Origin of the sequence: Sphingobium subterraneum (genome assembly GCF_014199435.1) — a bacterium.
GTDB lineage: Bacteria > Pseudomonadota > Alphaproteobacteria > Sphingomonadales > Sphingomonadaceae > Sphingobium > Sphingobium subterraneum.
In genome coordinates this window covers 115,343-173,013 of the sequence record NZ_JACIJP010000006.1, presented here as the reverse complement: position 1 = coordinate 173,013, position 57,671 = coordinate 115,343, and the positions used below count along the sequence as shown (strand labels likewise).

The following is a 57,671-nucleotide window of genomic DNA, read 5'->3' as shown; positions in this document are numbered from 1 at the left end:
TGTCGGTTGACCCCTTCCGCCTGTTTTTCGGCAAGGGCGGTATCGCGTCGGAAGCGGTAGAGCGGTACGAGGCGGCTGGGTGGAGTTCGCCGCCGCCGCTGCGGGTTCTTGCCCGACAAGGTGGTAGCGCCAAGCAGGTGGAACTGGGGTGGGTCCACGGGCGGCCCTTCCTGGAACTGCGCTGGCCGGGGCGAACGCGGGTGCTCGACGCCCGCACGCTCCAGCCGTTTCGTCCCGTGATCGCGCCCGCGGCATTGATGCCAAACGCGCACGTGGTGGCGGTCAACCGGCTGACCGAACCCGACGCCTACTGGTATCAGGCCGGCGGACTGCCGAAATTGCCGGTGCTGCGCGTCCGCTATGACGACGATGCCCGAACCTGGGTCCATCTCGACCCTGCCACTGGGAGGATGCTGGGCGATCTCGACGCGCGCGGGCGCACCTATCGCTGGCTCTTTGACCTGCTCCACAAATGGGATCTCAACGTGTTGACCCAAAGCCGACCGAGCTGGGACGTGCTGCTCTGGCTGCTGTCGGGTCTGGGACTGGTCACGTCGGTCAGCGGGATCTGGCTGGGGTGGAAGCGGTTGCGACGGCCGCATCAGCGGCCGTCGTTGGTCAATCCTCGCCGAGGAACGCGATCAGCGCACGATTGACCTCATCGGGTTGCTCGAGTTGGGAGCAGTGTCCGGCTTCGGCCACCAGCAGGACGCGCGCCTTGGCCATCTGGCTCGTCAGCTCTTCCCACCACCCATAGGGTTTGATCTTGTCCTGTTCACCGGCGATGATCAGCGTATCGGTGGCAATCCGGCTATAGTCGATGGCCGAGGGTGCTCGCGCCTGCTGCAATTCCACCGGTCGGCGGAACCGCGCAGCCGAAACGGCTTCCCATGCGCCCGGCAAGAGGCTGGAGGCTCGCCTCCTTTCCAGATAAGCGTCATCATCATACCATTTCTTGTCATGAAACAGCGCGGTGACGATTTTGCGCATACCCTCGACGCTGCCATCATAATCGAACAGGGCAATGGTATGGGGCGACTCCATTTCCAGCGCGCCCCCGCCCGAAATCGTGACGATTTTTTGGGGATGGAGCAGCGGATGTTCCGAAGCGGCGTCGAAAAGTAGGAGCATGCCCCCCATGGAATTGCCCACGCAGGGCGCCCCGGAAATCCGCATGATCTCCAGGAAACGGGCCAGGTGACGAACCCGGCGCAGGCGTCCGTCGACAAAGTCGATGACCTTCGCCGTATGCCCAAAACCCAGAAGATCCGGAGCAATAACCCGGAAATGTTCGGCCAGGGCGGGTATGGTCGCTTCCCAGCAGGCCTCGGCTTCGCCGCCGAATTCGCCGCCGTGGAGCAGGACGACGGGTTTGCCGGACCCGGCTTCCAGATAGCTTGTCTCTATGCCGTCAACGAGTATCTCTTTGCGTTGATACGGCTTCGGGCCTGGGTCGCCTGTCATAATCGTTCAGTTCTCCTGTGCTCGTGAGGCATGCTGCACGGCGAGATACGCAAAGACGAGCGCCGGGCCGATCGTGATGCCACCACTGGGATAGGAGCCCGCCATGATGGAGTTGCGATCATTGCCGCATGCGTAAAGACCGGGGATGGCGACGCCATTTTCGTCCAGCACGCGCGAGTGTTCGTCCGCCGCCAGGCCCATTGCCGTCCCGATATCGCCGGCGTAAACCCGGATAGCGTAGAAGGGCGCCTTTTCGATCGGCCCCAGGCATGGGTTGGGCCCATGCGTCGCGTCGCCCAGATATCTGTTGTACGCGCTCGATCCTTTGCCGAATTCCGCATCGACGCCCTTGCGCGCGTCCTGATTGAACGCAGTGATCGTCTGCTTCAGCCGAGACGGGTCGACGCCGATTTTGTGTGCCAGTTCCTCAACCGTCCGCCCTTCGATGAGATACCCCGAGCGGAGCGCCCGCCGCCGCTCTGACGCAAGCGGGGGAATGGCCCCGAACGCGTATTTTTTCAGATAGGGTGCGTCGCAGAGCAGATGGACCGGCTGTTGATCACCGTTCCCCAATTCCCTGTGCATGGCGCGGACGAAATCATGATAGTTTTCGGCTTCATTGAAGAACCGCTGGCCCAGCCTGTTGACGGCGATCAAGCGCGGTTTGGCACGGTCGGCCATCAAATGGGGGAAGCGCGCCGTCGATCCATCGGCTCGCGTGCCAACCGAAACCGGCGTCCAGAACGCCCCTTCGCTGTTTTTCCGGTCGAACTGACCGCCATTTTGCATGGCGATGGCGATGCCGTCCCCCGTGCTGTCCGGACTGGTCGCAGAATAGCCGAACTCCGTGTCCCCCATGAACTGCTCGCGCAGATCTTTCGACCAAGGGAAGCCGCCTGTCGCCAGGACGACGCCGCGTTTGGCGAGGATCTCGCGCTTCACGCCGTTTTGGGTGACCTCAACCCCGCAGACGACACCGTCTTTCTTGATCAGGCCAACCAAGGCCGTGTTGCGCACAACAGGGATGTCACGATCCAGCGCCGCCTTGTACAGTCTGGCGACAAGCGCGTTGCCCCCCGTCAGGCGCGTGCCGCGACCATATTGACGGTAGAACAAGCGATCCTTGACGTCTCGCAACAGCAGCTTGCCGGTATGCCATGCCGACCGTAGCGAACGGCGGGCGTTGAGCAGATGATAGACATCCATCAGCTCCAGCATTTGCCGACCAAACAGGCACAGCTCCGGCAGGGGACTGCGGAGGTCGCGAAACCTCTCTTTCAAATTACGGCCATCATATGTGATGGGCGTCATCGCGCGACCCTGGATCTCCGCGCCATCGGCTTCCGGGTAATAATCGGGGGAGTTTATCGCGCGGACATAGAAGAGCGGGCCGGTCTTTTCTTCCAGATAGGCAACCGCTTCGCCGCCCCGTTCGAGATAGACCCTTCGCGCTTCGCGCTCATGCGAATTGCTGATCGTGCTGTCGAGATACCGCTCTGCCCGATCAACGCTGTCCTGTACCCCACTCGCGACATTCTGGCGGCTGTTTGGAACCCAGATGACTCCCCCGGAATAGCAGCTCGTGCCGCCGACCAGGTCCGTTTTCTCCACAACGATCGCCCGCATCCCCAGCGAGTGGGCGATGATCGCTGCGGCCAACCCCGCCGAGCCGGAGCCCGCTATTACGAGATCATAACTCTCATCCGACACTGTGTTCACCCGAAGCTAAGAGGAAATGCGCAGGATACCCTGCTGCAGGCGCCGGTCGTCGTCGCCATCACTTGATCGCCAGCACGTTGACCGGAGCTCCGGTCGCCTCATGCACCTTGAGCGGCGCAGCGGTGTACAGGAAATCCCACTGCCCATCTTCATGGCAGTCTTTGGCCAGTTCCTCGAAATTGCACACTTCGTTGAAGGTGACGCCCAGATTGCGCATCAGGGCACAATGCAGTGGAATTTGCACGCCGATATCCGGATCAAGCTCGGTCTCGTTGGAAATCGTGTCCGTTGACAGGCACGGAATTTCCATCCGGTAGAACCAGTCCACCAGTTCAGGGGAGTAGGTCAGACCGGGTTCGACAAAATCCTTGTAGAACACATCCGGCCCCTGAACGTGGAGCAGCTGCAGAAAGCCAAGCCGAAGACACAATATGTCGTGTTTTTCGATCGTGACACCCTGGCTCTTCGCGCAACCGAGCAGGTCATCAAGATTAAGCAGATCGCCCTTGTCGAGGTAGGGTTTGCCCTTGTACGCCGCCATATCGAGCAGCACGCCCCGTCCCACCACGCCGCGTTGTGCGATGGGCAGGATCGACGCCTTCTTCATGCCGCCGTTGGAGGAGGCGGCCGGATAGCCGTTCCACATCTTGTCGTCGTACCAGACATGCCCAAGGGCATCGAACTGCGTCGATCCCTGCAGGTACATCTCGATCTTGTCGTCGGCAAACTCCGCGCCGCCCGGAAGGCTCTGCATATCGCCGCGCACGTAGGTATCCTTGTCAACCGCCATTTCGCGCTGGACGGGAACCCGTCCAGGCCACAGCGGATCGCCCTTGGGATGACCGATCACTTCGCCACAGGTGAAAACCTTGCCCTTCCGAATGGTGCGAACGCCGCGCAGAACTTCGGAACTGGTCAGGAAATTGAGCGCGCCGACTTCATCCTGTTCACCCCACCGGCCCCAATTGCTGGGCGCATTGCGCAGCAGTTGGCTGACATTGGCGTCGGAGCCTGCTTCACCATCGTGATTGTCACACATTTTTTCAGGCTCCCGTTTGTGAAGTTCGGTCTGAGCGAAGAGCATGTCCTCACGCTGCCAACAGGGTTGGCGACCTTGCCCATGAAAGGATGATCGATCACGGAAAGTTTGTTTCCCATAATCACTAAGGGGTGCAATGGCGTCCAACAACAGCAAAGGGAATGGCGTTCGCCCAGCGAACGGCCCCGTCGAGCTACGGCGGGTATGACGTAAGACTGCCCCTCGCCCTGCAACACCGGCTCGGCACGCAGATGCCCGAAGACCGGATGACCCGTCGGTGTGCCGTATTCAGGGACAGTGTTGGGACCCCCATCCTGATTTCCCGGTCCTGCTTTTTCGATCCGAGCAAATGCAAGCAATTCTGTGCACGCACCTTCTCATCCGGCTGTAGCGCGCCGATATCAGCATCGAAGCGATATTAGCGCATGCGCGAAGAGGAGATGATTTTGGAACATCAGCCGATCAAGATGCCGGCCTTTCTGAACGGCCAGGCAAAGAAGCTGCTCATTGACGGCAAATGGGTGGACGCCAAATCGGGCCGGACATTTGAGAGCATCAATCCTTCCACCGGCAAGCAACTGGATTCGCTGGCTTGGGGCGGACCGGAGGATATCGATCTTGCGGTGGCCGCTGCACGTCGGGCGTTCGAAGGGCCGTGGTCCAAATTCACGCCCAATGAGCGCCACAAGGTTTTGCTCAGGCTTGCTGAGCTCGTCGAGCAACGGTCGGCAGAACTTGCGCTGCTCGATACCGTCGACATGGGCGGACCGCTGGCCATCACCAACTGGGTGATGGGCATGACCGTCGACACATTCCGCTACAACGCCTCGCGTGCGCTCAACATTCATGGTGAGACACTGTCGAACTCCTTGCCGATTTCGGCGCTTTCCTACACTCTTCGGGAGCCGGTTGGCGTGGTCGGCGGGATCATTCCGTGGAACGGGCCGGTGTTCAACGCCTGCTGGAAGATCGCACCGGTGCTCGCCAGCGGATGTACGCTGGTGCTTAAATGCGCGGAGCAGGCGGCTCTTTCGCCGTTGCTGCTGGGTGAACTCTGTCTGGAAGCGGGCGTCCCGCCCGGCGTGATTAATGTCGTGACCGGCTTTGGAGATGCGGGTGCCGCGCTCGCCGAGCATATGGACGTCGACAAGGTTGCGTTCACCGGTTCCACCGAAACGGGCCAAAAGATTGTCCGCGCTTCTGCGGGCAACCTCAAGCGCCTGACGATGGAACTGGGTGGCAAGTCTCCAGACATCGTCTTTGCCGACGCTAACCTCGACGCCGCTGTCCCCGGCGCCGCCATGGGTATCTTTGGAAATTCCGGACAGGCCTGTCTGGCGGGTTCGCGTCTGTTCGTGGAGAGGCCGGTGTATGAGGAATTCACCGAGAAGGTCGCAGCCTTCGCCAACTCGCTCAAGATTGGCGACCCGACCAAGCTGGACACGATGATCGGCCCGGTGGTTTCCAAGGAGCAGATGGAGCGGATCAGCGGCTATCTGCAGGCTGGTGTGGCAGAGGGCGCGAAAGCGATATCGGGCGGTGAACGGGTCACGGAAGGCGAACTTGCCGACGGCTATTTCATTCCGCCCACGACCTTTGTCGGTGTCGAAGATTCGATGAGCATCGCAAAAGAAGAAATCTTCGGGCCCGTCGTATCGGCAATCCCCTTCGACGATGTCGACGAAGTGATTACGCGCGCCAATGCCACACCTTATGGTCTGGCCAGCGGCGTGTGGACCAGCAATGTCGACAAGGCGATGAAGGTGTCCCGCTCGCTGCGTGCGGGCACCGTGTGGGTCAACAGCTATTCCCTGATGGATCCTGGCGTTCCCTTCGGCGGCTACAAAATGTCGGGATATGGAATGGAATCTGGCCCGCATCACGTCGAGGAGTATCTGCACACGAAGGCGGTGTGGATCGCGCATTCCTAATGGGGTCTGCCAAGGGCTGAAGGCGGTGACGATGCGACGTTGGGTGCTCGATAAAGCGGCCACCGATGTGTCGGGCCTCCGTATCCAGGAGGTGGCCGTGCCGCAACCGGGGCCGCACGAAGTGCGTGTCCGGGTTCAGGCCGCCTCCTTCAACCGCCGGGACCAGATGGTGCTCAGCGGTATCTACGGGCGCGCCGGGTTGAGGGACCTGGTGCCGCTGTCGGATGGCGCGGGCGTGGTGGACGCGCTGGGCGAGGGCGTCCAGCGCTGGCGCCTGGGCGACCGGGTGGCGGCGACCTATTTCGCGAACTGGCAGGACGGTCCTCCGCGAACCGACATGGGTCTCGGCCTTGGTGCTGGAGACGAGGACGGCATGTTGTCCGAATATGTGGTCCTCGCCGAAGACCGGCTGGTCGCTATCCCCAACGCGATCGATATGACGACCGCTGCGACGTTGCCCTGCGCCGCGCTGACGGCTTGGAACGCGGTGATGGGTGGTTTGCAGCCGCTCGCCGCCGGACATAGCCTTCTTGCGCTGGGGACGGGCGGCGTTTCGTTGTTCGCGCTGCAATTTGCCGGTGCGGCAGGAGCGGTCTTGCATGCGACGTCCAGCAGCGAGGCGAAATGCGCGAAGCTGCGCGATCTGGGGGTGAAGACCTGCCACGATTACTCGCGCGACGACCAATGGGGCGCGGCCATATTTGCGGCGACGGGCGGCGTCGACAAAGTCGTGGACGTCGGCGGAGCGGGCACGATGAATAATTCCCTTGCCGCGCTTCGTCCCGAAGGGGAGGTGGCCATGGTGGGATTTCTCGCCGGAAATGGCGAGCCGCCCGATCCCTATCTGCTGCAGGGTAAACAGGCCATAATCCGTGGCGTCGCCGTTGGCAGCGCGCACCAGTTCGAAGAGATGACGCGGTTTATCGTCCGGCATCGTATCGAGCCGGTCATAGCAGCTGTTTTGCCGTTCGAAGACGCCCCGCGCGCATATGGGCTTCAGGATGCACCTGAAATATTCGGGAAGGTGGTCATCTCGGTTTGCTGAGTAGCTGAGCCAAGGAATGATCAATTTGGGAAAGCCAAGCCTACCCGGAAGGCCAGCGGAATGATGTAGGCTCGTTTCACGGCTCACTGCCAGACGGGGTGAGACCCGATCGCGATGGGAGGACAATGTGAACGGCAACCCTAATTTCGAGACCGAGCTGGCGGACTATCGCGCCAAGCATGTCCCGCTCTTCAACAACCAGCCGCTGAAGTTCGGGGTCTTCTCCGTTAACGCCAGCGGCAATATCTTCATGACCAAGGCGCCGACTAGCTATGAAATAAGCTGGGAACACAGCCGGGATGTGGCTCGACTGGCCGACGATCTCGGTTTCGAAGCCTTTATTCCGGTCGGACGCTTCAAGGGCTTCGGCGGCGAAACCAACTGGAATGGCGAGGTCTACGAGACACTGACCTATGCCGCCGGCATCGCGGCTGAGACCAAGAATATCATGACCTTCTCCACCCTGATCGCTCCTCTGGTTCATCCGGTGCTGGCGGCGAAAGCCCTCACCACGATCGACCATATTGGTGGCGGACGTGCGGGACTTAATCTGGTGATGGGCTGGAACATGCCGGAAATGCGCATGATGGGCACCGAATTGCGCGAGCATGACGACCGTTATGGCTATGGCGCCGACTGGGTGAAGGTCGCGACCAAGCTTTGGACGGAAGAGGGGATATCGGACTATCACGGCAAATATCTGGATCTGGAGGGGCTGGAAGCGATGCCCAAACCGATCCAGCCGCGCCCGGTGATCCTCAACGCCGGTGCATCGCCCGCAGGACAGGATTTCGCCGCGCAATATGCCGATCTCAACTTCGCCAGCTTTACAACGCCCGATCAGGCCAAGCGCTATGTGGCTTCCATCCGTGGGAAGGCTGCGGAATATGGTCGCACGATCGGGGTCGTGACACTCGTTGTCGTGGTCTGCCGCGATACCGAGGAAGAAGCGAAAGCGGCCTATCAGGCGATTATCGACCATGGCGACTGGGAAGCGGCCGACAACTTCATGAGCGGCGTCAGCCAGCAATCTTTCGCCGAACATCTGAAAAAGGAATATCTGGCAAAGTCCGTCGCCGGATCGGGCGGCCATGCGCTGATCGGCACCCCGGAACAGATTGTCGACGGGCTCAAGGAAATCAAGGAATGCGGCATTGACTGCGTTCTGCTGGGCATGTTGGACTACAAGAAGGAACTGAAATATTTCGGCGAACGGGTCATGCCCTTGCTGAAGCAGGCCGGTCTGCGGATTTAGGTCGAGAGGAGAGCGCCATGAGGCACGAAGACATCACCATCACAATGGAAGAGCTTCTCGATCGGGAGAAGATCCGGCACAATCTGGCCCGTTACAGCCGCGGGATGGATCGTCAGGATGCCGATCTCATCGCGTCTACCTACTGGCCGGACGGTTGGGACGACCATGGGATGATCGAGGCGTCCGGTCGTGGGTTTGCCGATTCCATGAAGCCGATGTGGCCGACGCTGAAAATGGGCCACATGCTGGGGCAGAGCTGCATGGAAATCGATGGCAATCTCGCCAATGTGGAAACCTATTTCCTCGCCTGGCACAGGATGGGCGAGGAGCCCGATCTCAAGGATGTGTTCCTCGGCGGCCGCTATGAAGACCGGCTGGAGAAACGCGGAGAGGTGTGGAAGTTCATCCACCGGGTCGCGGTCTATGACTGGGCGACCAACCCGGCCGACAGCCCGCCGTGGGACGATTCGGTCTTTCCGTTCGCGGCCATGCCCTCGCGCGCTTATGGCGAAACGCAAGACGATTACAGCTGGGAGCTTTTCAGCAAGGCGCCTTCACGAAAAGGCGCAGACTATCCCAAGGGAAAGCGCGGCCATCTCGGCGTTTGAGCTTTCCCGTTACGACAGCGGACCCACAGGAACGAACAGCATGCGAAGAGTTGTCACCGGACTGAACGAACAGGGCAAAGCAGCCGTGCTCTATGACGGCAAACCCCAGTCGGTGCTTTTCACCAGTGACGCGCGGGTCGGTAAGCTGAAAATCGAGGCGGTCCCCGATTTTGTAAGCCCCGTTCCGGCCGGGAACGCCTGTTTCGCCGAATTGTGGGAAACCGACGGCCTGCCGCCCTACAACATGCCCGACCCGCTCGACCGGTCACGCGGCTTTACGCTGGAACCGCCGGGTACAGGTTTCCGGTTTCGCTATTTCGAATGGGGCCCGGACCTGGATTCCTCCACGATGCACGCCACGGATACCTTTGATATCAATTATGTGATCGAAGGCGAGGTGGAACTGCTTCTGGAAGAGGAGCAGTCAGTGACCCTGCGCGCCGGGGACAGTGTGATCATCCCGGGAATCCTGCATGGATGGCGCGCTGGCCCGGCGGGCGTGCGGATGATCAACTTTATGCAGAAGCAGGCGCCGGGTACGGCTCCGACGGCCGATCATTAGCGGCGAGCCGCCTCTCCCCCTGACGGATCTGGGTTCTAAGGGTTCCAGGGATAGGACTGGTCGGTGCGGTCGCGTGTTCCGCGCAGCTTGAGGAAGCTGTACACGCCTTCCTCCTCGACGCCGGAATAGGGCTTTGCCGAACTCCAGTCATTGACGATCCGTATGGTCGCGATCTTCCACACGCCGCCCCGTTTTTCGAGCCGCATCGCATAGCGCATGCCCATGATGAACTCATAGCGCCGGCTGGCGTCGTTATTCATTTCTGCGAATTTCTTGGGACCGAGCACCGCCATGATGGCGTGTTCGTCTGCGGGAACGATATGATACGCAAGGGCGTAGGTTTCGGTGAAGGCTTCATCTCCGCGCACATCGATCAGGAAATTCGCCATGTAATGATTGGTGACATCGAAATATTTTGGCAGCATTTCGCCGTAAATGATGGGTACCGCTTCGCTCATCAGCTGGTCGACAGGACCGCCTTCGAACACCGCGTCATCCCAACATGCTTCCATCTCAAGGGCCTGATCCAGCCGGTCGGCGGCCCGGAAATGCTTGTAGATAACCTGACGGATTTCTTCGCGGTCCGACAGTTCTGAGAGTGAAAGCGCCATTTCTGCCTGCTCCTGTCCAAATTTATTATGCGTGACTGATATAATGCATCATCAGCTCCATCCCCCGCGTCTCGGCTTCCTGACCGAAGGTCAGCCCAGAGCCGGCAAGCGTCTCTTCGGCCATGATGTGGGTGAAATGATCGCGGATGGCTTCCGGCGTGGGCGTGCTGCTCCAATAGCCCTGTGTTTCAGCGATCTTTATGCGCGTCGTCGTCCCCGACATCACGCCCAGCACTTCGCCATTCACGCCACACTCTGGATGGCAGAGCCACAGAACGGTGGGAGAGACCAAATCCGGTTCGAACGCTCCGGGTGGCACCAGTTGCGCGACTTCCTCCATCTGGTTCACCGGCCGGGTCAGGGCGCCTGGTGCGATGGCATTGACCGCGATGCCGAGCTCCGCAGCTTCAAGCGCCAACGTCTTGGTCAAACCAAGTATGGCCGCCTTGGCCACCGAATATTCGAGCGAACCGCGTGATCCCAGCAGACCGGTGTGCGACGCGGTGTTGACGATCCGCCCGTAGCCCTGACCGACCATGTGCGGCCAGGCGGCACGGATCACGTTGATAGAGCCCATCGTGTGAACCGCCCAGATTTTGGCGAAGCTCTCAGAACTGCTTTCGGTGAAGCTGCGGCGCGGCAGGAAGTTTCCGGCATTGTTGACGACGATGTCGATCCGGCCGAAGTGATCGATCGCTGCGGCCACCATGGCGCTCGCTCCCGCCTCGCTCGCGACGGAATCGAAATTGGCGACAGCCTGGCCGCCCGCGCTCGTAATGTCCTCTACCACGCCGTCGGCGGGCATCCGGTCTTCGCCGTCTCCTTCCAGGCTGCCCCCCGGGTCGTTGACGACGACTGCCGCGCCGCGTGCGGCAAGGAGCAGGGCGTGCGCGCGACCTAATCCCCGCCCGCTGCCGGTCACCAGTGCCACCTGTCCATCCAGGCGGAGTTCCTTCTCCATGTCGCGGCTCCTCTTGGCTATTTGCCAACAGGCTAGCAGCAAGCGTGATCGGATCCCATGAACGACGCTTTTGGAAAGCGCTCATGATTATGAAAAGGATCGCGCGATGACCGGATTTTGGGTCAGAAACTGCCCCAGGACGATAGTATCGACGAGCCCGACATAGTTTTGCGCGGACCGCGTTACTGCGCGGTGTAGCCGCCATCGACCGCGAGCGTTACACCCGTAATGAACCGGGCGTCGTCGCTGGCGAGAAAGGCGATGGCCGCAGCGATGTCGTCGGCGGTCGGCATACCCGGCATGGGGTTCATGCTACTCATGTGGTCAATGAACGCCTTCGCGTCGCCCGTCGTCTCGGCCAGCTTTTCGTTCATGGGCGTCAGCAGCCCCGTCGGCGCGACAGCGTTGGCCCTGATCCCCATTGCGGCATATTCGATCGCCGCTTCCTTGGTCAGCTGCGACACGGCTGCCTTTGACGCGTTATAGGGAGGCAATTGCGCGAAGGCGACTAGCGCCGCAGTGGACGTTACGTTGACAATCACCCCGCTGCCCTGCGCGACGAAATGGCGCAGCGCATATTTCATTCCGTAATACACACCGTCCAGGTTGATGCGGAGAACGCGATCCCAATTTTCCTGGGTGGATTCATGAATGAGCGCACGCTCGGAGACAACGCCGGCATTATTGACGATGATGTCAAGTCGACCAAAATGTTCCACTGCTGCGGCTATCGCCCGCTCGACCGAGGCAGCGTCGGCAACATTGATCGGCACGAACGGGCAACTCAGGCGATCGGCAACCTGACGCCCCTTGGCTTCATCGATGTCGGTAACGACAACGAGCGACCCTTCCTCGACAAACCGGGCCACCGTTGCCTCGCCGATGCCTGCCCCGCCTCCGGTGACCAGCACAACTTTGCCCTTCAAGTTCCGCATTGCCTGTCCCTCCCTTGCTATTGTCCCGGCCGAATATTGTGCCCATCTATAGAGGAGTGACCGCGCAATCCCACAACCCGCGGGTGTGAATTGTGCGTGCCTTTTTTCTGAAATGGGCGCGCGGTTCCGGCTCGGCTTTCGTCGATGGTGCAGCGGACCTGCCATAACGGAGCAGCATGGACTCGTGGCCGCCATCCTTCTGCTCAACAAAGCAATGGAATGCGCTAGTTTTAAAAGCAGTTGTGCGCGCATATCGTACCAATCTCCAGCACATTAGACGCAATCAAACGGGAGAGTTGGGATGCGGGTGCGGATAAAAGCGGAACGATGCGTCGGCCATGCGATGTGCTACCTCGCGGCACCGGAAATTTTCGTCCTCAGCGATGAAGATGGGCGCGCTTCGGTGACCGTGGATGTCGTGCCGGAAGAGTTTCAAGAAGCCGTCCGCCAAGCCGCGCGGAGCTGTCCCGAAGAAGCCGTCGACATCTATTGAAGGCTGTTCGACGGAAAAAAGAGGATGAGAGGCGTCATGCAAAGCAAGCTTTCCGGCAAACAGTGCCCGATCGATCACGATCACGAATCCCGAGCCTATGCGAGCAGCTGGCCCGACCAGTATCGCGAGATGCGCAGTGAATGCCCCATAGCCTGGTCGAAGAACCATGGCGGCTATTGGGTGGCGAGCCGCTACCGCGATATTGTCGCCATCGCCCAAGCAAGCGATGTCTTCCGTAGCAACAAGACCTACGATGCCGAAAACGATGTTGTGAAGGGCGGCGTGCTGATCCCGCCCGGCACGAGCGTGCGGGGCCTTCCGATCGAGACCGATCGCCCCGAGTGGGATTCCTATCGGTCGTTCATCAACCGCAAGTTCGCGCCCAAGGCCTCCGAGGTCAGGCGGGAACGGGTCCGTCACTTCACGACCGAGATGATCGACCGCGTGATCGAAACGGGGAAACTCGATTTTGTGCACGACCTGACGGGTCCGGTTCCGGCCATGGCGACCATGGAGCTGATGGGGCTGCCGCTGGAAGAATGGCGCGAACATGCGGACGCCATGCACGAAATCGTGTTTTTGCCCAAGGAAAGCGAGGAGTTCGGCAAGGCGCTGGAACGCTTCAACTGGGTGTATCAGCGCTGTGCCGAAGAATTTCGCCGGTATCGCGAACTTCCGGAAGAAGACAATCTGCTGTCGTATTTCGCCCACGGTCAAATTGACGGTCGGCCCGTGACCGAGGAAGAAGCGCTGGGCTATGCGCTGAATATCCTGGCGGGCGGGGTCGATACGACGACGTCTCTGACCACGCATACGCTGGTCTATCTTTACGAGAACCCAGAAGAGCGCGAGCGGCTGATTGCTGAACCGGAACTCCTCCCCACGGCCCGGGAGGAACTGGTTCGCTATTTCTCACCCATGCACGGGATCGCCCGCAACGTCGTGGAAGATTTCGATATTGGGGACGTGAAAATGGAGGCAGGCGACCGTGTGTTCCTGCCCTGGTCCTCCGGGAATCGCGATCCGGAAATATTCGACGAACCGGAAAAGATCGACCTTGCCCGCTTTCCCAACCGCCACATCGCATTCGGTGCGGGTATGCATCGTTGTATCGGCTCGTTCATGGCACGGGTCATGTTCGAGGAAATGCTGACTCAGATCCTGGAACGCATGCCGGACTACAAGGTGGATGTTTCGGCGGCGGAGCGCTATCCCTCGGTCGGGACGATCAACGGCTGGATCAACATGCCAGCGACTTTCACACCGGGTAAGAAACGGCTGGTTTGATCGAGTGGGCGTGCAACCCATGCCCCTCGATGGAGGGGCAGCGGTCGCATGTCCGCGATAGGATACGACCATTATTCGTTGGTCTTCCGGGTGCGTGACGGCACGTCTCTGGGCGGTACCAGAGATATTGTCCCTTCTTGGCCGATGGCCGTTTGCCGCGACATTTGGTGATTCGGGCCACGCACGCTATCATATACGCCGGAAACCAGAAAATATCTGAACCTGTCCTATGTCCGAGATGTGCGGACTTACAGAGAGGGAAGCAAGGCGATGATTGCCGCATCCAACAGCCTGAAAACATCCCTCCCGCCTGAACCTACGGGAAAGGATGCCACAGGATCGATCCACGCGAATGGAATCAAGCCCTGCAGGGTTCGCCAGATTGCGGAATACACCGTTCCGGGCGCTCATTTTTCTGTTGTGGAATATCAATGGGGGAACGAACAGTTCGTCTTCGAAGCGGACGGATATAATCTGCAATACCGCCTTCTTCCTCACCAGTTGAACTTGCATGGCCATTGCGATGAGGGTGACGACGTAACCCTTGGGAAGATGACCTTTTTGCCGCCGGGCGGCAGGCTGCTCGTCAACCCAACGGAGGAAGAGCATAGTGCGCGTGTTCTGGTGTGCAGGATCGAGGATGAAGCCCTCACCGGGGCTTTGGCCAAGGCGTGGGAAAATCTGCGGGCGAACCAGCCGCCGACCATCGACGATCCCGATGCGTGCCATAGCCTGCACCGCATCTCGCTGGAGATCATGTATCCGCGCGCTTCGACCGCGCTCATGGTCGAGGGGTGCCTGCGCATGGCCCTTGCTTCGATTTTGCGATGGTCCCTGAGCGAACCCAATTTTATGATCCGGGAGGTCGTGGGCGGCAGTCTTCTGGATACGGAGCTTGCGCGGCTCGAAAGCTTTATCGACGAGGCAGAAGACATTATCCCGAGTGCGCACGATCTGGCGGGAGAGCTGGGTATCAGCGCTTCTCATCTTCGCCGCAAGTTTCGGGTCACGACGGGCCTGACGGTTCACGAATTCGTTATGCGGCGCAAGGTAGCGCAGGCGCAGAATCTGCTGCTTAATTCCACGCTGTCGATGAAGAGTATTGCTTACCGGCTCGGATTTTCGTCGCCCAGCACCTTTTCGATCGCCTTCCATCGTATGGTTGGCGTCTCGCCCACGCATTTCCGGCAGTCGGCCAACAGGTGACGCGTTCGGCAACGGACCGATCCTGTCGTGGACCGGTGATCGCGAACGCATGAGCGCTCTGGGCACTCGATTTATATTTATGTTCTTCTGGCGAACAGGCGCGGCGACATGCTCCCCCCGGCAAGGGGGATAGCTCGTGCCCTATGCGACTTGTCCGATCCCGAAAACCTGCCCTCCTTTGGTGAAGGAGCCTACCGGACCGTCAGAGGGAAGAAGCTTTCCAACGGTACCGGTATGCACAGGATCGCGGTTCAGCTCACACTCGTCGCCAGCTTCTTTTCGTATCGCGGCTTTGCTCCGGAGTTCTTGGGCGTACGCCGGTAGTCATCCGGGATAAGCCCCTCCAGATCGGCTTTGATCAGCAGGGCGAGACGCTCCGAACCCGGCCGCATCTGATTAATGCCGCCGCCGTTGAACCACAGGCCCTGTTGCCCGGTCTGGCCCCACATGCACGACCATTCGCCTTCGGCGTCGAGCCGCGCGATCTCACCGACCTTTTCGGCTACATCTTCGCCAAAAAAGTCCACGACTTCCGTCCGGCGGCTCTGATATCCGGTGGCGAGAATGATCATGTCGGTTTCCAGCACCGATCCATCCTTGAACTTGACGCCTTGGGGAACGAACTCGGCAAAATCCTCGTGTTGCCGGATTTTGATTTCGCCGTTGGCCACCATCTCCGACGTGCCGGTGTTGAGGTAATAGCCGCCCCCGGTACGCAGGAACAGATCGAGGAAGCCTTGGCCGTTCACCCCATCTCCAAGACGTAGGCCAGCCGCGGACAGCCGTTCGAGGAGAGCCTTGTCCATCTCCTTGGCCATTTTGTGATAGGCTTGGCTGGCGGCCTCGCGCGTCGGATTGATCAGGTACACGCCGTAGCTGATATCGACCAGGGGAGTGGGAATATCGGGGTTGATATACCCTGCATAAGCGAGATTGGCGGTTTCCACATTGGTGACGACAACGGCCCCCCGTTGCAGCATGGTTACCTCCACGCCGCCTCTGGTCAGGTCGCGGGCAATGTCGTGCGCACTCGTTGCGACACCGACAATGAAGGCGCGCTTGATGTTATAATCGGCGCACTTCGTGTATTGCGACGAATGCAACACCTTGCCGGAAAAGCTCTCGAGACCCGGCATTTCCGGCACCTGCGGCTTGCCGCCGATACCCCCCGTTGCAAGAACGATATGTTTGGGATGCAATGTGCGTTCTGCGCCATCGGCGGCGTTGGCCGGGCGCACGACCGCTGACCAGCGGCGCGTGTTTTCATCAAACTCCGCGCTGCAAAATTCGGTCGAGGTCCAGACATCCAGATCCATGTAGCGGGCATAAAGTTCAAGCCATTCCGCAATCAGATCCTTGGGCAGATATTCCGGATAATGCGGCGGGAAAGGCAGGAACGGAAACTCGTTCATTTCGATGGGATTGTGCAGATAGAGCGATTCATACCGCTTGCCCCAGCTGTCGCCGACCTTTTCATGGCGATCAATGTTGAGGACGCTAACCCCGAATTTCTTCAGGAATGCGGACGACACAAGGCCCGCCTGACCAGCGCCGATGACGAGAACTTCAGGATCTTCCCGTTCAAACCGCCGTTCTGCGTCGCGATGCTGCTTCCATGTTTCGCCGGGATAGCTTTGTTCAAAACCGCGTCCGCGCGGATAGGGAGCGGTCGGCTTGATGGCATTGAGATCTTCCAGCCGAGTGTAGAGCGCGCGGCCTTTCACGGTCGAACGGCTTTCGTCCCAGATGGCATGAAACAACAACACGCCTTTGCCATGTTTGGTGTCAAAGTCGGCAAACGCTTCGATCATCACGGGATCGCTGCCCTCCATAACGCGGGGGGCGGGCCACACACTGGAAATCCGAAAGTTATGGGGTTCGACTTCGCGCGCCGCCGCCAGCAGAACGTCAACCGAAGCCTCACGGCTGTGGAATTGCCGATAATCCCACGTCAGAGCGCCGTTGTCGCGAAAATAGGCAGGATCGCTGAGAAGAGCGGTTAGGGTGTCGACGTCCTGTCCTCCCAGCGCGCTTTCAAAAGCGGACAGCCATCCCTGAACCTGTTCCGCGATCGTCTTATCATCCATTTCGGCATCCTAAGGGTAGAGCCGCTTTAACCGCGGCGTTGGAGTGTCGCATCGAACAGTTCGCGTGGATAACGGTTCGTGCGTTCGTGGGGCGGACGATATGGCGCGCGAATTTACGTGACAATTGCCATGGTCAGACTGTTCATAAAATGAACGGATAAGAGAAGTCTTCCTGCCCGTCGTCGGCACAATGGCTGTGAGGGCAGCGGGTAAGGCGGGAAAATGTCGTGATCGGCTTTGGGAAAAAGGGACGGGGACGGATGTGCGGAGCGGGCCCCCCGTGTCCGTTTGCACTGCGAACGAACGATTTTTGGTCGTTGCCAAGCCCGACTATGTGCACTTATCGATACACCGCCAGAAGCCGATTGGTACTGCCCGCTCGTCGGGGCCAAGTGTCTTCTGTCCATGAATCAAAACAACCGGCGCGCCAGCGCAATCGCCTCATCATAAGGAAAGAACGTCGCAATGGAGATGATCGCGTATCCCAGCCTGGAAGGTAAAGTCTGCTGGATTGCGGGTGGGGCAAGCGGGATCGGGCGTGCGACAACACGCGCCATGATCGCCAGCAAGGCGAAAGTGATCATCGCCGATGTCAACGAGCAGGTTGCTGGCGAGTTGATCGCCGAGATCGCCAAGGAGGGAGGGGATGCCTTCTTCACGGCGGTTGACGTGCGCGACGATGATTCCGTCAGAAGCAGCATCGAAGCGGGCGCCGGTCATTTCGGGCGGCTCGACATCGTAGTAAACTCGGCCGGGAAAACCAGTACCGATCAATATGATGATTTCGAACGCAATGTGAATATGTTCCTGCTGGGTACGTGGCGTGCCATGCGGGCGAGCCTCCCGTTATTGCAGAGTGCAGGCGGTGGATCGATCATCAACATTGCCTCCATTGCCGGGGTTACCGGGTCCATCGGTCCCACAGGTTATGGGCCGTCCAAGCATGGCGTGGTGGGCGCGACAAAGGACGCCGCGCTCAAATACGCCAAGGACGGAATCCGGGTGAATGTCGTGTGTCCCGGCTATATCGCAACGCCTATGACCGCTTCGTTCATGCCGACCCAAGCCGAAAGTGACGAGCTGATCAACAACAAGCTCAGGGTGCCGATGGGGCGCTGGGGAGAGCCGGAGGAGATCGCGGCGGTCGTCGCGTTTCTCGCGTCGGATCAGGCATCGTTCATTACGGGACAGGCGATCATCGTCGATGGAGGACTGACAGCACGATAGGCGGACATCGGCGCCCGGCGACCGGTTCGCAAGCCGCGCAAAGCGCCGCGGTCCTTACTCGGACAGGAAGTCCTTTCGTTCGGCGAAATCCCGGAGCGAGCGCTCTATTTCCTCGACGCATTCCCGCAGCTTCGCCAAATAGCGTTGAGCAGCCTCTTCCGTCGTCATTGCGCTTCGAAAAAATACGATGTTGACCGCACCTGCGACGGTCCCGTCGGGCGCCAACGCAGGCAGGGCTATGGCGCTGATCTTTGCTTCGGTCTGGCCAGCAGAACTCGCGTAACCCTGGCTCCGGACCAAATCCAGCTTCCGTTTCACCTCGGCGCGGTCTCGGACATCTTCGCCGTTTATTCCCCCGCTCACCTCGACGAGCGAAAGAATCCTTTCGACCTCGTCCTCGGACATCTTCGACAATATGGCCTGCCCCAGCGCGGAGCGGAGCAGATACCGTTCCTTGCCAATCATGCCGCGATGGATCGACATGGGGCTGATCTTGTGGGTGGTCAGGCTGATGAGGACCTTGCCGCTTTTCAGGCTCGCAAAATCGCACGGCCATAGGACCTCTTTGGTGAGTTTGAAGAGCGGCGGCCAAGCGAACTGGGTGACGAAATCACCATCTTTCAGCGCATCGGCGATATAGGAGAATTTCGGGGTCAGTGCGATGGCGCCATCCTCGTTCCTTCTGGTGACATAACCGAGGGACTCCAGCGTATTGGCAAGACGATAGATCGAAGACCGATCGATATTCGCCGCCGCGCTTATGGTCCCGATCTTGGCCCAGCCAAGCTCGCTGAGCGTCTCGATAATCCGGAGCCCGCGCGCCAGCGACCTGACGTCTTTGTACGGGGTTGCAGTTTCGGAAGCCATGGATTCGCCCGTTCGTTAGGCGAACAGCCATGCAATTGATGTTGCCAAAGATCAAGCGATTATCAATCCTCGCCCGCAATCCCGACCATCGAAATATGATGGCGGTGGGACTTCGGGAGATATGCCGTGATTGTTGGAGCCGTATGTCTGTCGCACAGCCCGCTGAAGGACAGCAACGCCCCTCCACCTGACACAGGCCGTCGTTTCAACCAAGCGCTGGAACAGATGGCGGATTTCGTGTCCGGCGCCGAGCCGGATCTGACGATCGTTTTTTATCCCGACCATCTTAACGGGTTCTTCTACCAGATGCTCCCGCCCTTTTGTGTCGGTATAGAGGGCACCTCGGTCGGGGATTACGGCACAGCATCGGGCAAGCTGGATATTCCGGAGGATCGGGCCACCGATCTTGCCCGGTCGGTGCTCCTGTCCGGTGTGGATACGGCGCTGTCCCACGATATGCAGGTCGATCACGGGGCGATCCAGCCGCTGGAGTGGCTGTCCACAACCTTCCCGCTGTTCCGGATGATCCCGATTTTCGTCAACTGCGCCGCGCCGCCATTGCCGACGTTTCAACGCGTGCGTGCCCTGGGCCAGGCGGTTGGCGATTGGGCGCGACAGGCGCCTGAGCGCATATTGATCATCGGCTCGGGCGGGCTGTCTCACGATCCTCCGATGCCGTCGCTTGCCGGTGCGGCGCCGCAGGTGCGCGAGCGGCTGGTAAAGGGAACGCCTCTCCCCCATGGGCAGCGCTTCGCGCGGCAGAGCAAGGCCCAGCTCGAGGGGCAGGCGATGGAAGCTGGCAAGTCACGCCTCCGGGCCATCAATCCGGAATGGGATCAAACGCTGTTGGATGCCTTTGTTGCTGGCGACCTTACGGTATTGGATGGTACGTCGGACGACAGCATTCGTGAGGCAGGCGGCAGGGGAGGTGGCGAGGCGCGGGCGTGGATCGCGGCGCTCTCCACGCTGGGCGAGAACTATTCTGCCACGCAGATCTATTACGAGCCCGTTCAATCCTGGATCACCGGAATGGGGATGCTGCTGGCCACAGCGAATGAGGACCAATCGCTGACGGATATTTGAGGGATCGAAGATCCCACCCTGTTTGCGAGTCATTGAAAGAGAGAAAATGTCGGAATATTATAGATCCATCTGGTCGGATTTGACCCGCGTGCCGTTCAGTCAAGGCTTTCTGGACGCCGATGGCATTACGACCCGCTATATTTCATCCGGCTCTCCCGACAAGCCACTTCTCTTGCTGATTCATGGCACGGGCGGCCATGCGGAGGCCTATAGCCGGAATTTTGCGGCGCACGGCGAGCATTTCTGGACTGTGTCCATCGACCTGATCGGGCATGGTTGGACGGACAAGCCCGACAGCGCATATGAAGTGGCCGATTATGGGGCGCATGTGCTGGCCGTCATGAAGGCACTGGGTCGGGACAAGGCCCACATTTCCGGTGAATCGCTGGGAGGCTGGGTCGCAGGATGGATCGCGATCCACCATCCCGAGAAAATCGACCGGCTCGTGCTCAACACGGCGGGCGGCTGGACCGCGCATCCCGAAGTGATGGAGCGGATCCAGCGTCTGTCGATGGAAGCCGCCAACGATCCCAATCCCGATCGTATCCGGTCTCGGCTGGAATTCCTGATGCACGATCATTCCAAGGTGAACGACGATCTCGTCGAAACACGGCGTGCGATCTATGCGCAGCCGGGGTTTCCGGACGTGATGCGCAGAGTTCTTTGCCTTCAGGACATGGAAACGCGGCGACGCAACATGTTCTCCGACGAAGAGACCGGAAGGATCGCTGCGCCAGCGCTGGTGCTGTGGACCTCTCATGATCCGACCGCGACACCGGAAGAGGGCGCGCGGATCGCGAGTTTGATCCCCGGCGCGCACTACGAGGTCATGAACGGTTGTGGACACTGGCCACAATTCGAGGACCCCGAAAAGTTCAATCAGATTCATCTCGACTTCTTGTTGGGGCGTGGGGAGCCATGAGCGCGGCTACGGACATGGGGCGCGGGACGACGGATGTCGTCATCGTCGGTGCGGGGCCGGTGGGGCTGACCATTGCCAATTATCTCGGCAAGATGGGCGTCAGCGCTTTGGTGATAGAGCAGCGTGACAGGCTGATCGATTATCCCCGTGGCGTCGGGATGGATGACGAATGCCTGCGCAGCTTTCAGGCTATCGGGCTTGGTGAGCAGGTTGCCGCCCATACGACGCCCGATCAGAAGATGCGTTTTCTCACCATGACGGGCAAGACGTTCGCGCTGATCGATCCGAAAACCAGGGAATTTGGCTGGCCCCGCCGCAACTCCTTCATTCAGCCGATGGTCGATGAAGTGCTGTACGAAGGCCTTTCCCGCTTTGATCATGTGCAGGTGCAATTCAACACCGAACTGGTCTCGTTCGAGCAGGACGCCGAGACGGTCACACTGAAGACGCGGTCGAACGAGGGTGAGCGGACGATCGCAGCAAAATGGCTGATCGGGTGCGACGGCGGACGGAGTCTGGTGCGAAAGACGCTGGACATTGCCTTCGACGGCGTCACCGATTCCACGCGCTGGGTGGTCATCGATCTGCTGGATGATCCGATCGGGTTGCCGGATTCCTATCTCCATTGCGTGCCGTCCCGGCCATATGTTTCCATCGCTCTGCCGCACGGCATGCGCCGACTGGAGTTCATGGTTTTCGGCGACGAAACCGAAGAAGAACTGACGACCGACGAAGGCGTCCAGAGTCTGCTCTCACGCGTCCTTCCGCATCCGGAGAAAGCGAAGGTCATGCGCAGCCGCGTTTATACGCACAACGCCCGGCTGGCCGCCCATTTTCACAAGGGCAGGGCGGTACTCGCTGGCGATGCCGCCCATCTTATGCCGGTCTGGCAGGGACAGGGATATAATTCGGGTATCCGTGATGCCACCAATCTCGCGTGGAAAATCGCGATGGTCGTCCGGGGCGAGGCCTCTGCCGACATTATCGGCAGCTATGAAGCGGAACGACGGGATCACGCCAAGGCCATGATCGATCTCTCGGTTACGGCGGGAAAGATCTTTGCGCCGACCAACAAGATCCTCGCCTGGTTGCGGGACCGGGTAGCGCTGGCGCTGAATGCGATCCCGCCCGTGAAGCGGTATTTTGTGCAAATGCGTTTCAAGCCGATGCCCCGGTTCACGCGTGGCATCATTCTGCCCGAACGTCCGGAGCGGCCGCGCGGTCGTGCGACGGGGCGGCTGTTCCCGCAGCCTCGTGTCATCGATGGCAACCGTGTCACGCGGATGCTTGACGACGCGGTGGGCTTGCGCTTCGCGGTGATCTCCTGGGCGACGGACCCGCAGGTTCACATGTCCGAAGATATGCGGCAATATTGGAAGTCCATCGGGGCGGCGATGATCGCGATTATTCCACCAACTCAAATGGACGGGTTCAGAGGCGAGGTGTTGCCGGGAACGGAGCTTCTCGGCGATGTCGGCGGCGATCTTCACGAATGGTTTGCGCAGCAGGAACCCGATGGTTCGATCGTGGTGCTGCGTCCCGACCGTGTCGTTGCGGCTATCGTACCGCCCCAATCCCTCGACAATGCGTGTCGCGAACTGAAGGGCTTGATCGGGGGCGCTCCCATTCCGGTCTGATCTTCAGTGCCAATAATTATTGCGGAGATGTTTGATGAGCCAGGAAGCGCGCGTTCAAAACTATTCCGATGAGTTGTTCGAGGCCTTGCGCGCCAATCGTACTGTGCCACCGCTTCGCCACCGGGAAGAGCTGACGATCGACGATGCCTACCGGATTTCCCTTGGTATATTGGCGAGACGGGAAAATGAGGGCGAACGGGTCGTTGGCAAGAAAATCGGCGTCACATCGAAGGCGGTACAGGACATGCTGGGCGTGGATCGCCCCGACTTCGGTTTCCTGACCCATCCCATGCAGGTGCCGTCCGGCTCCGCCTATCCCATCGAGGGCAATCTTATCGCGCCGCGAGCGGAAGCGGAAATCGCGTTCATTCTGCGGTCCGACCTCATCGGGCCGGGCGTGACCGAGGACGATGTGCTGGCAGCGACCGAGAGCGTGTGCGCATGCTTCGAAATCGTGGACAGCCGGATTGCGGGTTGGGATATCAAGATCATCGATACGATCGCTGATAATGCATCCTGCGGCATATTCGTGCTCGGCGAGGAGCGGGTCGATCCGCGCGATCTGGACCTCCCCGGTCTGCACTGTCAGGTATGGAAAAACGGCGTGGCCCTCTCGGAAGGCTATGGTTCCGCCGTTCAGGGGTCGCCGCTCACCGCTGTAGCGTGGCTGGCGAACACTTTGGGGGCCTATGACGTGGCGCTCAAGGCTGGCGACATCATCCTGTCGGGTTCACTGGTGCCGCTCGAACCCGCCGCACCCGGCGACGAGTTCGAGATGGCAATCGATGGACTGGGAAAAGCGAAGATCGGTTTCCGCTAAAGCGGCGTTACGACGCCGCTTTTTCCTTTTCGCGGACCATGTCGAGCGCCACATCGACGATCATGTCTTCCTGTCCGCCCACCATCTTGCGACGGCCCAGTTCGACGAGGATCTCGCGCGTGTCGATCCCATAATCCTTGCTGGCCTTTTCGGCGTGGCGCAGGAAGCTTGAATAGACCCCTGCATAACCCAGCGCGAGGGTCTCGCGATCGACGCGGACCGGGCGATCCTGAAGCGGACGGACGAGATCTTCGGCCGCGTCCATTAGCGCCATCACATTGCATCCATGGTTCCAGCCCTTGCGGTCCGCGGCTGCGATAAACACCTCCAGCGGCGCATTGCCGGCGCCCGCACCCATGCCGGCAAGGCTCGCGTCAATGCGATAGGCGCCTTCCTGAGCTGCGACGATGGAGTTTGCGGTACCCAGGGACAGATTGTGATGCGCGTGAATGCCGCGCTGTGTTTCGGGCTTTAACACCCGGTCATAGGCTTGCAGGCGTTCCCGCACGCCGTCCATGTCGAGCGCGCCACCGCTGTCGGTGACATAGACACACTGAACACCATAGCTTTCCATGAGCAGCGCCTGCTGGGCGAGCGCTTCGCCGTCGATCATGTGGCTCATCATCAGGAAGCCCGACACATCCATGCCCAGATCGCGAGCTATACCGATGTGCTGCTTTGATACGTCCGCCTCGGTGCAATGGGTGGCGACGCGTACCGAGCGCACGCCAATGTCATAGGCACGGCGCAATTCGTCCACAGTGCCAACACCGGGCAGGATCAACGTGGTCAGCACCGCCTTTTCGAGGACGTCCGCTACCGCTTCTAGCCATTCCCAGTCGGTATGCGCGCCGAAGCCATAATTGAAACTCATGCCACTGAGGCCGTCGCCATGCGCGACCTCGATCGCGTCGACGCCCGCCTTGTCCAGCGCCGCGGCAATAGAGCGCACATGGTCGAGGCCGTACATATGGCGGATGGCGTGCATGCCATCACGGAGCGTGACGTCTTGGATGTAAAGTTTGTCACCCGCTTCTACATTGAGTTTTGGCATTATATTTCCTTCAGGCAGCAGCAGCCATGCGCCGTTCGGCGAGCAGTTCGCCGGTCGCCTTCGCTGCGGCGGTCATGATGTCGAGATTGCCCGAATAGCTGGGCAGATAGTCGCCAGCGCCTTCGACCTCCAGAAAGATGGACGTCTTGATGCCGGTAAATTCGCCCCGACCGGGAATCTTCAGCTTGTTGTTATCGCCGAACCGTTCAAACTGCACTTTCTGCTTGAGACGGTATCCCGGCACATATTTCTGGACCTCGGCGACCATTTCTTCGACCGATTGACGGATGGCGTCCTCGTCAGCCCCTTCGGACAGGGTGAAAACCGTATCGCGCATGATCATGGGCGGTTCCGCGGGGTTGAGGATGATGATCGCCTTGCCTTTGGCAGCGCCGCCGACTTTCTCGATCGCGTTGGCCGTGGTGCGAGTGAACTCGTCGATATTCGCGCGCGTGCCCGGTCCGGCCGAGCGTGACGAAACCGATGCAACGATCTCTGCATAGTGCACCGTCGCAACCCGGCTGACCGCTGCGACCATCGGTATCGTAGCCTGGCCGCCACAGGTGACCATGTTGACATTGGGCGCATCCAGGTTTGCGCGCATGTTGACCGGGGGCACGGTAAAAGGACCGATGGCGGCCGGCGTCAGGTCCACCACCTGAATGCCGTCAGCGCGCAGGGCCTCGTCATGCGCCTTGTGGGCATAAGCGCTCGTTGCGTCGAACGCGATGCCGATTTCGGGGTAGCACGGCAGCTTCTTGAGGCCCTCGATCCCCTCATGGGTTGTCGCAATCCCCCGTTCGCGTGCCATTGCCAGGCCTTCGGATGCGGGATCGATGCCGACGACCGCGACCAACTCCATATTCTGGGGATATTTGATCATTTTCATCATCAGGTCCGTGCCGATGTTGCCGGAGCCGATAATAACGGCCTTTACTGTTTTCATGACGTTTCCTTGAGAGATGATGCCTTTGGCCAATAATCGCGCGGAGCGTCCTACCCGTGGCTCCGCCAGCTGAAGGCGCCCCGTCCCGCTTTATAGCTTTCCAGATAGGACCCGTTGCGAATATCGTCGATCAGGTCCCGATGCCGTGGCGACCAACCAAGGTCTTCAACGGCGCGCTTCGCGATCGAGCGGCTGTTCACCGCCAATGCAAGATCGACCCAGATGTTGCCCCAAAGCGCAACGGCGCCCTCATAGTCGAGGCTCTTTGTGCCACATCCCGTGACATGGGCCACCGCTTCGGCGATTTCGCGAAAATCGGCTTCTCCGCTGACGGTGTGATAGAGCGCGCCGGGCGTGCCCTTTTCAATTGCGAGGCAGAAGGCTTCGGCCAAATCCTCGACGTGAACGTTCGAATAGAGGTTGAGCCCCGCGCCCAGATAGCAGGCGTTACCCGTCTGCCGCGCGGACTCGAAGATCTGCGGCACCTGGATGCTGCCCGCATTGCCCCAGATCAGCGGCGGGCGGATGACGAAGGTGGAAAGGGTGTCATTGCTGGCTTCGCGAACCAGGGTTTCGGTGCGGATGCGCAAGGCGCGGTTTTCCCGTGCCGGAAACGGAAACGGATCGTCCTCCGCGAAGGTGTACTGGCTCCACTGACCTTCCTTGGCCTCGATCGACAGTACGCCGGTCCCCGATGTAAACAGTAAATAGCGGGTCTTTCCGGACTGGCAGCCATTGACCATCGCCGTCATCAAATCGATCTCGACATCGAAGGGCACCATCCCCGCCATTACGACGATGTCGTAGTTCCCGACGAGGGTACGCAAGCCGTCGAGATCGTCAAGCGAGCCTTGTACCGCTCCCAGGCCTGCCGCCTTGAGAGTGTTCACGTTTTTCTCGTTACGGGCAAACCCCGTGACCTGATGACCCCGCGCACGCAAGGCCGCCGCGACGTGCGAACCGACATAGCCTGTGGCGCCAATCACCAACGCATGCAAATTCATAAAATTCTCCGGCTGGACCTTCTCACCGGCTATACGCGTATTGCCGCCACCGACTCAAAAGCGCTGAGTTGTCTGATCCGAACACTTTTTCACCAGACTGCCCAAAAGCGTGGCGATCTCGGACCAACGTCCAGCGTCGTTGTCCCGCCCCGCGCCGTCTTCGTTGCTGGTTTCGATCAATGGCGATGGCGGTAGCGATACTCGCTTGGGCTTTCTCCCGAGATCCTCTTGAAGGTGGACGAAAAGGTGCTGGAGTTGGCAAATCCCAGGCGGAACGAAATTTCCTTAAGCGCCAAGTCCGAGTCGGCCAACAGATGCTGCGCTTTCTTCAGCCGGATATCCTCGACATATTTATACACCGTCTGACCGGTCGTATTCTTGAACGACCTGCGCAAATGCGCCGGGCTGATATCGCAATGCTCCGCGATTTCCTGAACATTGGGACATTTGTTCTCAACGCCGCTCACATATTCACATATTCGTGAAATGTCCGCTTCGCTCAGTTTGCCCGCTCGCGTCCTGACGCGCATGTCATTGTCCGAGTCCCGGAAATATCGGGCAATTTCAATGGCGATCACATTGGAAATCGACTCGATCATCAGCGGGCTTGCAAATCCCGGATTGGTGATTTCAACCCCAAGTCGGCGGACGGCCTGCTCGATCCGGACGTTTCGCATGTCGAAACATTTTTCGAGTTTCTCGTCATCCCACCGCTCGAAGAGTGTGTTCCAGACTTTTCCGAACCACTCCGGGTCGAACCGACACCGAATGCTTCGCACCAGTTCGTTGACGTTCGCCGCGGCTGTCTTGATACTCAGGTCGGCAGGGAAAAACATGAGCTGCCCAAAATCGAGAAGCCGTGCATCGGTTCGTGCGGCAACGGTGACTTGGGTGTTATAGGGCCGGTAAAGCACGACGAAATCACGTTCACTATACGTAATCTGTTCCCCCGCGCTCCATCGATAGTCCATCAGTTGTACCGTAACGCCCGGAACTGCCATCTGTGCGACAATATTCTCTCTCGCTCGCATGTCCTCTCCTCTATTCGACACGACGCCAACCCGGTTATTTTGATTTCCGGTACGCCTTCATATCCGCAAACTGGAACGTCGGGTGCGGTGAGTATCTCTGCACTGGACTGTTGCCCTCAATGCTCTCGCTCAGCTAGTTTGATCATACGATCATAACTTAACCAATGTGCGCCCGAAACACAGGAAAGACGCACGTTCGCATAGCGAACAGGCTGAGGTTCGTTAACTCAAACCAGATGCGGTAAGAAGGGGGCTAAGATCCGCCCGGCGGCACGATCATAACAGTAATATGAGGCAGGATATTGGCTTCTCAATCCGGACAACGCCGCTGCGGGGGCGATCGGCTCTGGCTCGGAAATCCACTGCGCAAAACAGCGCGATCCGGCGCTTTGTTAGCGAATGGCCCTCCGCCGTCCCGCTATGTCGTGCTCTTCAGACCGGCCGTGTATTTGGTCTCGAGCGCCACAAAATGATCCAGGCGCGCGGCGCGCATAAGTTCGAGCGGGTTGGTATAAGGTCCAGCCTGTGTTGCGAAATAGGACACGTCGCTCCCAGTTTCGCGAATGGATTTGAAGAGGTCCGCCATCGCGTTGGCGGCCGCGCTCAGCGCACTCGCTGCGTACATGGTGAACGCATAGCCGACCTCGGCAAGGTCATCAGTGGTGTAGCCGGGTGGGGGGCTCCCGCCCATGTTCATGACAGGACCGTCGATCGCGCCAATCAACTTGCGCGACCATGCAAGCTGTTCATCGGGCGGCAGGCTGAAATAGGATTTTCCGTCGACATGCATAATCATCGGCATGACCATGTCCGCCCCTTCCGCGAGAAAGAGGTTCGCCCGTTCGACCACTTCATCGAACGAGATGGTGTCGGCGTCCGTCCGGGCAACAATGACGAAATTGGGGTCCGTTCGCGCGTCGAGCGCCGCTTTCAGTCGGTCAACGGCGTCTTCCCGGCTGACCACCGTGCGACCCGCGAGCAAAGGGCAATGTTTGGGCAGCGCCTGATCCTCGATATGCACGCCCGCGATTCCCGCCCTTTCCATCTCGCGAATGGTACGCCCGACATTCAGCACACCGCCAAAGCCTGTGTCGATGTCGGCAAGGATCGGAATATCGACCGCCTCCGCCATTCGTGCGGCATGCGTACAGACCTCGGTCATGGACAATAGCCCAAGATCCGGCGCGCCGAGTTGGGATGCCTCGACGCCAAGCCCGGTCATGTGGATCGCGCGAAAGCCCGCGAGCTGCGCGAGCCGCGCCGACAGCGCGTCGAAGCATCCGGCCCCGACAACCATTCCCTGCGCCAACTCCGCGCGCAGCTTGGCAGTCATTTGCATGGATTGAAGACCTTTTCTCTCGTTGCTTATACCGCCAGTGTCAGCGCCCAGTTGAGCGAATTGCCAGCGTTCAGGATATCCCGGATCAGTTCTGGTATGGGGGTGAACTGTTTGATTTCGCCAGTCGTCTTGTTCGTTGCCATCCCGGTGGCGAGGTCTATCTCAAGCTCGTCGCCGTCCCGGACGAAATCCGAAATGCCGGGAAGCGGCCAGACAGGATAGCCCGCATCGATGGCGGCGCGCTGAAACAGCGTGTTGACGCTTTCGCACAGGATACCGCTGATCCCGGCATGTTTGCATCCCATGATCGCGGTCATGTAATAATGGGCGTGCCCGGCGCCCAGGCGCGTCCCGGCGATCAAGATGTCGCCCCGACGCATTTTTCCGAGAAATCCGGGATCGACCTTCTCCAGCAGATGTTGGGCGCATCCGTCCCAATCGTGGGTCATGCCCAGTTTATCATAGTCGGATGAAACGAGGTCGGTCGCGCCCAAGCCATTTCCGAATTTCCAGCTTTTGCCTTGCAACTTCATGCTGACACCTTTTCCTTAGCCCTATAGCGGGCCGGGTCCGCAATTTCCCCGGCGATGGCGGACGCTGCGACTACTGCGGCATTGGCCAGGATCACTTCGGATTCGTTGCTGCCCATGCGGCCGCGTAATGTCTCGACGGAAGTCGAAATGCACCTTTCGCCGTCGCCAAGCTTCAGGGGCGAAAGATTGCCGCTGTAGCACGCCCCGCATCCCGGCTGGGTCACGGTCGCACCGGCGTCGAGCAGGTCCTGTATAATCCCTGCGCGGTTCGCCTCCCGGTAGGTTTCCGCGGATATGGGCGTAACCACCAGACGGACGGAGGGGTGAACGTGCCTCCCGCGCAAGATGCTTGCGGCCAGCGCCAGATCGGACAGCCGACCGCTGGAGCACGACCCGATATTGGCGGCAGTAACCGGAAGGCCCGTCACCTGGTTCAACGGCCGCACGAGCTCGATATTGTGCGGTCCGGCAACAAGAGGCTCTATCCGGCTCAGGTCATAGTCGTAATGCGCGACATAATCGGCGTCGCTGTCGGCCTGCACGGGCTCAAATTCTTCGCGCGCCCGGGGTCCGATATAATCGAGCAATGTGGCGTCGGAGGGAAAGATGATGGTCAGCGCGCCGATCTGGACCGAGCCGTTTGCAATGGCCAGGCGCATATCCATGGACAGGTTGGCAACGCCCGGTCCGTCGAATTCAATAACTCTGCCCTGCACATCCTCGCCTAGATCGGCAATAAGGCGGTACACAAAATCCTTGCCGTTCACGCCTTCGGGAAAGGCCCCGGTCAGCGTGATGCGCACGCATTCGGGGACGATCATCCACAATTTCCCGCTGACGATGATCGGATCGACGCCAAACAGTGCGGGCAGAGCAAAGCAATTCGTGGCGCCCATGGTCGAGCTTTGCGTGTCCGCGCCGACGCATACGGTGCCGGGCAACGCCCAGCCGTGCTCGACAGGGATCTGGTGCGAAATGCCGTTTCGGCCAAGATCGTAGATGTTTTCGTCCGGAATCCCCTGTTCCTTTGCGAAACTCTTGATTTTTGGATGCTCGGTGGCCGCCCGCACGGGCATCCAGTCGGGTTGGAACATATGATCGAAGCAGAATATCATCCGCTCGGGATCCCAGACCTTCAGGTTCTTTTCGCGAAAATTGTCGATGAAAGTCTGGCCGTCGAGGCAGGTGATGAAGCTGATTGCGGCGACCACTGCATCGCCCGTCGCAACACTGGAGGCGCCGGATGCGCGCGCCAGTATTTTTGCCGCCATTGTCGATCCCATAATGACATCCTTTGGTACGGTGTCTGAACTGCCCTGGGCAGTCAGCCTATCATCGCATGTTTAGCGTAGCGCGCGCAAAAAGGGGGCTGGACGGCTTTACATATTCGCGCATCATTTCTTTAACCTGACTGGCAGGCATTGGATTGAATTGGGTGCCCTTACATTACGCCATAGGTACGGAGTTCTCAATTGGCATAGCGTTTGCGGCGCGTGTGCAACCAGACAGGAGCACGAGATGGCAACCACCGAACTGAAACGCTATCATATCAAGCCCGGGACCTGGGACGAGTTCCTTGTGATACTCCGTCGGATTGCGGTGGTGCGAGAACGGCACGGCTTCAAAGTGCTGTTTACCTTTGCCGACCGTGAAAACAATATTTTCACATGGGCCGTCCAGCATGACGGAGATTTCGATGCGGCGGCGGCAGCCTATTACAAGGACCCTGAGCGCGTCGAACTGGAAACCGTCGGAAATTACGTGACCGACTATGAAATCCGCAAGGTGGAAGTTCTGACAATACCCTGATCCTTCGGATCGCGCCGGTGCCAGATAGGGGGTGCCCTGTCTGGCGCGTTATGGGGCTGGCGCACCTCGGGCACCCGGCCCAGTGACTATCCGCGTCGGTCGAAGGCCATCCACAACTGGGTCAGCCCATAAGCGACATATGTCGTGGTATAGGCGTAGCTATCCTCGCCCCGCGTCGCACGGAAATTTTCCATGCGGGTGACAATCTGCCTGAAAGCGGCGCGCAGTTCGCCGCGCGCTAGCTGGTTGCCTATGCACATGTGGATGCCCGCGCCGAACGTCAGATGGGTACGGGAGTTCGGACGGTCGAGATCGATCGCCTCGGGGTCGGGAAAAACGTCCGGATCCAGGTTCGCCGCTCCGAAGCGCGTTTCGACAATCGATCCTTCGGGAATGGGCACCCCGCCAATTTCCATATCGGTCGTGGCGCGGCGAAACATGACCGTAGCCGGGGTTTGCGTCCGCAGCACTTCCTCAACAAAGGCATCGAGCTTTCCGTCATCATCACGGATTTCATCCGCCAGATGAGGGTTCTCGATCAGGATTTTCATTCCTCCAGCGAGCGCATTTGCGGTCGTCTCGCCCCCGCCCAGAAATAACAGCCACAAAATGCTGATCAACTCGCGCATGTCGAGCGAACGTCCGTCGATTTCGGCATGGACCAGCGTACTAAGGAGGCTGTCGTCAGGTTCGGCGCGAACGCGCTCGACATTTTTCGCCAGATACTGCTGAAGAGCGATCACCGCGGGTACCAGCTCCAGCTCTCGTTCGGGCGAAAGAGCCGGATTGGAGGTTTCGAGGGATTGGTCATTCCAGCGCTTGAATTTGTCGATGTCGCGGTCCGTCACCCCCAGTATTTCGGTAAATATGGTGAGCGGAAGACGCATGGCGAACGCATCGAAAAAGTCGATTTCGTCCTTGTCGATAAAGCCATCGATCAGATCCTCGACGGCCTTTGCGATCTGGGGCTCAAGGCCGAGCACCTTGTCCCGGCTGAAGGCCTTGTCGACCAGCGCGCGATAGGTCCGGTGAGACGGCGGGTCATTGGTGACCAGCGTGTCCATCGGCAGATAGCCCTGTTCTTCGAACATCTTGTCGACCAGCTCGCTGATACTCGATTTGCGGGTCTGGATCACGCCGGTCTTGCACGACAATGTTTTGGTATTCATCGCCGCCTGGCGGACATCCCGATAGCGTGTCAGCACGTAATTTCCGCTGACAGGGTCCTTGTACACCGGGGCTTCTTCGCGGAGCCGATGATAGGCCGGAAAGGGGCAGCGCCGCGTTTCTGGATCCGTAAAAGTGATCGGCCCGGCTTCTGGCTTGGAGGCAATTTCCTTCAGGGTCACGATACTCTCCGAACAAAACTGTTATGTTCGTCGAATGTAAGCGGACCGGACCAAAAAGCCCAAAGCCATGAGTTAAGGATTCCGACCAAATTTTGTCTTGTGTGGCAGCAGGCACCCATTGTGCAGGCTGCGCACTGCGGCAAAATCCTGTTCTCTGCACATGCGCGGAAAGGTCGCTGTAAGGCGTCCGTGTGTCGGAACACGAAACGGGCAGAAACTCTTTCTCATTGTGACCGTCGCTTAGCAAATCAGATCGGGCAGATTGCGCCCTCCCGGCCAGCAATTACTGATCGTTCCACGCAAAAGACCATAACGAAATATTGCGACGATGACGTCTTGCGACGTCGGGTATGGGGAGAGGCTGGTTTGAACAGACTTGCAATTATGTCCGTCGTCGGGTTTCTGCTTCTGGCAGGGTGTAGCGGCAATGCTCCCGACAAAGGCGCCATGTCCGACTGGCCGCTTTATGGCGGCGATGTTTACAACCAGCGCTATTCCGGACTGGACGAGATCAATCGCGACAGCGTCAAGAAACTCGGGCTGGCGTGGTATCATCAGTTCGATACCGACCGGGGTCAGCAGGCCACGCCGATCATGGTGAACGGCGTCCTCTATGTATCGACATCCTGGAACAAGATATTCGCGTTCGACGCGGCCAGCGGCAAAATACTGTGGGAATATGATCCCAAGGTTCCTGCCCCGACATTGGCCAAAAGCTGCTGTGACGCGATCTCCCGGGGCGTAGCCGTCAGCAACGGTCGGGTTTTTGCTGCGACGCTTGATGGACGGCTACTCGCGCTCGACGCGAAGACGGGCAAGCCCATCTGGAGCAAAACGACGGTCGATACGACAAAATCCTACACCATCACGGGTGCGCCCATCGTGGCGGGCAATCTCGTGCTGATCGGCAACGGCGGCGCCGAGTACGGGGTGAGGGGCTATGTCGCGGCCTATGATACGAACAGCGGGGCGTTGAAATGGCGGTTCTATACCGTACCCAATCCGGAAGGTAAGGCCGACGGGCAGCCGTCCGACCAGCCTTTGCGGGAACTGGCCGAGCCGACTTGGTTTGGCGATGTCTGGCGCGAAAGTGGCGGCGGGGGAACCGTCTGGGATTCGATCGTGTACGATCCGGACCTCGATATGATCTATATCGGCGTGGGTAACGGGACGCCTCATGATCGCAAGTTGCGGTCCCAGGGCAAGGGCGACAATCTGTTCCTGTCGTCCATTGTCGCGCTGAAGGCCAAGACCGGCCAGTATGTCTGGCACTATCAGACCAGTCCGGGAGACAGTTGGGACTATACGGCCACGCAGCACATCATGCTGGCGGACATGGACATTGGCGGAAAATCGCGGAAAGTCCTGATGCAGGCGCCGAAGAACGGGTTCTTCTATGTTCTCGATCGTACCAACGGCACATTACTTTCGGCCAAGCCCTACACGAAGGTCAACTGGGCCACGGGCGTGGATCTCAAGACCGGAAAGCCGCAGGTTGTCGAGGCGGCGCATTTCGAAAAGAGCCCGTTCCTGCAGTATCCGGGCGGTCTGGGCGGACATAGCTGGCATCCGATGGCGTTCAGCCACGAAACCGGGCTTGTCTACATCCCGACGCAGTCGATGCCGCAACTGTATGTTTCGGATCCGGGCTACCGTTTTCGTGCGGGGCATATGAACACGGGCGTCGAAATGAGCGCCTTGTCCGTTCCGGACGACGCCGCGGCGGTGAAAGCGATGAAGGCCGCCGCCTATGGAGAGTTGATTGCGTGGGATCCCAAAGCAGGCGTGATCCGCTGGAAACGCAAGCAGGACTACGTCGTCAACGGAGGATTGCTCGCCACGGCTGGCGGACTGCTTTTTCAGGGCGATGCAACGGGCCAATTCTACGCACGCGATGCGCGGACCGGAGACCCGCTCTGGCGCTATGATGTGGGCAATGGCGTCGTTGCTCCGCCGATGACCTATCGGCTGGGCGGCAAGCAATATGTTGCGCTGATGGTCGGATGGGGCGGTCCCGCCGCCATGTACGGGACAATCGTTCCGTATCGTGAACGCAGGCCGGGTCGGCTCATGGTGTTTGCTCTGGATGCAAAGGAACGTGCGCCTGCATTCCCGGTGCAGGAAGCCCGACCCGTCGACGTTACGGGTCTTCGCTCCGACGGCGATCCGGTAGCGGGCCTTGCTGCCTATAACGATACATGCATGCTATGCCACGGATTCAGCGCGACGGGTCGATTCACCGCTGATCTGCGACGTTCGGATTACATCAAGGCGCCGCAAGCGCTGTCGTCGGTGGTAATCGACGGCATGCTCTCCGACCGGGGTATGGTGAGTTTCGCGAAATATCTGGACAAGCGGGACGTTGAAAATATCCGTGCCTATCTGCTGAAGGAAGCGAACCGGTTGCAGAAAGCGGAAGCTCGCCCAGCCGGGGCGGGGAGCGTCAGCGGAAGCCATTGAACATTTTCGGCCAAACGCATCACATGCCTATAATCGGCCAGTAAAGCATGGTTTGAGGAGATCTTTGCGTGTGTGCTCAAGTGGACGGGCATCTAGCATAGAAAAGGGCTGCGGTTTGGTGTGCCCGGCGGGGCGTGGGTAAAAAAGTTAGGCAAGCATGGCGAATAGATCCATCCCTTCGGTTACTGACGCGATTCCAGAAGGTCGTGCGCCTGCCGCTCTGGAGGAGATGGAGTACAAACCGGTACGCGCCTGGATTTCCATCGCGATCCTCCTGATCTTTTCGCTGTTTTCCTTTCTCGACCGCCAACTGATTGCGCTGATGGTCGACCCGATCAAGGCCGATCTGGGCTTGAACGATACCGAACTCGGCTTGCTGCAAGGCATGGCGTTCGCCTTGTGCTATGCGGTGGCCGGATTGCCGATCGGGTGGGCCGTCGACAGATATCCGCGTCGGATCATCCTCTTTGCCGGGCTGGCAATATGGTCTGCCAGTGCGGCCGCATGCGGTCTGGCGCGCTCCTTTTGGCAACTGTTCTTTTTCCGGACTCTCGTAGGTGCGGGCGAAGCCACGTTAAGCCCGGCTGCCGTCTCGCTGATCAGTGACCTTTTTCCACGGGACAAGATCGGTGCGCCTTTGGGTGTCTACTCGGCCGGATATTATATCGGAAGCGGGGCCGCGCTTGCCATTGGTGGATGGCTCGTGGTGACGTTTACAGCGATGGGATCCATCAGCCTTCCCTATCTCGGTGTCATAGCACCCTGGCAGGCAACATTCATGGCGGCCGGAGCTCCGGGCATCCTCGTGGCTTTCCTGGCCTTTGCCATGTATGATCCCAAGGATTACCGGAAAATTTCCCGGCAGCCTGAGACCCAATCCGTCATTGCCTTGCTGCGGATTTCCATGCGCGGACGATGGACCGCGACGAATTTCGGCTTTCTGGCATTCGGCGCTGCAACGCTGGCCAACTATGCGGTGGCGGCCTGGACACCGGCATACATGATGCGGGTCTTCGGCTGGCAAGCCAGCGATGTCGGCTGGATATTCGGACTGGTCGTGGTGTGCTCCGGCGCATCCGGTGCATTGCTGGGGGGCATGCTGCTCGACAGACTATTTCGCGCGGGCCGGAAAGACGCCTGTTACCTGCTGGGTGCGGTCGTGACGGCGCTGGCCCTGCCATGCCTTGTAACAGCCTATTTCGTTTCTTCGCCCACGGTCCTGATCGTGTTGCTGTGCATGGCGCTCAGTTTGCTCGGAATGGTTACGCCCTGTTGCTGGTCGACGTGGCAGTGGGTGGCGCCCCCATCAACCCGAGGGCAAGTGACGGCGTTGTTCGTCCTCATCTCAGCCTTGATGGGGACGGGCCTGGGGCCGGTTCTGGTCGGCGCCATCACAGACCATGTTTTCGGGAACGAGCTGATGGTGGGTTATTCCATCGCGGCGGTTGCTGCTATCACGCTGCCGGTGATGATACTGGCCTTCCTGTTGGGCCGCCCATCTTTGCGGGCCGTGGTCACAATGTCGCTCGAATAGCTGGTTTAGCGGTTAAAGAATATGAACGGTGCGGTGTACGACGCGGAGTTTCGCACTCACAATGTCGATGCTCTGATCAATTATTCAAACTCGGACCGGGTGTAAAAGCCACGGGGCTGTTATAGACCCCTATGGACCGGGCAGCGCTGCCGCCGGCAATCTTTGAACCAACCCAATGATCGCGGCAGGGTGTGATGGCAGCGAACAGCAATCATGGAATACAGGTGCAATGAGCGTGACAAACGGGTCCGATCGTAAAATCAGGATAGGGATAATAGGGGCAAGCGCGGATACCTGGGCGTGGGCATCCGCCGCGCATGTTCCGGCACTGAAGTCGCTGCCGGAATATGAACTTGTGGCCGTGGCTTCGCGCAATCAGGCAAATGCCGATGCCGCCGCCAAGGTCCATGGCATACCGCATGCCTATGGCGACTATCTGGAGATGGTGCGCCGTCCCGATCTCGACATGATTTGCGTCAGCACCAGCTCCGTCCATCACCACGCGCTCGTGATGCCAGCGATTGAGGCGGGCAAGCATGTGTTCTGCGAATGGCCGTTCGGGACCAACATGCAAGAGTCCCTCGCCATGCGGGACTTTGCGCGTCAGCGCGGCGTGCGTACGCTCGTGGGCCTGCAGACACGCTATGCACCGATCGTCCGCTATGTGCGTGACTTGATCGCGAATGGCTATATCGGCAAGCTCTGGTCGGTCAATTTCGACCGTGCCAACGATCAGACCGCGCAAAAAAGCGTCACACGCGAATATTACGAGTTCCTCGAGCGGGCCAATGCAGGGTTGCGCATTCTGGTCGGCCACAGCCTCGACACTTTGGCGGCCTATGTGGGCGAGCTGGCGGACCTTCAGTCGTACTGCGAAGTGGAAATGAACGAGATCACGCTCGCCACTGGTGAGACCGTTCCGCTTACCCACAGGGATCATATCCTGGTGCAAGGCCGGTTGGGCGGCGGCGCGGTTTTCTCATCGCTGCTCAAGCAGAATTCGCCGACCTACAAGCCGTTCCACCTCGAGATCAGCGGATCGAAAGGGGCGCTCATCATCACGACGGGCGAAGACCTGCTGCCGGCGGCGCGCCATCCCGGTGTCCCCTTTGAACTGACGCTTCTGGGCACGCCCGGTCATGGACAGCCGTTTGAGCGGATGGACGTTCCCGCACATTATCGCCTTGTTCCCGATGCGACCCCGGCAGGGCAGCCGGTCGACGTGGCCCATATGTACCGGCATTTTGCGGAAGCGCTCGCCAAGGACGAACCCTGTGACACGGATTTCGATCATGCGGTCATGCGGCACCGCTTGCTGGAAACCATTCAGGATTCGGCTGACGCCGGCGCGCGCAGGACATTCACAGCGCAGCGAGATTGAGCGGGTCCGGCTGCGGGTATGAAATGGTGTATTGAAGAGATCGATTGGAGATAGGCGTTGCGATTAAAAGACAGAGTGGCGCTTGTGACGGGATCGTCACGCGGAATCGGTGCGGCTATCGCCGTTCGGCTTGCGGCCGATGGTGCGAAAGTCGTTGTCCATGCGGGTGCCAATACCCAGCGTGGAGAGGAAGTCGTCGCTCATATTCGCGATTCCGGGGGGGTCGCCGATCTGCTCTCCGGTGATCTGTCGGAGCGTGACGCCCCGGCGCGGCTCGTAAACGACGCGTTCGCCTTTCATGGCGCGCTGGATATTCTCGTCAACAATGCCGCGGTATCGAATTACCGTCTCCTCGTGGATCATAACATTGACACGGTCGACTTCGAGCTCGCTCTGAACCAGAGGGCGGTGATATTGGCGTGTTGCGAATTCGCCAGATTGACCCAGAGCGCCCATGGCAGAATTATCAACATTTCGTCGTGCGCAGGGCATCATTCCGCTTATGGCCGATCGGTCTACGCGGCGACGAAGGGTGCCATGGAATCCTTTACCCGGTCCATCGCTCAGGAACTGGGCGAACGAGGGATCACCGTTAACGCGGTCGCGCCCGGTACGACGGTCACCGACCTTTTTGAGGAAAACGAACGGGCGGACACACGCGATTGGCGGGCATTGTTTGCCCGATGGACCGCCCTTCGGCGGGTCGGGGAACCCAGCGACATTGCTGACATCGTGGCGTTCGTTGCGAGCGATGACGCACGCTGGCTGACCGGCGTTACGATACCTGCAGACGGTGGCCTCGTCACAACCGGAATCAATATCGCGACCTACGCAGGTTAGGGAATTTGCCTGAAACGGCGCGCTGCTTGGGGATTTTGAAGATATGAAAGTGCTGATCATAGGGGCGACGGGATTTCTGGGGTCGGCCATTGCGCGCGTCCTGAACGCCCGTGGCCACGCCGTCCATGGTCTTTCACGGAACACCGAAAACGAGACCAAACTGAAAAATGCAGGGGTGGTACCCGTCCAGGGCGATTTCGAGAATCCGACTGCGCTTTGCGAGACCGCAAAGGCGTTCGACACCATTGTGTTTTCGGCCATGATCCCTTTTCAGCGCGAGGCGGAAATCGTTGCCGCCCTGCTGGAAGCGCATCGGGGAAGCGGTCGCCATTTTCTGTTTACATCCGGCACCGGGGTGCTGTCGATCGCGGCGCCCAACGGAGAGTGGAACGAGAATACATTTACCGAAGACGATCCTTTTCCTTTCCTTGCCCGGACGAACCGCGAAATTCGCATCAAAACCGAAGACATGGTGCGCAGTGCGGCGAAGGACGGCTATCATACGACGGTCGTGCGTCCGCCGCTCATTTTTGGAAATGGCGGGAGCGTTCAGATCCCCAGACTTTTCGAATCCGCCATCAAGACCGGCTCGGCCTGCTACCTGGGGCAGGGACTTAATCTCTATTCCAATGTCCATGTCGATGATCTCGCCGAGGTTTTTGCGCTGGCCATAGAGCGCGGCGTACCGGGTGCGCTGTATCATGCGGTGGCGGGCGAAGCGAATTTTCGCGCTCTGGCCGAAGCGGTCGCTCATGTTGTCGGCTGCGACACCAAAAGCCTCGATCTGGAAGCCGCTTCGGCTTTGTGGGGCAATTTCTGGGTCGAAGTAGGCCTTGCGGTGAACAGCCGTTCGCGGGCGCCACGCACGCGATCCGAACTGGGCTGGATCCCCAAACATGTCGATGTCGTGGAGGATATCCGGAGCGGATCCTATCGCGATGCCTATATGGCCTGGAAAGAGGGGCGGGGCGGCCTCATCAAAATCAGCAGCCACGGCTGATCCCTTCGGGTTCGCGGCGCAAGGAAGGTACGGGAGACACAATGGAACTATCCCACTACCGCACTCTGGGCCGTTCGGGCTTGATTGTCAGTCCGCTGTCTTTGGGGACAATGACATTCGGAACGCAGCGCTGGGGAATAGGCGAAGAGGATGCGCGCAAGATCTTCGCGCGCTACCTTGAGGTCGGTGGCAACTTCATCGATACCGCCGATATCTATGCGGGCGGGCAGAGCGAGGCGATGCTCGGGAAATTTATCACCGAGAGCCATGTCCGGGACGGCATTGTGCTCGCCACCAAGGCGGGATTTAACAGGCAGCCGGGCAATCCGACGGCGAGCGGCAATGGCGCAAAGAACATTCGCGCGTCGCTTGAAACATCCCTGCGCCGGTTGCAGACAGACTATATCGACCTGTTCTGGCTGCATGTGTGGGACAAGGTGACGCCCGCCGAAGAGGTTCTGCAGACGATGAATGCTCTCGTGCAGGAGGGCAAAATCCGCTATTATGGCCTGTCGAACGTACCGGCCTGGTATGTCGCCAAAATGGCCACGCTGGCGGCGGTTCATGGAATGGCGGCGCCCATCGGCCTTCAACTGGAGTATTCGCTGACCGAACGGGCGATTGAACGGGAGCATTGCCCGGTTGCGGCGGAATTCGGCCTTGGCATCCTTCCCTGGAGCCCACTCGCGGGTGGGTTTTTGACGGGCAAGTATCGGCGCGAAGATCCCAAGGCGACCAGCGAGGGCCGACTGAGCGGAAGCAATCCGCTGGGAGACAGCAAGTTTTCGGATCGCAACTGGCCTATTCTGGACAGCCTTCGCTCCGTCGCGGAAGACATGGGCCGTCCTATGGCTCAGGTCGCATTGGCCTGGGCATCCGCCCAGCCCCTGATCGCGTCCGTTGTTATCGGCGTCAGCAGTATCCGGCAGCTTGAGGACAATCTGGCCTCACTCGACATCCGCATGGACGCCGAGCAACGCGATGCACTGGATCGAGCGAGCGCTCCGGAACCTGCCTATCCTTACCCCATATTTTCCGAGACCATCAATCGGTTCGTTTTCGGAGGCGTGGACGTTCAGGGATGGCGCGGGTAGGCCTCTAAGCGCCGGATTTTACGCAGCACGCCCTAATCTGTCATTCCGCCACTATTGATGGATTGGATCGTGGAAAGAGCGGACAGGCCCTGACTTTTTAAGCTGGAAAGACGCACGCGATGGACGCTGATCGCGGGCGGCGGGCCATCCACCTTGACCAGCCGGAAACTCCAGCCGCCGTGCCGATGGCCGTAAGGATCAATCCAGTTGCCTCCGACAGCAGGATCTTCTTCGGCCAGGATAATCAGGACCGATCCGTCCTCTTCCAGACGCGCGCCGTGCTTATAGAGATAGCCCTGGCCATCCTGGTAATTGTCCAGGTTTTCCTGCCAGATGTTGCAGATCTGGAACGTCCAATATGCACAAGGGGTGGGAACAAACCGGACAACCAGCGCCTCATCCTGATCCCGGACCCAACTTCCAAAGCCATGATACCTGTTGTCCGCCACGCCACCATTGCTGAGATACACAGCCTGACTGAACACGATCGTGTTCGGTCGTTTGGCGAGGTTATCCGTCCACCAGTTTCGGATGAGCGTCGCATAACCAAGCGTGGCTTGTGCTGCTTTCGCCAGTCCGTTGCTGACATGGGCTGCGCTCACGGGTTCGGGATCGCGACAGTCGAGCCGTTCGATTTTCATCGAAGGGGATACAAGCCCGTCGCGCGATGCCAGCACCCAACGCACGATCAGGCCGGTGCAGTCAGGGGTTATGGGTAGCCAGTCCTCGCCATCAGACGGTCGCTGCTGGCTTACGATGAACGAGAAATCCCCTGCGGGGGAAAACGTCATGTCCCCGCTTTCCAAAGTGGTGCGGGTGTTCAGCAAAGCTGGATCGAATTCCTTCAGACCGTCCATTCCCAATTCGGCCCAATTTCGTGCTCCCGGATCGGGAGGTTGGGGAGAGCTCCAGCTGGCGATGACGAAATATTCTACCGATCCGCGATTTCCGCTGATGCGATATGTTCCCGAGGCGTCCGGAAATTCCGCGAACAGATGGTCCTGCATCGGTGAGGCAAAATTGATTGTGTGTCGCCAGGCGAGATCGCGCAGTTGCGGTCGTGCAGGCTCTCCGGCTTCCAGATAGCGTTCCAGTCCACCCCGGACGTAGCGGGTCAAGCAGCGATACCATTCCGCGCGGTCGAGATCGTCGACACCCTCCCCGAACTCGTCGATGACATGCCCTGTACGGCGCAGATTCTCGCAGAAATCGTCCCACGCCTCGCCGCTGATGAGCCTCTGGGCAGCAGGATCGGTCATAGCGCCTCTCCTGGCACGGGCTCCTTGCGCACCGGGAAGCGGTCGTAATAAAACTGGAACCTGTTGCGCAGCGCGCGAACATCAACGCCGAAATACCCGACGAGGTCATAGACGACCTGTCCGTGTTTGCCGCGCGGATTCTTGTCGATATACTGGTCGATGCGCCACTGGGAATCGGCCGTCGCCACCAGACCGGCCTTGGCGTAGATGGTGTCGATCACTCTGCGTTCGTCAGCCATATAGTCGTGAAAAATAACATCCGTTATCTGATGTTCGGGGACGAGATCCCGGTCGCGCACGCAGGCTTTGAGCATATGCTCGATCCGGTTTATCCAGAGTTCGGCAAGTCCTGGAAGGTCCATGTCTGTCCGCCGGATACGATCCCAGTAGGCCAGCAGCGTAATGGTCGACTGGATGACCGCGACCGGGTCCCGATGGGTGAGCGCTATGGTTGCGTCGGGATACGCTGCGATGAGCGCTTTCAAATTTTCCATGTGCGGCGGCGACTTCATGACCCAACGGTTTGGACCGCGCAGCCATGTCATCGCCTGCAAGGCTTTTCGGCCGTAGAAGTAATGGGGTGTCTGGTCGTGCCGGTAATAATATTCCGTCCACCGCGGCATTCTTGCGCGCCACTCGATAAGATAGGTGGTGAAATCCAATCCCTGAAGCTCGATATCTTCATGGACATGGTCCGGCTCCATCTCGTGCATAGCCGGCATATGCTGCAGGATATGCCCAAAAACCTTCCACATTTCGCGCGTTTTCATGAAGCGCGGGCTTAGCTCCGGCCTGGCGGTGTCTTCCCCCGCCTCCGGAAAGGGCATCATGGTTTCCCACAATTGCATCGATCGAAGCTGCGGGTCGCTTGCCAGTATGTTGACGAGATGTGTGGTTCCCGAGCGAGGCAGGCCGGCCACGATCACCGGCCTGTCGATCTTTACATCCAGAATCTCCGGATGGTCCCGCAACAGCTGCTCGAGGCGCAGCCGGTTTGCGGCGTAACGCACCATTTCGTCAAACGCAGTTGCCCGTCCCAGCGGTCCCAGCCCCGAGTCCTCCTCGACCGCCGCGAGCCATATGTCCAGCCGTTCGACGAAATCCTCGTCGCCAAAGTCGGCAAGCCCGGTCTGTTGCCGTGCAGCGTTCAGAACGTTGTCCCGCGTGAATACCACTGCGGGCGCGTCCGCCATATACTGGCGTTCGACACCGTTCAGCTCGGGATGGGCAAGATCGTCCAGATGGATTAGATTGCTGTTCATCAGGCCCTCTGGGGCGCGCGCGGGCTTGGCTTGATATTGCTGGGTCCCCAATAGGCATGAAGCGATTCCACAAGCCCGTCCGAGCCGAACTTCATGATATCAAGCGTCTCGACGATGACATGCATGCCGTCGATGGTCATGACTGCGATATAGGCAGCGGCGCCGAAATTGCCGGCCACCCGAACTTCGCCCTCCACTTTCATTTCGATGAAGCCGCCCTGTGCATCAAAGGCGCCCCGGAAAAACGACCTTAGCTCCGAATAAGGCCGAGGGACGGCGTTTACCGGATCGAAGATCATGCTCTGGGGCGAGAACAGCGCCGCTATTCCATCTTCATCGCCGCGACCCATGCATTCGCCATATTTGTGCATGACGGCCTTGATATGCTCGGGATCGACATCGCCGGCCGTGCAGGTCGACAACAGGAACTGCAATTGGGCAGGAATTTCGAAGGTGTCATGCATGGTCCAACTCCTTATCCGACGATCGTGTATCCCCCGTCGACGACGAGGGCCTGTCCGGTGATCCAGCTTGCCGCCGCACTGCTGAGAAAGAGCACCGCTCCGGCTGCATCGATCGGCTGGCCATGCCGACCGAGCGGAGTACGGGCGAGCGTCGCTGCGGAATATTCAGGATTTTCTATCGTGGACGCGGCGGTTCGGCTGTGGCTCAGGCCGATCGCGGCGACATTGGCCCGAATGTTGTCCCGTCCCAGGCGCGTGGCGAGGGCCCGTGTTGCGCCGAGGAGCGCGGTCTTGCCTGCGCCATAGCCGGGCACCCACTCGATCGCCATGAACGACGTCACCGAACCGATTCCGATGATCGATGCGCCCCCTGGCAAGCGGCTTTGTGCAAGCTTGTCCTTGCAACGCATGGCGAGACGGAAGCCGCTCGATACGTGAACCTGAAGAGCGCGGTCAAAAACATCCGGATCATATTCGTCCAGCCCTAGATTGAAAAAGGCCAGTCCTGCATTGTTCACCAATATGTCGAGGCGGGGCAGAGATGTGGCCAGCGCATCGATGTTGGCATGATCCTCCACATCGAGCCGATGATAGCTGTAGGCGGACAGATCGTCCGGATATTCCGCCGCGGCAGAGCGAGTACCGGTAATGATGACGTCAGCGCCCGCATCGTGGTAGGCTTTCGCGATCCCGGATCCCAATCCACTGGTGCCGCCCGTCACCAGAACGGTTGCTCCGGAGTAATCGAAAGCGACGTTCGACCATGTCGCACCCATTCAAGCATCTCCCAGACGTTGTTATTTCGCGTTATTATTCGGGCGGACATGGGCCCGCCTTGCCCAAGAACGATTCGCTTGCGGCAAGCCAATTTTCGGTCACATTATTTAATGAAAAAGCACGGTGGCATATAAGTAGAATGGAAATTCAAAAAATCCACAAAATTTCCTTAAAAATCGCCATTTTATGCTTGTAATATTATAATAAGTTTCGTGATTTTATTATAAACGATAAGAGTTATAATTTAAAATATTTAACGCGGACTGCTAGCTCGATAGTCAATAAATTTGTTTCGTCCGAGAAACATTTTTGCCCCATAAAGCAAAACCTGCAAATTGATTTCGTTATCGTTCCCGGCCATAATTGACCGAGACGTCCAAAGGCGCACGACGAGATGGAGAAAGTGGATGCTGCTTGGATCGAGGGCGAGCATACGGACTCGTCTGGAAATGGAACGGTTTGCGTTCGAGTTGATCGACTATGAATGGGAAGCCGGTGCAGAAGTGTATGAGCGCCACGACGATGTGACGCTGCTATGGCGCGCAGAGCCGTTTCGGCTGGAAGTCGCCGGTCGCATTGGTGACAGCCAGATCGAAAATTTCGGACAGCTGATGTTGTTGCCCCCGCATATCCCCCTGCAATCTCACGGGCCGACGCGCATGGCCGGGTCATCTCAGGTGTTGGCGTGTCGTTTCAACCCCAAATGGCTGAGTGAAATCTTCGGCATGAACCCCTCTGCTATTCGAGAAGATCTTTGTATCAGCATGACGAATCCCCATATTGCATATGCGATGCGGCGATCGTGGTCGGCCCTCGTGTCCCCGAGCTTTGCAGGCGCTTTTCTGGCTGAAGGTCTTGCAATGACCATTGCGGCAGATCTGGCGCGGCACCTGTCGGCTGGCGAGAAACTCGGCCGGACGGGCGGAACGTTAACCCGTCGCCAGCTTGTGCTGATTACGGAATATCTCTGCGAGGACGCCAACTGGCCGCCAACAGTCTCGGACCTCGCGGCCGTCGTAAACCTCAGCGAAACCCATTTTCGACGCTTGTTCAAGGCAACAGTGGGCGAAACGATCCACACCTATGTGGAGCGGATTCGCCTCGACCGGGCCAAGCATTTGCTGAGCAGCACCCGGTTGCCGCTGAAAATCATTTCCTATCGTTTGGGATTTGCGCATCCCAGCGCCTTTTCAACGGCTTTCACAAGGCTCGCGGGGCAGTCACCCAAGGCATTCCGCCGCGCGAGCAGCGGCTCATCCTGACGGTCCTGCCTCAAGGGCGTTCGCGCGGGCGGCGCGTGCCCGGTCCGGCTCTGCCGGATTATGGACCGATGGCCCGCCTTCCCATTCTGCGCCCGCGATCGCGTCCACACCAATGGTCATAATGCCAATAACGCGCGTACTTTTCCTACAAGCGCCGGTTTGCGATTTCCAGGGCGCTTTGTAAAATCGGGCTTTTAGGGAAAAGCATATGGACGCGCTTTTTCGTCTGACGGCCATTGAGGATATCAGGGTGCTGAAGGCGCGTTACTGCCGATTTGTCGATAACAAGGACTGGGCGGCGTTTCGTGCCCTGTTCGCTGACGACGCCACGCTGTTTTTTCCCGAAAATTACAATGAGCCTGCGTCGATAAACGACTTTATGCCTGGCGTGGACGTGGCACTCGCCGGATCAGTCACCGTTCATCATATTTTCGCCCCGGAGATCGAAATCCTTTCAGAAGTCAGTGCACGCGGTCTTTGGGCGATGGAGGATGCGCTCTATTTTCCGCCCGATGCGGAGGGGTTTGCCGGGGCATCCGAAATCCATGGATCAGGCCATTATCACGAGACCTATGTACGGCAGGGGGATCGGTGGCTTTTCCAGTCGATCAGATTGAGCCGTTTGCGCCTGGATGTCCGCGCCAAGCCCCGGGCGGTGGGGTGATCCCATCGACCTGATTGCATTCGGCCGGAAGATTGGAGGAGATGATGCCAGGAAAGCCCGATTTTACAGGAGGAATTCTCAATCTGACAGGCGTGCGACCGGGGCAGGCTTTTTCCTATGACGGGCTGAGCTTTCCGAGCATGAACATTTACATGCTGTCCTTTCGGAGCACCTACGATGCGATTGAAAAGCTTATCTTACCGCCGCCGCTCAAGGCCGATCGCGACTTGCCGCCGGACATTCAGATCTGGTATTTTTCAAGCCACGATACTCTGCCGATGGACGGTCGGCCCCTGGATTATCACGGGGTGCAGTTTCGTGCCCGTACAAGCTATGACGGCGTGAAGGGTGCCGCCGGGTGGGAATATATTGACGCGTTGGATGGCGACAAAACCAAAGTCGATATCATGGGCCCCTGGGGCGTCTATTTCGGAATGCTCAAGAAACTGGCGGACATAAGGGTTACGCCCCGCAGCATCGATGAAGTCGAAATCACCGTGGACCGCCGCGGAGTACGTCTCATCACAATGCGCATGCGTATTGGCGCCGAACTGGCGGAGGATGCGGTCGCTCGTATGAACGAGGAAGGGGGCTATGATACGCTCACGGTACGCGAGGTGCCCGACGTCACCTATACCGGTTTCGTTGATCGGAGCGTCTGTCTCTCTCCAACCAAGGGCAGCAACGCGATCGTGAGAGCCTGGGAAGCGCATGACGCGTCCATCAATTTTGGGCATCTGGAGCTAGACCCTCTTGACGAGATTGCCGTGAACAGCAGCCCGCAGGCTATTGCCCTGAAAGGGACGGCGTCGCTTGATACATTTACAAAGATGAAAGTGTTGGCCGCGTTGCCTCTGAATGGCTGAGCCTTAGAACGAAGCGCCATCTCGACCGACGATCAGAAACCCCGGCGCTGGGCGGAGCCGCATGAGCAGGATGCGGAAAGGCCAGCATATTGATAACCGCGTGGGTGAATAAGCGCATACAGAATAAAATGCACAGAAATTATGCGTTCCAAAGAGTCTGCCATCGACCGTTGGAAGCTAAACTGCCCTTCTTAATAAGCGGGTCCAGCGTTGCCATTGGTTGCGCCTGAGAGATCCTATATTGGGGAGAGGGTACATGAAAATGGCATATTCGTGCCGGAATCGGTCCAATACGATACGCATGCTCATGCATGGGTTTTTGGTGTCGTCCGCACTTACCGTCCAACCTGCCATCGCGCAATCGGCTCCCGGATCGGATGCTGACCGGACTGTGCTGGAGGACATCGTCGTTACGGCGCAGAAGCGCAGCCAGAATCTTCAGGACGTGCCTGTCGCAGTAAGCGCGGTCAGTAGCGCCATGCTTGAGTCAGCGAATGTGACCAACGCCACTGATATCAGCCGGCTCGTTCCATCGATCAGCTTTTTCAACACCAGTGGCGCGGTTCAGCCATTCCTGCGGGGCGTGGGTTCGCCCATTTCCCTGGTCGGAGCGGAAAACAGTGTCGCGACCTATATCGACGGGGTCTATATGGTTCGCGTCCATCCGGCTCTGCTGGAACTGACGAATATCGAACGCGTCGAAGTGCTGAAGGGGCCGCAGGGCACTTTGTTCGGGCGAAACGCCAGTGGCGGGCTGGTCCATATCGTAACCCGTACTCCCACTGGGGAGCCGTCGGGCAAATTCTCCGTGGGCTATGGCAATTACGATACGCTTCGGGCCAGTGCCTATGCGTCCCTGGGACTTGCCGAAGGTTTGGCGTTGGATGTCGCGGGCGTAACGCTTTACCAGCGGGACGGCTGGGGCACCAACCGGTTCACCGGTGAAGATTGGGGTAAGCAAAATACGAAGGCCGTTCGCGGGAAACTGCATTGGCAAGGGGACGGCACTTCGCTGGACCTGACCGCCGATTACAGTTCAACGCACCATGATTTTCTGGCGCACAGCCAATATCTGCCCGGCGGTGTGCGCCGGGGATATGATCTGCCCCCTTATGGTCTGCAGCCGATACTGCCGTTCTACGATATCTCGACCAATGACCGGCCGCTCGCCAAGGAAAAGGCGTGGGGCTTGTCGGGCAAGCTGATGCAGGAGCTGCCATTCGCGCAGTTTTCGAGCATCACCGCTTATCGCAAGGACGACAGCCTGATCGTCTTCGATGCGGATTTCAGCGAACAGGACAATCTGGCTGCCGATCTTTTTGGCAAGGTCAAACAATTCTCGCAAGAGTTCCAGCTGGCGTCGTTGTCGTCCAGCAAGGTGCAGTGGATCCTGGGACTTTACTACCTCAACTGGAAAGCCGGTTATGACCCTGGGCGGTTCCGCGGCGGAAGCTTCGGAGGGTTGTATTTCGACGGCGTAGGTATCACGCAAAATAAGTCCTATGCGGCCTATGCGCAAGCAACCGTTCCGTTGGGAGTGGACACCAATGTGACGGTAGGAGCCCGCTATACCCATGACAAGATTTCTGGCCGCGGCAGCAGTACGCTCTACGTGCCAGGCGGCCCTGTCATTCTTCCGGTAACGCCGACACCCTCCGCCAGCGAAACGTTTAAAAAATTCACGTACAAGGTTTCGTTAGACCATAACTTTTCGCGAGATCTCATGGTCTATGCGTCGCAAAGTCGCGGGTACAAGGCGGGTCTTTACAACACGCTCCCTTATGCGCCGCTAGCCGCAAAGCCCGAGGTCGTCGACGCCAGCGAAATCGGTTTCAAATCGCAGGTGGCTGACCGGCGGGTGCGTCTGAATGGGGCCGCTTTCTTTTATAATTTCAAGAATGCGCAGTTCCAGCAGTTCAATGGCCCCACGGTCATCTATGTCAACGCGCCCAAATCTGAAATCTATGGCGCGGAGATGGAAGGGCAGGCCCTTGTCGCCAATAATCTCGAGTTGCGTTTTGGCGCGACCTATCTTCATTCCAAATACAAGAGTTTCCCCAACGCGCAGACCCCCACGCCGAACACCAATACGAACCCGCTTGTAGGACCGGTCGGCGGTTATGGCCCGGCCTTGGTTCCCTTCGACGCTTCGGGAAATCGCATGATCCGCGTGCCGGACTGGACGTTGTCGTTGGGTCTCAACTATACCTTGAAGACGGGTGCCGGGGACTTCAACTTCGATATGAACTGGGCATATAACGACGGGTTTGCGTGGGACGCTGATAATGTTTCCCATCAGAAAGCCTATTCCCTGGTCGATGCGCAGGTCAAATATGGGTTGTCCGGACCGCTGGATGGCGCCGCAATCAAATTCTGGGTCAAGAATTTGACCAAGGAAAAATATTATGCGGCGCAAGTGCAAAGCAGCGGGGCGCGTGGCACGTCGGCGATGCCGGGTGCGCCCCGCACATACGGAGTGGACCTGTCCTTCTCCTTTTGAATTATGAAGGGGGGCACGATGCCCCCCTTTTTCGTGCGCGAAAATAGCGCAGCTATGGAAAATTGATTTCGTCCTTTGTCCAAGGCTGAGTTCGTCAAGGTGTCGGTCGGGCTTCGCAATCAATAGCATCAAGGAGGCCTGCGCCATGCAAAGTACGCATAAGAGCTTCTGCCGTAACTGTACGCACAGCTGCGGCGTAGTTGTTACCGTGGAGAACGGCCGGGCCACCACTGTTAAACCCGATCACGATCACCCGGTGACGGAAGGATATTTCTGCATCAAGGCGCGCGCCAGTCTGGAGCTGCATGAAGGCGGCGACGGGCGTGTCACGGAATGCCTGAAGCGCAGTGGTCACGACGACTGGACGAGACTGGATACGTCGCAGGCGCTCGACGAAATCGGAGACCGACTGAAAGCCATTGTCGAGAAACATGGCCCTCGGTCCGTGGCTGTGTATATGGGGACCGGTGGCTTCTACAACTCGTTAGCGCATCCGCTGGCCAAGGCGTTGCTTCACGAAATTGGCAGTCCCAATTTCTTTTCGTCGGCCTCGGTGGACCAGTCCGCGCGATGGGTTTCGATGATGCGGATGGGCTTCCTTGCATCAGGAAAGCCCAACCCAGCGGACGTGGATGCGCTGATGCTTGTGGGCGCCAACCCGCTCATCTCCCACTGGCTTCCGGCATTCAATCCGGCCAAGCGGCTGCGTGAGTGGTCGCGAAAGGGCACCCGGACAATCGTCGTTGATCCGCGGTACACCGAGACTGCGAAGCTAGCGGACCTTCACCTTCCTCTTCGGCCGGGAGAGGACGTCACTTTGTTCGCGGGCCTTGTCCGGATCGTGCTGGAAAACGGCTGGCAGGATCGGGACTTTTGTGATCGCTATGCCGGACGTCTGGAACAACTGCGCACGGCGGTTGAACCTTACACATTGGATTATGTGCATCGGCGAACACAGGTCACGCCGGACAAACTTGTCGAAGCGGCGCGGATCTTCGCGTGTAGCGGGAAGTCGTTGTTGATTACAGGAACGGGCATAGCGATGGCGCCCCGATCCAATCTCGCGATGCATATGGCCGACACGCTCAATGCGCTGTGCGGGGGCTGGAGGAGGCCGGGGGACTGGGTCAGCAATCCGGGGGTCCTTCTTTCCCGCACCTTTTCCGACACGGTCATAGCGCCGTCCAGGCCCTGGGAGTCCGGCATCCAGTGCCACAGCGCACCGACCGGACTGGTTCAGGGGGAAATGCCGACGGGCGCATTGCCGGATGAGATACTGACCCCCGGAGAAAATCGCATACGCGCGCTTGTCGTCCTGGGAGGCAACCCGCTCAAGGCGCTCGGCCAGCCGGAAAAGACGATGCGGGCATTTCGCGAGCTCGATCTTCTCGTCAGCCTTGACCCCCGCATGAGCGATACATCCCGGCTGTCGCACTACGTGGTGCCGCCGCCCTTGCCGTATGAGCGCCACGATCTGAACTATGTGCTCGATGGCATCGGTTGGTCGACGAAGCCGTTCCTGCAATATGCCGAACCGATTACGGCCCCGCCGCCCCATGTTGTCGATGAGTCCCGCTTTTTCTGGCATGTGGCCGGTCGGATGGGTCTCCAACTGGAATATCGCAAGATCGGTTTATTGGGCCTATATCGCGATGCCGCGCCCGGGTTCCCTTTGGACATGACCAGTCCCCCGCATCCGGAGGACCTTGCCCGCTGGTGGGTAAGGGACACACCTGTGGATTTTGATGAATTGCGCGCCAGCCCCGGCGGTCTGCTCGTCGATGTGCCGGGGCAGGCGGTTGCCGCCAGTCCTGACGATGGTGTCCGGATGGATCTTTGCCCGGACGATATCGCCTGCGAGCTGGCGCAAGTTCATGCCGAACAGCCAGATACAAAAGGGTCCTACAGGCTCGCGACACGCCGTATCCGCGAAACGCTAAATAGCATGTATCGTTCTACCCAGGCCGCAGAACGCAACTTTCCGGTCAATCCCGCCTTTATGAACCCGGACGATATGAAAGACGAGGGGCTGCAGCCCGGCGATCGCATCGTCATCGCGTCGCGGCACGGCTCGTTGCAGGGGACTGTCAGGGAAGACCGAGACCTGGGGCGGGGCACCATATCGATGGCGCAATGCTTCGGTGAGAGTGACCTTGAGCGAGACCCGGATCAAAGGACCGGTAGTTTTACGGGGCGGTTGGTTTCTCTGGAGGAAGACGTGGAGGCAATCAATCATATGCCCGTGCAGACCGGTATTGTGGTCACTATATCAAAATCCGGCCTCTCGTGACGGATGCGTTGTCCACGGGACGCGAGCGGTAGGCAGAGGCGCTGTCTGCTCGGCCCCCTACCGCGTCACGCACCGGAAGGACGACGCATTGTTGATATCTCCCTTGCCCGTGTAGCGGGGCCAGCCGGGATAAATGCATAACGGGCGGGTGCGTCCGGGAACGCCGATCGTATCCACCCCTATCTGGTTTCCGGCGGGATCGATGCCCTTTTCCACCCAGTTTTCGAGCGCGGAAAGCTGGTCCCAACCAAGGTTGAAGGTCGGGCTGATGGAATGACCAAAACCGGGCACCTGATAATAGCGCAGGAAAGACGAGAGCTTAGTGGCGCCCATTGTTTTCACGAGCGCATCATAATAGGCTGCCGTGCCGCGCGATGAAACGAGCAGGTCTTCCGTACCGTGGAGCATCAACACCTTCCCTCCCTTCGCGGCGAAGGGGGCAAGATCATTGTCGCTGCTGTCTGCAACCGATAATTCCGACAGGCGCAGCGCATAGCCGCCACCGTGCACGACGTCGAACGTGAGCGGATCGTAACCGGGGCTGTTGGTAACGGCGTAGCGGATATAGCTTGCGCTCATATGCGCCATCATCGCCATGCTGGGCGATAACGGTGTCGCAGGTTGCTCCGCACCGACAGACATGGCGGACATCATCGGCTGTAGCGGTGAGCCATCAGGAACTCCGCTGTCGGAAAGGAGGATATTGAAGCCCGGAAATCCGGTCGATCCGCTGGCAAGGCTAAACTGAAAACGGAGCGGTGCATCAATGGACTTGAGCGTCGCGATCTGGGCGTTCGAGAGACACGTGTCGCCGGTATCCTGACCATCCGGACACCGCACGGGGATACCGTTGAGCGTCGCTGTCGCCGGATCGAACCGGGTGGAGCACCCTTTGACGTTGGATATGATGCCGTCCTTTGCTCCGTCGAGCGAGTCGCATGCAGCCAGCGCCGCACGGCGCAACACTCCGCGCTTTTCCGGAGTAAGGAAGTGGCCCGGGCCGGATAGGGCCTGTGTCGCTGCGAGCATTCCGAGTAGGGATGTCGTGACATTGCGCGCGGGATAGAGCGAGACCACGCCATCCCAATCGGCGGGCCAGCGTCCCGCCGCCTGCAACGCCTGACGGCCGCCAGTGGAACTGCCCAGGAAATAGGAGCGGAGCGGCTTCCTGCCATAGGCTGCCTGCATCACGGCCACGGCGACGTCCCGGGTTTTCTTGATCGAATCGCCCATCCAGTTGTGCCGGGCTTCGTCGTTGACGAGGAACGCACCATCGGCTGCTGCACCCGGATAGGAGGATTGGTGTCCGGAATCGTCCGCGAACACGGCATAGCCACGAGCAAGCGGGGATAGCGAACCTGGGGCAGCATTTAACAGGTTGCCCGCAACCTCATAAATGGTCCCACCATATCCGGCGCCGCCCATCATCGCTGCCTTGCCGTTCCAGACCCACGGCAGGGCCAGCTTGACTTCAATATTGGGAGCTTGTGGATCGACCGGCATGATCCTGGCGTTCACAAGACAATATTTGCTGGTCGCCGATCCGGGTCCGTCCGCGTCGACGACGGCCGTGCCGACAACCTTGGCTCCCGATGTCGGCAACCCGATACGATCGGCTGGCACGCTCACGCCTCTCAACCGCTCACAGCCGTCGGCGGCAAGGGAAGCAATGTTTTGTGCCGCCGATGGGAGAGGAACGGCGGCCCAGGCGGCGGCAATGAAAACCCATGCCGCCCGTATATGTGTTAGCCTCCAATGGCGCATCGCCACAATCCTCTCCATAGTTTCGACCTTAGCGCTTGCCGCCAAAGCGGATACCCAGCTCGATACCGTAAGTGCGTGGTTCGGAGCAGGTGTCGGTCAATGCCCCGGCAACAAGGGTGTTGGTCGCGCACGCAATCTTGTCGCCAAGGTTTTTGCCGAAGATAGCGACATCCACACCGGATCCAAACAGGTTGCGGGCGGAAACCCGCGCGTCAATCGAACTGCTATGTCCCGTATCCACGGTCGTCGTCGCATTTGTGAGGGGCTTTGCCCGATAATAATAGCTGACGGTTGCACCGATCGATTCCACCGGTCCGTTGACCGGAATATCGAGCTGCGCCGTCGCGCCATAGGTTTCGGGAAAAACGCCAGCCACGTTCTGACCACTGATATCGAGATTGACGCCCGGTACGACAAACCGGTCATATTTTGCGCGAATCTTGCTGTAGAAGCCCGAGAGCTGAAGCCAGCGTGTCGGCGCGGCGTTGACCTCGATTTCAAAACCCTTGATGGTTGCCTTGCTCGACAATCCCGTCAACGGATCTGTATTGAGCACGATGACCGTCACGTCACCGGACGATGGGTTGATCGACACCGTCGATGTCTGAATATTGTCGTATTTGGAGCGGAACACCGCGATATTGGTTCGAACGGGCATCGAGCCGACCTTCCAGTCCGCCTTAAGCCCGCCTTCAATATCTGTCACGATTTCCGGAGAATAGGAGGCCAGAGCCGGGTTCGATTCAAAATTGTTGAAACTCCCGGTCTTGTAACCCCGGCGCGTGGCAACATAGGTCAGAATTCGGTCTGTGATTTTCCAATCCACCGAAGCATTGATATTATAATCCTTGAAGCTTTTTTTCAGGAAGCGCGTGCATGTTGTTAGATCGGTATTGGGATACGGAACAGGTCCTGTAGTCGGAACCGGCAAAGTCTGCAGCCCGCATTGCTGAACGGGTGCCCCCTGAAATACAGTGGTTTTGATCGACCTGTCGTCCCACGTATAGCGATATCCTGCTGTGACCGTCACGCCGCGCAACAGATCGGAGAGATCATAACTTGCCTGCGCGAACAGTGCCTTGGACACGAAATTCGTGCGGGCGCGGGTGGTCTTGGGTGTTGATAGCGACAGGGGGAGGGGAAACAGCGTCGTCGTCTGCGACTGATTGCCCTTGTCCTTGCTGTAAACGCCGCCGATCCGCCAGTTCAACCGATCGGAGAACAGCGTGCCGTAAATCTGCGTCTCGACGTAGGTTGTCTGGATATGATCGTCGTAGAAGGAGTCAATGACGCGGGCGGGAGTACCGTCATAGTCGCGGTTCCACCCCACATTGACATCTCCATAATAGAGAATGTTGCGCAGATTGATGCCGCCCAGTTTCAGGGTCAGCGAATTCGTGATGGAGTCGCGGTCTACGTCGTCGCGGTGCGGATCGTCCGCGACCGTGCGGTGTGAAGACAACGCCTGCTGCTGCAGAAAATAGGGCAGGATGTTGTCTGTACCCAGGATCGTGCTGAACGGCGGCTGATAGAGGCAGGTCGGAGCCGGCGTCGTCGGACCGGTGCACGGCGTCGCGAGCGCCGTGATGCGCTGAGGGTTGCGATTCTCGCGAACCCTGTAATGCGTGAACTGCGTATAATTTTCGACGACGGAACTGGGCTCCCAGAGAACGCTGGCACGGAGCGCGCCGTTATGGCGGTTCTCAAAGTCGAGCGACGGCACCGTCACGCTTCTGATATAGCCGTCGCGTCGTTCAAGCTGGCCCGCCACGCGCACTGCCAGATGCGGCGTCACCGGAATATTGAGCGCACCTTCCGCGCGCCGTTCGTCCAAATTGCCATAACGGAGTGTCGCGTAACCACCCAGATTTTCAGGATCCGGGCGTGAAGAGAAAAACAGGACCGCGCCTCCGGTGCTGTTGCGGCCAAACAATGTACCTTGTGGACCCTTTAGTTGCTGCAATGATTGCAGATCAAACAGCCCATATACGAGGGTACGGGCGTCTATCGGAACTTCGTCTATATAGGTGATCACCGCGGGGTCGACGCCGAAGCCGCCAAAAGAACCACGGATGGTAAAGTCCTGCTGCCCTGTGGCGCCCTGCTGAATTTGGAGCGACGGCACGAGCCTTTGAATATCGCTCACCGATGAGGCGGCCGCCTGTCTGAGCCTGTCACCCTCCACCGTGGAGACGGCCAGCGGTACAGCCTGCTGGTTCTCGGAAGTCCTGCGAGCCTGGACGATGATATCCGGGATCCATTCGTCCGTTTCGCCATTGCGCTCCGCAACTGTGCCGCTGCTTGGCGTAGACTGAGCCCATCCGGACTGCATCGCGCATTGCTCGGCTAATATGGCCCCCAGTAGCAGCCGGGTCGCCAGCTTCCATTGTCCCTTCCATCCGTTTTCCATTAACCCCTCCCATGATTCCGTTGCTTACTTATTGGTAGGCTTGAGCGTTCAGGCCGCTCCGATGGATCCTTTCATGAAGGCGCATTTCGGCCAAAATGAAAGCTCCACCCTAGGAATATCAGCATTTTTCGTTCAAAAAGTTGTTTTGAGTAATTTTTTGTTCTGAAGATAAAGCGACAACTTATCCGCAAAATATACCATTTGGTATATGTCTATCAATCCCGAACTTACTCGCGGCTGCTTCGGTGGGCTTCCTTGTCTTATTGTGGGGGTGGTTTGAGGTAAGGGCTGGGATTCAGGTTGTTCCGTGGAGCGGGCCCCGGGGCAGAAGGCATCTGAATGCCTTAGACTTGCGGGCATTTTATGCTCTTTGATCTTTGGCTCTCAGCGAGCGCGTGACGATCTCGGCAGCTTGCTTTGTATGGTGTCACAGCCCGGAGAAGTGGGCGGTTTCGGCGCAGCTTGATCTGCAGGCTAGTCGGAGCGACTGGATCCGCGATTACTCCCTCGGACCCGGCGATTTATTTCTTAAGAAAACCGACTGGTAAGTATTATGCAACGGCCTTCGCTTTCCGTTAGGCTGACCTCAAGCCGGGTGGAGGCGGGCGACAAGGGCCGGATGGACCATGACTGGGTCTGGCTTCAAGAGCCGTCCGGCTTATTCCTTTTGGGTTTGAAAGGTCGGCTTGCGCTTCTCGCGGAAGGCTCGGAGGGCTTCCAGATGGTCCGCCGACATATTGGTGACGCTTTCATAGCCTAGCCCTACGTCCATTACCGCTCCGGCCATGGCGCGCAGCGCGACATTGATCGTCATTTTGGTGTAGCGTAGGGCCTGTTGCGGAGCTTTGGCCAAGCGGTCTGCGAAGGCGTCTACCGATGCATCGAGTTCCGTGCGCGCAACGGCGTGGTTTACCAGGCCGATGCGGGCCGCTTCCGCCGCCCCGATCCGGTCGCCGGTAAACAAATATTCCTTTGCGCGGGCGAAACCGATCAATTGGGGCCAGATCAGGGCGGCGCCAT

49 protein-coding genes (2 of these 49 running past the window's edge) are annotated in these 57,671 nt (G+C 59.0%); 26 read left to right on the top strand and 23 right to left on the bottom strand.

Annotation, left to right across the window (positions count from 1 at the left end):
- Positions 1 to 656: the final stretch of a PepSY domain-containing protein gene (locus FHS92_RS15510; protein ID WP_246352038.1), read on the top strand. The gene continues 904 nt to the left of window position 1, outside the view; the window shows 656 of its 1,560 coding nt (coding positions 905-1,560); the start codon falls outside the window, past its left edge; it ends in the stop codon at positions 654 to 656.
- Here the strand turns inward: FHS92_RS15510 and FHS92_RS15505 are convergent.
- The 3 genes from FHS92_RS15505 to FHS92_RS15495 all read right to left on the bottom strand — a co-directional run bounded on the left by FHS92_RS15505 (position 619) and on the right by FHS92_RS15495 (position 4,222).
- Entirely contained in the window at positions 619 to 1,464 is an 846-nt protein-coding gene (locus tag FHS92_RS15505; protein ID WP_184081654.1) for an alpha/beta fold hydrolase, read from the bottom strand. The two genes, FHS92_RS15510 and FHS92_RS15505, sit on opposite strands and share 38 nt — an antisense overlap.
- A gap of 6 nt (positions 1,465 to 1,470) precedes the next feature.
- Positions 1,471 to 3,174 carry an FAD-dependent oxidoreductase gene (locus FHS92_RS15500; protein WP_184081653.1) on the bottom strand — a complete coding sequence of 568 codons (1,704 nt, stop codon included), beginning with the start codon at positions 3,172 to 3,174 and terminating at the stop codon, positions 1,471 to 1,473.
- Positions 3,175 to 3,241: 67 nt separating this feature from the next.
- Positions 3,242 to 4,222 (bottom strand): cyclase family protein, encoded by a 981-nt coding sequence (locus FHS92_RS15495; protein WP_184081652.1) that lies wholly within the window; start codon positions 4,220 to 4,222, stop codon positions 3,242 to 3,244.
- Between the two features lie 440 nt (positions 4,223 to 4,662).
- Between FHS92_RS15495 and FHS92_RS15490 the strand changes: the two genes are divergently transcribed.
- From FHS92_RS15490 to FHS92_RS15470, 5 genes are all read left to right on the top strand, one after another.
- Positions 4,663 to 6,153 (top strand): aldehyde dehydrogenase family protein, encoded by a 1,491-nt coding sequence (locus tag FHS92_RS15490; protein ID WP_184081651.1) that lies wholly within the window; start codon positions 4,663 to 4,665, stop codon positions 6,151 to 6,153.
- Positions 6,154 to 6,184: 31 nt separating this feature from the next.
- Positions 6,185 to 7,198 (top strand): zinc-dependent alcohol dehydrogenase family protein, encoded by a 1,014-nt coding sequence (locus tag FHS92_RS15485; protein ID WP_184081650.1) that lies wholly within the window; start codon positions 6,185 to 6,187, stop codon positions 7,196 to 7,198.
- 127 nt (positions 7,199 to 7,325) lie between these two features.
- Positions 7,326 to 8,453, top strand: coding sequence for an LLM class flavin-dependent oxidoreductase (locus FHS92_RS15480; RefSeq protein WP_221231110.1), 1,128 nt, complete (start codon positions 7,326 to 7,328; stop codon positions 8,451 to 8,453).
- A gap of 17 nt (positions 8,454 to 8,470) precedes the next feature.
- Positions 8,471 to 9,061, top strand: a complete 591-nt coding sequence (locus tag FHS92_RS15475) for a nuclear transport factor 2 family protein (RefSeq protein ID WP_184081649.1) — start codon at positions 8,471 to 8,473, stop codon at positions 9,059 to 9,061.
- 40 nt (positions 9,062 to 9,101) lie between these two features.
- On the top strand, positions 9,102 to 9,623 hold the full coding sequence (locus FHS92_RS15470; protein ID WP_184081648.1) for a cupin domain-containing protein: 522 nt from the start codon (positions 9,102 to 9,104) through the stop codon (positions 9,621 to 9,623).
- A gap of 35 nt (positions 9,624 to 9,658) precedes the next feature.
- Here FHS92_RS15470 and FHS92_RS15465 read toward each other — a convergent pair whose 3' ends face one another.
- The 3 genes from FHS92_RS15465 to FHS92_RS15455 all read right to left on the bottom strand — a co-directional run bounded on the left by FHS92_RS15465 (position 9,659) and on the right by FHS92_RS15455 (position 12,130).
- A complete protein-coding gene (locus tag FHS92_RS15465; RefSeq protein ID WP_184081647.1) occupies positions 9,659 to 10,234 on the bottom strand; it encodes a nuclear transport factor 2 family protein in 576 nt (191 codons plus the stop codon).
- A gap of 25 nt (positions 10,235 to 10,259) precedes the next feature.
- Positions 10,260 to 11,195, bottom strand: coding sequence for an SDR family NAD(P)-dependent oxidoreductase (locus tag FHS92_RS15460; protein WP_184081646.1), 936 nt, complete (start codon positions 11,193 to 11,195; stop codon positions 10,260 to 10,262).
- Between the two features lie 182 nt (positions 11,196 to 11,377).
- Positions 11,378 to 12,130 carry an SDR family NAD(P)-dependent oxidoreductase gene (locus FHS92_RS15455; protein WP_184081645.1) on the bottom strand — a complete coding sequence of 251 codons (753 nt, stop codon included), beginning with the start codon at positions 12,128 to 12,130 and terminating at the stop codon, positions 11,378 to 11,380.
- Between the two features lie 301 nt (positions 12,131 to 12,431).
- Between FHS92_RS15455 and FHS92_RS15450 the strand changes: the two genes are divergently transcribed.
- The 3 genes from FHS92_RS15450 (at position 12,432) to FHS92_RS15440 (ending at position 15,116) form a co-directional block, all read left to right on the top strand.
- Positions 12,432 to 12,623 carry a ferredoxin gene (locus FHS92_RS15450; protein ID WP_184081644.1) on the top strand — a complete coding sequence of 64 codons (192 nt, stop codon included), beginning with the start codon at positions 12,432 to 12,434 and terminating at the stop codon, positions 12,621 to 12,623.
- Between the two features lie 36 nt (positions 12,624 to 12,659).
- Positions 12,660 to 13,910 carry a cytochrome P450 gene (locus FHS92_RS15445; protein WP_184081643.1) on the top strand — a complete coding sequence of 417 codons (1,251 nt, stop codon included), beginning with the start codon at positions 12,660 to 12,662 and terminating at the stop codon, positions 13,908 to 13,910.
- Between the two features lie 270 nt (positions 13,911 to 14,180).
- Positions 14,181 to 15,116 carry an AraC family transcriptional regulator gene (locus FHS92_RS15440; protein WP_221231109.1) on the top strand — a complete coding sequence of 312 codons (936 nt, stop codon included), beginning with the start codon at positions 14,181 to 14,183 and terminating at the stop codon, positions 15,114 to 15,116.
- A gap of 251 nt (positions 15,117 to 15,367) precedes the next feature.
- Here FHS92_RS15440 and FHS92_RS15435 read toward each other — a convergent pair whose 3' ends face one another.
- Positions 15,368 to 17,203, bottom strand: coding sequence for a flavin-containing monooxygenase (locus FHS92_RS15435; RefSeq protein ID WP_184081641.1), 1,836 nt, complete (start codon positions 17,201 to 17,203; stop codon positions 15,368 to 15,370).
- A gap of 465 nt (positions 17,204 to 17,668) precedes the next feature.
- Between FHS92_RS15435 and FHS92_RS15430 the strand changes: the two genes are divergently transcribed.
- Positions 17,669 to 18,430: an SDR family NAD(P)-dependent oxidoreductase gene (locus FHS92_RS15430; protein ID WP_184081640.1), complete on the top strand. Its 762-nt coding sequence runs from the start codon at positions 17,669 to 17,671 to the stop codon at positions 18,428 to 18,430.
- 54 nt (positions 18,431 to 18,484) lie between these two features.
- On the opposite strand, the gene FHS92_RS15425 is transcribed toward FHS92_RS15430, so the two are convergent.
- Positions 18,485 to 19,297, bottom strand: a complete 813-nt coding sequence (locus tag FHS92_RS15425; RefSeq protein ID WP_184081639.1) for an IclR family transcriptional regulator domain-containing protein — start codon at positions 19,295 to 19,297, stop codon at positions 18,485 to 18,487.
- Between the two features lie 126 nt (positions 19,298 to 19,423).
- Between FHS92_RS15425 and FHS92_RS15420 the strand changes: the two genes are divergently transcribed.
- From FHS92_RS15420 to FHS92_RS15405, 4 genes are read left to right on the top strand one after another with little or no spacing between them, the layout of a single operon-like run.
- Entirely contained in the window at positions 19,424 to 20,380 is a 957-nt protein-coding gene (locus tag FHS92_RS15420; RefSeq protein WP_184081638.1) for a 3-carboxyethylcatechol 2,3-dioxygenase, read from the top strand.
- Positions 20,381 to 20,426: 46 nt separating this feature from the next.
- A complete protein-coding gene (locus tag FHS92_RS15415) occupies positions 20,427 to 21,302 on the top strand; it encodes an alpha/beta fold hydrolase (RefSeq protein ID WP_184081637.1) in 876 nt (291 codons plus the stop codon).
- Positions 21,299 to 22,939: a bifunctional 3-(3-hydroxy-phenyl)propionate/3-hydroxycinnamic acid hydroxylase gene (locus tag FHS92_RS15410; RefSeq protein WP_221231108.1), complete on the top strand. Its 1,641-nt coding sequence runs from the start codon at positions 21,299 to 21,301 to the stop codon at positions 22,937 to 22,939. Before FHS92_RS15415 ends, FHS92_RS15410 begins: the two co-directional genes overlap by 4 nt.
- Before the next feature lie 34 nt (positions 22,940 to 22,973).
- A complete protein-coding gene (locus FHS92_RS15405) occupies positions 22,974 to 23,759 on the top strand; it encodes a fumarylacetoacetate hydrolase family protein (protein ID WP_184081636.1) in 786 nt (261 codons plus the stop codon).
- 7 nt (positions 23,760 to 23,766) lie between these two features.
- Here the strand turns inward: FHS92_RS15405 and dmpG are convergent, their stop codons facing one another.
- From dmpG to FHS92_RS15370, 7 genes are all read right to left on the bottom strand, one after another.
- Complete coding sequence (dmpG, locus tag FHS92_RS15400) at positions 23,767 to 24,813, bottom strand: 4-hydroxy-2-oxovalerate aldolase (RefSeq protein WP_184081635.1); 1,047 nt, start codon at positions 24,811 to 24,813, stop codon at positions 23,767 to 23,769.
- Between the two features lie 10 nt (positions 24,814 to 24,823).
- The gene (locus FHS92_RS15395; RefSeq protein WP_184081634.1) at positions 24,824 to 25,759 is read right to left on the bottom strand and encodes an acetaldehyde dehydrogenase (acetylating); all 936 of its coding nucleotides are present in this window, start codon (positions 25,757 to 25,759) and stop codon (positions 24,824 to 24,826) included.
- Between the two features lie 50 nt (positions 25,760 to 25,809).
- On the bottom strand, positions 25,810 to 26,763 hold the full coding sequence (locus tag FHS92_RS15390) for an NAD-dependent epimerase/dehydratase family protein (RefSeq protein WP_184081633.1): 954 nt from the start codon (positions 26,761 to 26,763) through the stop codon (positions 25,810 to 25,812).
- A 176-nt stretch (positions 26,764 to 26,939) separates the two neighbouring features.
- A complete protein-coding gene (locus FHS92_RS15385) occupies positions 26,940 to 27,794 on the bottom strand; it encodes an AraC family transcriptional regulator (protein ID WP_184081632.1) in 855 nt (284 codons plus the stop codon).
- Between the two features lie 418 nt (positions 27,795 to 28,212).
- Positions 28,213 to 29,133: an isocitrate lyase/PEP mutase family protein gene (locus FHS92_RS15380; RefSeq protein WP_184081631.1), complete on the bottom strand. Its 921-nt coding sequence runs from the start codon at positions 29,131 to 29,133 to the stop codon at positions 28,213 to 28,215.
- 26 nt (positions 29,134 to 29,159) lie between these two features.
- Complete coding sequence (locus FHS92_RS15375) at positions 29,160 to 29,666, bottom strand: 3-isopropylmalate dehydratase small subunit (protein WP_184081630.1); 507 nt, start codon at positions 29,664 to 29,666, stop codon at positions 29,160 to 29,162.
- Entirely contained in the window at positions 29,663 to 30,949 is a 1,287-nt protein-coding gene (locus tag FHS92_RS15370; protein ID WP_184081629.1) for a 3-isopropylmalate dehydratase large subunit, read from the bottom strand. The genes FHS92_RS15375 and FHS92_RS15370 overlap by 4 nt, the downstream gene beginning before the upstream one ends.
- Positions 30,950 to 31,184: 235 nt before the next feature.
- Here FHS92_RS15370 and FHS92_RS15365 point away from each other — a divergent pair, with 235 nt between their 5' ends.
- A complete protein-coding gene (locus FHS92_RS15365; protein ID WP_184081628.1) occupies positions 31,185 to 31,475 on the top strand; it encodes a hypothetical protein in 291 nt (96 codons plus the stop codon).
- A gap of 86 nt (positions 31,476 to 31,561) precedes the next feature.
- Here the strand turns inward: FHS92_RS15365 and FHS92_RS15360 are convergent, their stop codons facing one another.
- Positions 31,562 to 32,824, bottom strand: coding sequence for a cytochrome P450 (locus tag FHS92_RS15360; protein WP_221231107.1), 1,263 nt, complete (start codon positions 32,822 to 32,824; stop codon positions 31,562 to 31,564).
- Between the two features lie 366 nt (positions 32,825 to 33,190).
- On the opposite strand from FHS92_RS15360, the gene FHS92_RS15355 reads away from it, so the two are divergent.
- The 6 genes from FHS92_RS15355 (at position 33,191) to FHS92_RS15330 (ending at position 41,133) form a co-directional block, all read left to right on the top strand.
- On the top strand, positions 33,191 to 35,284 hold the full coding sequence (locus FHS92_RS15355; protein WP_246352037.1) for a PQQ-dependent dehydrogenase, methanol/ethanol family: 2,094 nt from the start codon (positions 33,191 to 33,193) through the stop codon (positions 35,282 to 35,284).
- Between the two features lie 157 nt (positions 35,285 to 35,441).
- Positions 35,442 to 36,818 carry a spinster family MFS transporter gene (locus tag FHS92_RS15350; RefSeq protein WP_184081627.1) on the top strand — a complete coding sequence of 459 codons (1,377 nt, stop codon included), beginning with the start codon at positions 35,442 to 35,444 and terminating at the stop codon, positions 36,816 to 36,818.
- 229 nt (positions 36,819 to 37,047) lie between these two features.
- On the top strand, positions 37,048 to 38,199 hold the full coding sequence (locus FHS92_RS15345) for a Gfo/Idh/MocA family protein (RefSeq protein ID WP_184081626.1): 1,152 nt from the start codon (positions 37,048 to 37,050) through the stop codon (positions 38,197 to 38,199).
- Positions 38,200 to 38,274: 75 nt separating this feature from the next.
- Positions 38,275 to 39,039: an SDR family oxidoreductase gene (locus FHS92_RS15340; protein WP_184081625.1), complete on the top strand. Its 765-nt coding sequence runs from the start codon at positions 38,275 to 38,277 to the stop codon at positions 39,037 to 39,039.
- 43 nt (positions 39,040 to 39,082) lie between these two features.
- Complete coding sequence (locus FHS92_RS15335; protein WP_184081624.1) at positions 39,083 to 40,039, top strand: NAD-dependent epimerase/dehydratase family protein; 957 nt, start codon at positions 39,083 to 39,085, stop codon at positions 40,037 to 40,039.
- 41 nt (positions 40,040 to 40,080) lie between these two features.
- Positions 40,081 to 41,133, top strand: a complete 1,053-nt coding sequence (locus FHS92_RS15330) for an aldo/keto reductase (protein ID WP_184081623.1) — start codon at positions 40,081 to 40,083, stop codon at positions 41,131 to 41,133.
- A gap of 32 nt (positions 41,134 to 41,165) precedes the next feature.
- On the opposite strand, the gene FHS92_RS15325 is transcribed toward FHS92_RS15330, so the two are convergent.
- Genes FHS92_RS15325 through FHS92_RS15310 form a run of 4 tightly spaced genes read right to left on the bottom strand, consistent with a single transcriptional unit; the run spans position 41,166 to position 44,894 of the window.
- Positions 41,166 to 42,392 (bottom strand): hypothetical protein, encoded by a 1,227-nt coding sequence (locus FHS92_RS15325; protein ID WP_184081622.1) that lies wholly within the window; start codon positions 42,390 to 42,392, stop codon positions 41,166 to 41,168.
- Entirely contained in the window at positions 42,389 to 43,654 is a 1,266-nt protein-coding gene (locus FHS92_RS15320; protein WP_184081621.1) for a sulfotransferase family protein, read from the bottom strand. The genes FHS92_RS15325 and FHS92_RS15320 overlap by 4 nt, the downstream gene beginning before the upstream one ends.
- Positions 43,654 to 44,118: a nuclear transport factor 2 family protein gene (locus FHS92_RS15315; RefSeq protein ID WP_184081620.1), complete on the bottom strand. Its 465-nt coding sequence runs from the start codon at positions 44,116 to 44,118 to the stop codon at positions 43,654 to 43,656. The genes FHS92_RS15320 and FHS92_RS15315 overlap by 1 nt, the downstream gene beginning before the upstream one ends.
- Before the next feature lie 11 nt (positions 44,119 to 44,129).
- Complete coding sequence (locus FHS92_RS15310) at positions 44,130 to 44,894, bottom strand: SDR family NAD(P)-dependent oxidoreductase (protein ID WP_184081619.1); 765 nt, start codon at positions 44,892 to 44,894, stop codon at positions 44,130 to 44,132.
- Between the two features lie 408 nt (positions 44,895 to 45,302).
- On the opposite strand from FHS92_RS15310, the gene FHS92_RS15305 reads away from it, so the two are divergent.
- From FHS92_RS15305 to FHS92_RS15285, 5 genes are all read left to right on the top strand, one after another.
- Positions 45,303 to 46,157, top strand: coding sequence for a helix-turn-helix transcriptional regulator (locus FHS92_RS15305; protein WP_221231106.1), 855 nt, complete (start codon positions 45,303 to 45,305; stop codon positions 46,155 to 46,157).
- Between the two features lie 208 nt (positions 46,158 to 46,365).
- On the top strand, positions 46,366 to 46,821 hold the full coding sequence (locus FHS92_RS15300; RefSeq protein WP_184081617.1) for a nuclear transport factor 2 family protein: 456 nt from the start codon (positions 46,366 to 46,368) through the stop codon (positions 46,819 to 46,821).
- Between the two features lie 41 nt (positions 46,822 to 46,862).
- Entirely contained in the window at positions 46,863 to 47,687 is an 825-nt protein-coding gene (locus FHS92_RS15295) for an acetoacetate decarboxylase family protein (RefSeq protein ID WP_246352056.1), read from the top strand.
- Between the two features lie 322 nt (positions 47,688 to 48,009).
- A complete protein-coding gene (locus FHS92_RS15290) occupies positions 48,010 to 50,187 on the top strand; it encodes a TonB-dependent receptor domain-containing protein (RefSeq protein ID WP_184081615.1) in 2,178 nt (725 codons plus the stop codon).
- A 145-nt stretch (positions 50,188 to 50,332) separates the two neighbouring features.
- Positions 50,333 to 52,477 (top strand): molybdopterin-containing oxidoreductase family protein, encoded by a 2,145-nt coding sequence (locus FHS92_RS15285; protein WP_184081614.1) that lies wholly within the window; start codon positions 50,333 to 50,335, stop codon positions 52,475 to 52,477.
- Between the two features lie 57 nt (positions 52,478 to 52,534).
- On the opposite strand, the gene FHS92_RS15280 is transcribed toward FHS92_RS15285, so the two are convergent.
- The 3 genes from FHS92_RS15280 to FHS92_RS15270 all read right to left on the bottom strand — a co-directional run.
- Complete coding sequence (locus tag FHS92_RS15280) at positions 52,535 to 54,100, bottom strand: tannase/feruloyl esterase family alpha/beta hydrolase (protein ID WP_221231105.1); 1,566 nt, start codon at positions 54,098 to 54,100, stop codon at positions 52,535 to 52,537.
- Between the two features lie 169 nt (positions 54,101 to 54,269).
- Positions 54,270 to 56,651, bottom strand: coding sequence for a TonB-dependent receptor (locus FHS92_RS15275; RefSeq protein WP_184081613.1), 2,382 nt, complete (start codon positions 56,649 to 56,651; stop codon positions 54,270 to 54,272).
- A 658-nt stretch (positions 56,652 to 57,309) separates the two neighbouring features.
- Positions 57,310 to 57,671 carry the end of an enoyl-CoA hydratase-related protein gene (locus FHS92_RS15270; protein WP_184081612.1) on the bottom strand. Its footprint extends 430 nt past the window's final position, so 362 of the gene's 792 nt are visible here — the last part of the coding sequence; its start codon lies beyond the right edge, outside the window — the gene reads right to left on this strand; its stop codon occupies positions 57,310 to 57,312.

Coding starts and splice junctions, on each gene's coding strand:
- FHS92_RS15330 (WP_184081623.1), top strand. CDS start 40,081: ATGGAACTATCCCACTACCGCACTCTGGGCCGTTCGGGCTTGATTGTC.
- FHS92_RS15415 (WP_184081637.1), top strand. CDS start 20,427: ATGTCGGAATATTATAGATCCATCTGGTCGGATTTGACCCGCGTGCCG.
- dmpG (WP_184081635.1), bottom strand. CDS start 24,813: ATGCCAAAACTCAATGTAGAAGCGGGTGACAAACTTTACATCCAAGAC.
- FHS92_RS15410 (WP_221231108.1), top strand. CDS start 21,299: ATGAGCGCGGCTACGGACATGGGGCGCGGGACGACGGATGTCGTCATC.
- FHS92_RS15350 (WP_184081627.1), top strand. CDS start 35,442: ATGGCGAATAGATCCATCCCTTCGGTTACTGACGCGATTCCAGAAGGT.
- FHS92_RS15485 (WP_184081650.1), top strand. CDS start 6,185: ATGCGACGTTGGGTGCTCGATAAAGCGGCCACCGATGTGTCGGGCCTC.
- FHS92_RS15335 (WP_184081624.1), top strand. CDS start 39,083: ATGAAAGTGCTGATCATAGGGGCGACGGGATTTCTGGGGTCGGCCATT.
- FHS92_RS15490 (WP_184081651.1), top strand. CDS start 4,663: ATGATTTTGGAACATCAGCCGATCAAGATGCCGGCCTTTCTGAACGGC.
- FHS92_RS15305 (WP_221231106.1), top strand. CDS start 45,303: ATGCTGCTTGGATCGAGGGCGAGCATACGGACTCGTCTGGAAATGGAA.
- FHS92_RS15285 (WP_184081614.1), top strand. CDS start 50,333: ATGCAAAGTACGCATAAGAGCTTCTGCCGTAACTGTACGCACAGCTGC.
- FHS92_RS15320 (WP_184081621.1), bottom strand. CDS start 43,654: ATGAACAGCAATCTAATCCATCTGGACGATCTTGCCCATCCCGAGCTG.
- FHS92_RS15455 (WP_184081645.1), bottom strand. CDS start 12,130: ATGCGGAACTTGAAGGGCAAAGTTGTGCTGGTCACCGGAGGCGGGGCA.
- FHS92_RS15445 (WP_184081643.1), top strand. CDS start 12,660: ATGCAAAGCAAGCTTTCCGGCAAACAGTGCCCGATCGATCACGATCAC.
- FHS92_RS15450 (WP_184081644.1), top strand. CDS start 12,432: ATGCGGGTGCGGATAAAAGCGGAACGATGCGTCGGCCATGCGATGTGC.
- FHS92_RS15315 (WP_184081620.1), bottom strand. CDS start 44,118: ATGCATGACACCTTCGAAATTCCTGCCCAATTGCAGTTCCTGTTGTCG.
- FHS92_RS15395 (WP_184081634.1), bottom strand. CDS start 25,759: ATGAAAACAGTAAAGGCCGTTATTATCGGCTCCGGCAACATCGGCACG.
- FHS92_RS15370 (WP_184081629.1), bottom strand. CDS start 30,949: ATGGGATCGACAATGGCGGCAAAAATACTGGCGCGCGCATCCGGCGCC.
- FHS92_RS15440 (WP_221231109.1), top strand. CDS start 14,181: ATGATTGCCGCATCCAACAGCCTGAAAACATCCCTCCCGCCTGAACCT.
- FHS92_RS15375 (WP_184081630.1), bottom strand. CDS start 29,666: ATGAAGTTGCAAGGCAAAAGCTGGAAATTCGGAAATGGCTTGGGCGCG.
- FHS92_RS15365 (WP_184081628.1), top strand. CDS start 31,185: ATGGCAACCACCGAACTGAAACGCTATCATATCAAGCCCGGGACCTGG.
- FHS92_RS15430 (WP_184081640.1), top strand. CDS start 17,669: ATGGAGATGATCGCGTATCCCAGCCTGGAAGGTAAAGTCTGCTGGATT.
- FHS92_RS15505 (WP_184081654.1), bottom strand. CDS start 1,464: ATGACAGGCGACCCAGGCCCGAAGCCGTATCAACGCAAAGAGATACTC.
- FHS92_RS15470 (WP_184081648.1), top strand. CDS start 9,102: ATGCGAAGAGTTGTCACCGGACTGAACGAACAGGGCAAAGCAGCCGTG.
- FHS92_RS15390 (WP_184081633.1), bottom strand. CDS start 26,763: ATGAATTTGCATGCGTTGGTGATTGGCGCCACAGGCTATGTCGGTTCG.
- FHS92_RS15325 (WP_184081622.1), bottom strand. CDS start 42,392: ATGACCGATCCTGCTGCCCAGAGGCTCATCAGCGGCGAGGCGTGGGAC.
- FHS92_RS15435 (WP_184081641.1), bottom strand. CDS start 17,203: ATGGATGATAAGACGATCGCGGAACAGGTTCAGGGATGGCTGTCCGCT.
- FHS92_RS15495 (WP_184081652.1), bottom strand. CDS start 4,222: ATGTGTGACAATCACGATGGTGAAGCAGGCTCCGACGCCAATGTCAGC.
- FHS92_RS15460 (WP_184081646.1), bottom strand. CDS start 11,195: ATGGAGAAGGAACTCCGCCTGGATGGACAGGTGGCACTGGTGACCGGC.
- FHS92_RS15385 (WP_184081632.1), bottom strand. CDS start 27,794: ATGCGAGCGAGAGAGAATATTGTCGCACAGATGGCAGTTCCGGGCGTT.
- FHS92_RS15295 (WP_246352056.1), top strand. CDS start 46,863: ATGATGCCAGGAAAGCCCGATTTTACAGGAGGAATTCTCAATCTGACA.
- FHS92_RS15465 (WP_184081647.1), bottom strand. CDS start 10,234: ATGGCGCTTTCACTCTCAGAACTGTCGGACCGCGAAGAAATCCGTCAG.
- FHS92_RS15275 (WP_184081613.1), bottom strand. CDS start 56,651: ATGGAAAACGGATGGAAGGGACAATGGAAGCTGGCGACCCGGCTGCTA.
- FHS92_RS15300 (WP_184081617.1), top strand. CDS start 46,366: ATGGACGCGCTTTTTCGTCTGACGGCCATTGAGGATATCAGGGTGCTG.
- FHS92_RS15475 (WP_184081649.1), top strand. CDS start 8,471: ATGAGGCACGAAGACATCACCATCACAATGGAAGAGCTTCTCGATCGG.
- FHS92_RS15310 (WP_184081619.1), bottom strand. CDS start 44,894: ATGGGTGCGACATGGTCGAACGTCGCTTTCGATTACTCCGGAGCAACC.
- FHS92_RS15425 (WP_184081639.1), bottom strand. CDS start 19,297: ATGGCTTCCGAAACTGCAACCCCGTACAAAGACGTCAGGTCGCTGGCG.
- FHS92_RS15405 (WP_184081636.1), top strand. CDS start 22,974: ATGAGCCAGGAAGCGCGCGTTCAAAACTATTCCGATGAGTTGTTCGAG.
- FHS92_RS15380 (WP_184081631.1), bottom strand. CDS start 29,133: ATGCAAATGACTGCCAAGCTGCGCGCGGAGTTGGCGCAGGGAATGGTT.
- FHS92_RS15345 (WP_184081626.1), top strand. CDS start 37,048: ATGAGCGTGACAAACGGGTCCGATCGTAAAATCAGGATAGGGATAATA.